Source organism: Streptomyces sp. NPDC051218, assembly GCF_044455475.1.
GTDB lineage: Bacteria > Actinomycetota > Actinomycetes > Streptomycetales > Streptomycetaceae > Streptomyces.
The window spans coordinates 227,879-284,107 of sequence record NZ_JBITEU010000012.1; the positions used below are offsets into that span (position 1 = coordinate 227,879).

At 70.4% G+C, this 56,229-nt stretch carries 50 protein-coding genes, 4 pseudogenes and 1 riboswitch (2 of these 55 only partly in view); of the genes and pseudogenes, 17 read left to right on the top strand and 37 right to left on the bottom strand.

The features are described from left to right. The 5 genes and pseudogenes from ACIBCK_RS33160 to ACIBCK_RS33180 form a co-directional block, all read right to left on the bottom strand. Positions 1 to 2,352, bottom strand: a pseudogene (locus tag ACIBCK_RS33160) (putative bifunctional diguanylate cyclase/phosphodiesterase); it reaches 51 nt to the left of the window's first position. 249 nt (positions 2,353 to 2,601) lie between these two features. Continuing rightward, positions 2,602 to 4,785 carry an NAD-dependent DNA ligase LigA gene (ligA, locus tag ACIBCK_RS33165; protein ID WP_399396246.1) on the bottom strand — a complete coding sequence of 728 codons (2,184 nt, stop codon included), beginning with the start codon at positions 4,783 to 4,785 and terminating at the stop codon, positions 2,602 to 2,604. A gap of 30 nt (positions 4,786 to 4,815) precedes the next feature. Beyond that, entirely contained in the window at positions 4,816 to 5,799 is a 984-nt protein-coding gene (locus ACIBCK_RS33170; RefSeq protein ID WP_399396339.1) for a methionine synthase, read from the bottom strand. An 8-nt stretch (positions 5,800 to 5,807) separates the two neighbouring features. Then, positions 5,808 to 6,497 (bottom strand): SDR family oxidoreductase, encoded by a 690-nt coding sequence (locus tag ACIBCK_RS33175; protein WP_399396248.1) that lies wholly within the window; start codon positions 6,495 to 6,497, stop codon positions 5,808 to 5,810. Positions 6,498 to 6,528: 31 nt separating this feature from the next. Next, positions 6,529 to 7,074 (bottom strand): TIGR00730 family Rossman fold protein, encoded by a 546-nt coding sequence (locus tag ACIBCK_RS33180; protein ID WP_399396249.1) that lies wholly within the window; start codon positions 7,072 to 7,074, stop codon positions 6,529 to 6,531. A 63-nt stretch (positions 7,075 to 7,137) separates the two neighbouring features. On the opposite strand from ACIBCK_RS33180, the gene ACIBCK_RS33185 reads away from it, so the two are divergent. After that, a complete protein-coding gene (locus ACIBCK_RS33185) occupies positions 7,138 to 7,461 on the top strand; it encodes a DUF427 domain-containing protein (RefSeq protein WP_367045109.1) in 324 nt (107 codons plus the stop codon). A gap of 16 nt (positions 7,462 to 7,477) precedes the next feature. Here the strand turns inward: ACIBCK_RS33185 and mnmA are convergent, their stop codons facing one another. After that, the gene (mnmA, locus tag ACIBCK_RS33190) at positions 7,478 to 8,611 is read right to left on the bottom strand and encodes a tRNA 2-thiouridine(34) synthase MnmA (protein ID WP_399396250.1); all 1,134 of its coding nucleotides are present in this window, start codon (positions 8,609 to 8,611) and stop codon (positions 7,478 to 7,480) included. 61 nt (positions 8,612 to 8,672) lie between these two features. Here mnmA and ACIBCK_RS33195 point away from each other — a divergent pair, with 61 nt between their 5' ends. Next, the gene (locus ACIBCK_RS33195; protein WP_399396252.1) at positions 8,673 to 9,350 is read left to right on the top strand and encodes an N-acetylmuramoyl-L-alanine amidase; all 678 of its coding nucleotides are present in this window, start codon (positions 8,673 to 8,675) and stop codon (positions 9,348 to 9,350) included. Positions 9,351 to 9,363: 13 nt separating this feature from the next. Here ACIBCK_RS33195 and ACIBCK_RS33200 read toward each other — a convergent pair whose 3' ends face one another. From ACIBCK_RS33200 to ACIBCK_RS33215, 4 genes are all read right to left on the bottom strand, one after another. Continuing rightward, entirely contained in the window at positions 9,364 to 10,653 is a 1,290-nt protein-coding gene (locus ACIBCK_RS33200) for a cytochrome P450 (RefSeq protein ID WP_399396253.1), read from the bottom strand. 233 nt (positions 10,654 to 10,886) lie between these two features. Continuing rightward, on the bottom strand, positions 10,887 to 12,050 hold the full coding sequence (locus ACIBCK_RS33205; RefSeq protein ID WP_399396255.1) for a cysteine desulfurase family protein: 1,164 nt from the start codon (positions 12,048 to 12,050) through the stop codon (positions 10,887 to 10,889). A gap of 48 nt (positions 12,051 to 12,098) precedes the next feature. Further along, complete coding sequence (locus ACIBCK_RS33210; protein WP_399396257.1) at positions 12,099 to 12,404, bottom strand: DUF4190 domain-containing protein; 306 nt, start codon at positions 12,402 to 12,404, stop codon at positions 12,099 to 12,101. Positions 12,405 to 12,459: 55 nt separating this feature from the next. Continuing rightward, complete coding sequence (locus ACIBCK_RS33215) at positions 12,460 to 12,615, bottom strand: hypothetical protein (RefSeq protein ID WP_399396259.1); 156 nt, start codon at positions 12,613 to 12,615, stop codon at positions 12,460 to 12,462. A gap of 115 nt (positions 12,616 to 12,730) precedes the next feature. On the opposite strand from ACIBCK_RS33215, the gene ACIBCK_RS33220 reads away from it, so the two are divergent. Next, on the top strand, positions 12,731 to 13,354 hold the full coding sequence (locus ACIBCK_RS33220; RefSeq protein ID WP_399396260.1) for a TetR family transcriptional regulator: 624 nt from the start codon (positions 12,731 to 12,733) through the stop codon (positions 13,352 to 13,354). Between the two features lie 69 nt (positions 13,355 to 13,423). After that, positions 13,424 to 14,266: an alpha/beta fold hydrolase gene (locus tag ACIBCK_RS33225; RefSeq protein WP_399396261.1), complete on the top strand. Its 843-nt coding sequence runs from the start codon at positions 13,424 to 13,426 to the stop codon at positions 14,264 to 14,266. Here ACIBCK_RS33225 and ACIBCK_RS33230 read toward each other — a convergent pair. Continuing rightward, the gene (locus ACIBCK_RS33230) at positions 14,226 to 15,215 is read right to left on the bottom strand and encodes a helix-turn-helix transcriptional regulator (protein ID WP_399396263.1); all 990 of its coding nucleotides are present in this window, start codon (positions 15,213 to 15,215) and stop codon (positions 14,226 to 14,228) included. The two genes, ACIBCK_RS33225 and ACIBCK_RS33230, sit on opposite strands and share 41 nt — an antisense overlap. A gap of 52 nt (positions 15,216 to 15,267) precedes the next feature. Between ACIBCK_RS33230 and ACIBCK_RS33235 the strand changes: the two genes are divergently transcribed. The 3 genes from ACIBCK_RS33235 (at position 15,268) to ACIBCK_RS33245 (ending at position 17,897) form a co-directional block, all read left to right on the top strand. Continuing rightward, positions 15,268 to 16,173, top strand: coding sequence for a LysR substrate-binding domain-containing protein (locus ACIBCK_RS33235; protein WP_399396265.1), 906 nt, complete (start codon positions 15,268 to 15,270; stop codon positions 16,171 to 16,173). Positions 16,174 to 16,287: 114 nt separating this feature from the next. After that, positions 16,288 to 16,857 (top strand): cysteine dioxygenase, encoded by a 570-nt coding sequence (locus ACIBCK_RS33240; RefSeq protein WP_399396267.1) that lies wholly within the window; start codon positions 16,288 to 16,290, stop codon positions 16,855 to 16,857. Beyond that, on the top strand, positions 16,857 to 17,897 hold the full coding sequence (locus ACIBCK_RS33245; RefSeq protein ID WP_399396268.1) for a YeiH family protein: 1,041 nt from the start codon (positions 16,857 to 16,859) through the stop codon (positions 17,895 to 17,897). Before ACIBCK_RS33240 ends, ACIBCK_RS33245 begins: the two co-directional genes overlap by 1 nt. 141 nt (positions 17,898 to 18,038) lie before the next feature. Here the strand turns inward: ACIBCK_RS33245 and ACIBCK_RS33250 are convergent, their stop codons facing one another. From ACIBCK_RS33250 to ACIBCK_RS33300, 11 genes are all read right to left on the bottom strand, one after another. Beyond that, on the bottom strand, positions 18,039 to 18,908 hold the full coding sequence (locus tag ACIBCK_RS33250; RefSeq protein WP_399396270.1) for a thioesterase family protein: 870 nt from the start codon (positions 18,906 to 18,908) through the stop codon (positions 18,039 to 18,041). Between the two features lie 57 nt (positions 18,909 to 18,965). Next, positions 18,966 to 19,634 (bottom strand): trimeric intracellular cation channel family protein, encoded by a 669-nt coding sequence (locus ACIBCK_RS33255; protein ID WP_399396271.1) that lies wholly within the window; start codon positions 19,632 to 19,634, stop codon positions 18,966 to 18,968. An 83-nt stretch (positions 19,635 to 19,717) separates the two neighbouring features. Continuing rightward, entirely contained in the window at positions 19,718 to 21,109 is a 1,392-nt protein-coding gene (locus ACIBCK_RS33260) for a M1 family metallopeptidase (protein WP_399396272.1), read from the bottom strand. Positions 21,110 to 21,217: 108 nt separating this feature from the next. Next, positions 21,218 to 22,372, bottom strand: coding sequence for an ABC transporter ATP-binding protein (locus ACIBCK_RS33265; protein ID WP_399396273.1), 1,155 nt, complete (start codon positions 22,370 to 22,372; stop codon positions 21,218 to 21,220). 47 nt (positions 22,373 to 22,419) lie between these two features. Continuing rightward, positions 22,420 to 23,517 (bottom strand): ABC transporter ATP-binding protein, encoded by a 1,098-nt coding sequence (locus tag ACIBCK_RS33270; protein WP_399396274.1) that lies wholly within the window; start codon positions 23,515 to 23,517, stop codon positions 22,420 to 22,422. Beyond that, positions 23,514 to 24,515, bottom strand: coding sequence for an ABC transporter permease (locus tag ACIBCK_RS33275; protein ID WP_399396341.1), 1,002 nt, complete (start codon positions 24,513 to 24,515; stop codon positions 23,514 to 23,516). Before ACIBCK_RS33275 ends, ACIBCK_RS33270 begins: the two co-directional genes overlap by 4 nt. Positions 24,516 to 24,647: 132 nt before the next feature. Beyond that, positions 24,648 to 26,417 (bottom strand): ABC transporter substrate-binding protein, encoded by a 1,770-nt coding sequence (locus ACIBCK_RS33280; RefSeq protein ID WP_399396275.1) that lies wholly within the window; start codon positions 26,415 to 26,417, stop codon positions 24,648 to 24,650. 102 nt (positions 26,418 to 26,519) lie between these two features. Beyond that, positions 26,520 to 27,524, bottom strand: coding sequence for an ABC transporter permease (locus ACIBCK_RS33285; protein ID WP_399396277.1), 1,005 nt, complete (start codon positions 27,522 to 27,524; stop codon positions 26,520 to 26,522). A gap of 321 nt (positions 27,525 to 27,845) precedes the next feature. Next, positions 27,846 to 28,619 carry an enhanced serine sensitivity protein SseB C-terminal domain-containing protein gene (locus tag ACIBCK_RS33290; protein WP_367045089.1) on the bottom strand — a complete coding sequence of 258 codons (774 nt, stop codon included), beginning with the start codon at positions 28,617 to 28,619 and terminating at the stop codon, positions 27,846 to 27,848. Between the two features lie 139 nt (positions 28,620 to 28,758). Beyond that, a complete protein-coding gene (locus ACIBCK_RS33295; RefSeq protein WP_399396279.1) occupies positions 28,759 to 29,562 on the bottom strand; it encodes an enhanced serine sensitivity protein SseB in 804 nt (267 codons plus the stop codon). Positions 29,563 to 29,636: 74 nt separating this feature from the next. After that, the gene (locus tag ACIBCK_RS33300) at positions 29,637 to 30,311 is read right to left on the bottom strand and encodes an AAA family ATPase (RefSeq protein ID WP_399396343.1); all 675 of its coding nucleotides are present in this window, start codon (positions 30,309 to 30,311) and stop codon (positions 29,637 to 29,639) included. 153 nt (positions 30,312 to 30,464) lie between these two features. Next, positions 30,465 to 30,571, top strand: a riboswitch (glycine riboswitch). 177 nt (positions 30,572 to 30,748) lie between these two features. Here ACIBCK_RS33300 and gcvT point away from each other — a divergent pair. The 4 genes from gcvT (at position 30,749) to ACIBCK_RS33320 (ending at position 35,161) form a co-directional block, all read left to right on the top strand. Next, a complete protein-coding gene (gene gcvT, locus ACIBCK_RS33305; RefSeq protein ID WP_399396280.1) occupies positions 30,749 to 31,882 on the top strand; it encodes a glycine cleavage system aminomethyltransferase GcvT in 1,134 nt (377 codons plus the stop codon). Positions 31,883 to 31,940: 58 nt separating this feature from the next. Beyond that, the gene (gene gcvH / locus ACIBCK_RS33310) at positions 31,941 to 32,318 is read left to right on the top strand and encodes a glycine cleavage system protein GcvH (protein WP_399396281.1); all 378 of its coding nucleotides are present in this window, start codon (positions 31,941 to 31,943) and stop codon (positions 32,316 to 32,318) included. A gap of 30 nt (positions 32,319 to 32,348) precedes the next feature. Next, the gene (gene glyA, locus ACIBCK_RS33315; protein ID WP_399396283.1) at positions 32,349 to 33,611 is read left to right on the top strand and encodes a serine hydroxymethyltransferase; all 1,263 of its coding nucleotides are present in this window, start codon (positions 32,349 to 32,351) and stop codon (positions 33,609 to 33,611) included. 179 nt (positions 33,612 to 33,790) lie between these two features. Continuing rightward, a complete protein-coding gene (locus tag ACIBCK_RS33320; protein WP_399396345.1) occupies positions 33,791 to 35,161 on the top strand; it encodes an L-serine ammonia-lyase in 1,371 nt (456 codons plus the stop codon). A gap of 10 nt (positions 35,162 to 35,171) precedes the next feature. On the opposite strand, the gene ACIBCK_RS33325 is transcribed toward ACIBCK_RS33320, so the two are convergent. Further along, complete coding sequence (locus ACIBCK_RS33325) at positions 35,172 to 35,834, bottom strand: GNAT family N-acetyltransferase (protein WP_399396285.1); 663 nt, start codon at positions 35,832 to 35,834, stop codon at positions 35,172 to 35,174. A gap of 81 nt (positions 35,835 to 35,915) precedes the next feature. Here ACIBCK_RS33325 and ACIBCK_RS33330 point away from each other — a divergent pair, with 81 nt between their 5' ends. Next, entirely contained in the window at positions 35,916 to 36,137 is a 222-nt protein-coding gene (locus ACIBCK_RS33330) for an EF-hand domain-containing protein (RefSeq protein WP_367049276.1), read from the top strand. 76 nt (positions 36,138 to 36,213) lie between these two features. Here the strand turns inward: ACIBCK_RS33330 and ACIBCK_RS33335 are convergent, their stop codons facing one another. Next, positions 36,214 to 37,014: an ABC transporter ATP-binding protein gene (locus ACIBCK_RS33335; RefSeq protein WP_399396287.1), complete on the bottom strand. Its 801-nt coding sequence runs from the start codon at positions 37,012 to 37,014 to the stop codon at positions 36,214 to 36,216. Further along, a complete protein-coding gene (leuA, locus tag ACIBCK_RS33340) occupies positions 37,011 to 38,717 on the bottom strand; it encodes a 2-isopropylmalate synthase (RefSeq protein WP_399396347.1) in 1,707 nt (568 codons plus the stop codon). Before leuA ends, ACIBCK_RS33335 begins: the two co-directional genes overlap by 4 nt. A gap of 307 nt (positions 38,718 to 39,024) precedes the next feature. On the opposite strand from leuA, the gene ACIBCK_RS33345 reads away from it, so the two are divergent. Beyond that, positions 39,025 to 39,717: a FadR/GntR family transcriptional regulator gene (locus ACIBCK_RS33345; protein ID WP_399396289.1), complete on the top strand. Its 693-nt coding sequence runs from the start codon at positions 39,025 to 39,027 to the stop codon at positions 39,715 to 39,717. A 25-nt stretch (positions 39,718 to 39,742) separates the two neighbouring features. Here ACIBCK_RS33345 and ACIBCK_RS33350 read toward each other — a convergent pair whose 3' ends face one another. After that, entirely contained in the window at positions 39,743 to 40,864 is a 1,122-nt protein-coding gene (locus ACIBCK_RS33350; protein ID WP_399396291.1) for a CU044_5270 family protein, read from the bottom strand. After that, positions 40,861 to 41,511 carry an RNA polymerase sigma factor gene (locus ACIBCK_RS33355; RefSeq protein WP_399396349.1) on the bottom strand — a complete coding sequence of 217 codons (651 nt, stop codon included), beginning with the start codon at positions 41,509 to 41,511 and terminating at the stop codon, positions 40,861 to 40,863. Before ACIBCK_RS33355 ends, ACIBCK_RS33350 begins: the two co-directional genes overlap by 4 nt. 133 nt (positions 41,512 to 41,644) lie before the next feature. Here ACIBCK_RS33355 and ACIBCK_RS33360 point away from each other — a divergent pair. Further along, positions 41,645 to 42,346, top strand: a pseudogene (locus ACIBCK_RS33360) (NADPH-dependent F420 reductase); the annotation flags it as partial. Positions 42,347 to 42,374: 28 nt separating this feature from the next. Here ACIBCK_RS33360 and ACIBCK_RS33365 read toward each other — a convergent pair. From ACIBCK_RS33365 to ACIBCK_RS33395, 7 genes are all read right to left on the bottom strand, one after another. After that, positions 42,375 to 42,926: a glycoside hydrolase family 25 protein gene (locus ACIBCK_RS33365; protein WP_399396292.1), complete on the bottom strand. Its 552-nt coding sequence runs from the start codon at positions 42,924 to 42,926 to the stop codon at positions 42,375 to 42,377. Between the two features lie 86 nt (positions 42,927 to 43,012). Then, positions 43,013 to 44,200, bottom strand: a complete 1,188-nt coding sequence (locus tag ACIBCK_RS33370) for a PQQ-binding-like beta-propeller repeat protein (protein WP_399396294.1) — start codon at positions 44,198 to 44,200, stop codon at positions 43,013 to 43,015. Continuing rightward, the gene (locus ACIBCK_RS33375; protein ID WP_399396296.1) at positions 44,200 to 44,979 is read right to left on the bottom strand and encodes a polysaccharide deacetylase family protein; all 780 of its coding nucleotides are present in this window, start codon (positions 44,977 to 44,979) and stop codon (positions 44,200 to 44,202) included. Before ACIBCK_RS33375 ends, ACIBCK_RS33370 begins: the two co-directional genes overlap by 1 nt. A gap of 393 nt (positions 44,980 to 45,372) precedes the next feature. Continuing rightward, a complete protein-coding gene (locus ACIBCK_RS33380) occupies positions 45,373 to 45,876 on the bottom strand; it encodes an ATP-binding protein (protein WP_371527060.1) in 504 nt (167 codons plus the stop codon). Between the two features lie 287 nt (positions 45,877 to 46,163). Next, positions 46,164 to 46,934 carry an enoyl-CoA hydratase/isomerase family protein gene (locus ACIBCK_RS33385; protein ID WP_399396298.1) on the bottom strand — a complete coding sequence of 257 codons (771 nt, stop codon included), beginning with the start codon at positions 46,932 to 46,934 and terminating at the stop codon, positions 46,164 to 46,166. A 67-nt stretch (positions 46,935 to 47,001) separates the two neighbouring features. Beyond that, the gene (locus tag ACIBCK_RS33390; protein ID WP_399396300.1) at positions 47,002 to 48,246 is read right to left on the bottom strand and encodes an Ig-like domain-containing protein; all 1,245 of its coding nucleotides are present in this window, start codon (positions 48,244 to 48,246) and stop codon (positions 47,002 to 47,004) included. Positions 48,247 to 48,403: 157 nt separating this feature from the next. Beyond that, positions 48,404 to 49,603, bottom strand: a complete 1,200-nt coding sequence (locus tag ACIBCK_RS33395; protein WP_399396302.1) for an Ig-like domain-containing protein — start codon at positions 49,601 to 49,603, stop codon at positions 48,404 to 48,406. Positions 49,604 to 49,824: 221 nt separating this feature from the next. Between ACIBCK_RS33395 and glgX the strand changes: the two genes are divergently transcribed. From glgX to ACIBCK_RS33410, 3 genes and pseudogenes are all read left to right on the top strand, one after another. Continuing rightward, positions 49,825 to 52,155, top strand: coding sequence for a glycogen debranching protein GlgX (glgX, locus tag ACIBCK_RS33400; protein ID WP_399396303.1), 2,331 nt, complete (start codon positions 49,825 to 49,827; stop codon positions 52,153 to 52,155). A 94-nt stretch (positions 52,156 to 52,249) separates the two neighbouring features. Beyond that, positions 52,250 to 52,348: pseudogene (locus ACIBCK_RS33405) on the top strand (LysR family transcriptional regulator); the annotation flags it as partial. Between the two features lie 16 nt (positions 52,349 to 52,364). Continuing rightward, positions 52,365 to 53,667, top strand: a pseudogene (locus ACIBCK_RS33410) (carbohydrate-binding protein). A 9-nt stretch (positions 53,668 to 53,676) separates the two neighbouring features. Here ACIBCK_RS33410 and ACIBCK_RS33415 read toward each other — a convergent pair. The 3 genes from ACIBCK_RS33415 to ACIBCK_RS33425 form a co-directional block, all read right to left on the bottom strand. Continuing rightward, positions 53,677 to 54,306 (bottom strand): response regulator, encoded by a 630-nt coding sequence (locus ACIBCK_RS33415; protein WP_399396305.1) that lies wholly within the window; start codon positions 54,304 to 54,306, stop codon positions 53,677 to 53,679. After that, on the bottom strand, positions 54,299 to 55,534 hold the full coding sequence (locus ACIBCK_RS33420) for a sensor histidine kinase (protein ID WP_399396351.1): 1,236 nt from the start codon (positions 55,532 to 55,534) through the stop codon (positions 54,299 to 54,301). Before ACIBCK_RS33420 ends, ACIBCK_RS33415 begins: the two co-directional genes overlap by 8 nt. Positions 55,535 to 55,613: 79 nt before the next feature. Continuing rightward, on the bottom strand, positions 55,614 to 56,229 hold the 3' portion of the coding sequence (locus ACIBCK_RS33425; RefSeq protein WP_399396307.1) for an ABC transporter permease. 164 nt of this gene lie beyond the right edge of the window; the window shows 616 of its 780 coding nt (coding positions 165–780); its start codon lies beyond the right edge, outside the window; it ends in the stop codon at positions 55,614 to 55,616.

Genomic DNA, 56,229 nt, shown 5'->3' on the forward strand with positions numbered 1-56,229 from the left:
CTCGGCCGCGACGTCCACCGGCCTGCGCCACCCGCGAGAACCCCGGGCCCGCAGCCAGGCCGTGGTCTCGTCCGGCGGCATCGCGGCGGCGACCAGCCAGCCCTGCACCGCGTCGCACCCCAGGTCGCGCAACCGCTCCCACGTCTCGTCGTCCTCGACACCTTCGGCGACGACGAGCAGGCCGAGGGAGTGCGCGAGGTCGACCGTGCAGCGGACGATCTCCGCGTCCTCGTTGTCCACGGCCAGGCGTGCCACGAACGAACGGTCGATCTTCAGTTCGCTCACCGGCAGCCGCCGCAGGTGGACCAGGGACGAGTACCCCGTCCCGAAGTCGTCGAGCGACATCTTCACTCCGTGGCCGGTCAGCCCTGCCAGCGTGTCCGCGGCCCGCTGCGGGTCCTCCAGGAGGACGTGCTCCGTTATCTCCAGTTGGAGCGCTCCCGCGGGCACCCCGTGCCGGGCCAGGCGTGCGGCGACGGCGCCCGCGAAGCCGGGCGTGTGCACGTCACGCGGTGAGACGTTCACCGCGACGGGGACCTTGAGGCCCATCGCCTGCCACTTCGCCACCTGGCAGAGTGCCGTCTCCAGGACGTACTCCGTGAGGTGCGGCATGAGACCGGAGGACTCCGCGATGGCGATGAACTCGTCCGGTGGCACCCGTCCGCGCTCGGGATGCACCCACCGCACCAGCGCTTCGAGACCGGCGACCCGTCCGTCGAACTGGACCTTCGGCTGGTAGTGGAGCTCCACGTCACCGGCGTCGAGCGCGCGCCGCAGATCACCCAACAGGCCGAGGCGGTCCGGGGTGTTGGAGTCCCGCTTGGACTCGTACACCTCGACGCCCGTGCGGTCGCGCTTGGCCTGGTACATCGCGACGTCCGCCCGGCGCAGCAGGCCCTCGGCGTCCATGGCGTGGTCGGGGAAGACGGCGAGACCGGCGCTGGCCTCCAGGACCAGCGTCAGGCCGTCGAGGTCGAGGGGCGAGCCCAGGGCGGCGACCAGGGACCGTGCCACGCGGGTGGCGGACGTCGTGGAGTCGGCGACGGGCAGCAGGACGGCGAACTCGTCACCGCCGAGCCGCGCGGCCTCCGCACCGCGCGGCAGGGCGAGCCGCAGCCGGTCGGCGATCTGCAGCAGTAAACGGTCGCCCGCGAGGTGACCGAGGGTGTCGTTCACCGACCGGAAGCGGTCCATGTCGATCAGCATCAGGGCGGACCGCGCCCCGATCCGCTCGGCGTCGTCGAGGGCCGTCCAGGTCCGTTCGAGGAGCCACTGGCGGTTGGGCAGGCCGGTGAGCGGGTCGCGCAGCTGCTCCTCGGCCCTGGCCCGCGCGATCCACAGCGTCGAGTCGAGCGCGACGAGGGGGATCGCGAAGAGCGGCAGCAGGATGGGCGTAGAGGCCGCGACCACGCAGATCAGCGGGGCGATGCCGAGCAGCGCGACGCCGACGAGACCCTGCCGGACCAGGGCCGTGCGGGTGACGGTGGGCAGGGCTCCGGTGCGCGGCGCGTGGACGTACCAGAGCAGGACGCGGGTGACCACGAGGTAAGCGGCGGCGGCTAGGGCCACTTCGGGGGCGGAGTACAGGTCCCAGGTCTCGGGCAGCCAGGGCGACTCCGTCGTCGGGGCGGTGCCGAACGCGGCCATGGCGAGCGCGCCCGCGCCGATGCCGAGGATGTCGACCGCGCCGTGCAGGATGCCCTGGCGCCAGCGGTGGCGGCGCGCGATGCCGACGAGGACGACGACGGTGAGGCTGACCATTCCGGCGGGCACCCAGCCGTACAGCAGGAGCACGGCGACGGTCAGCGCGCCGCCCGATCCCGTGCCGCCCCACCAGCGGTCGCGGCCGAGCGCGACGAGGTGGCCGACGATGAGGCCCGTGAGGACGGCGAGGGACCAGCCGACGGTGCCGGAGGGAAACAGCGCGCCCCGGCCGGTGAACGCGTGGAAGAAGCCCGTGCCGAGCACCACCGCGGCGATCGCCACGACGACAACCGGAAGCACCGGCCAGGGGTCGCGCTCGCCGGACGCGTCGTCCGGGCCGTGTGCCTCGGCGCCGCGCCACAGCGGCCTGCGCCGTCCCTCGCCCCCGGCCTGGGTGGAGCAGGGCCCCGCGTCCCGGCCGCCCGAGGTCTCGCCCACGCCGAGTTCCTGTGTGCCGTACCCGCCGACGGTGCTCCATGCGCGTTCGCGTCGCTCAACTGCGGTGCTCGGGGCGGGGCGCAGGCTCTCGGCTTCGCGTGCTTCGCGTGCCTCCCGTGCCGCTCTGCGGCCGCTGAGCCACGCGCCCGGTCCGCGCCCCAGGCGCGCGCGCAGCCGGGAGTCCGGTGCGGCGCTCTCGGTCGGTTCCATTCCCGTCCCTCTCACAGCCGGCGGTGCCCACGCCACGCGGACTCGCTCCAGAAGTCAGCCGCGTCTGAAACTCCTTCCCCGTGCTCCCGGTGAGCAGGGGATACCCCAATCGCAGCGGGGCACGGCAGGCGCACACCTCAACAGTAGGCCGCAGAAGGCTTCTACGGGCAGCGGTCCACAACGGTTGCCCGAATGCGACCCGGCCACCCGTATGCATCTGGTATGCGCTGAACGGGTGGCCTTCAACCGCTACTCCTCGGTCGGAAGCGCGACTTCCGCTGCCGCGTCCGGTCCCTGTTCCAGCAGGACGGCGAAGCCTTCCTCGTTGAGAACCGGAACCTTCAGCTGCATCGCCTTGTCGTACTTCGAGCCGGGATTGTCACCCACAACTACGAAAGCTGTCTTCTTCGAAACGGAACCGGTCACCTTTGCGCCCCGGCTCTGCAACGCATCTTTTGCGCCATCCCGCGTGTGGTGCTCAAGCGTTCCGGTCACGACGACGGTGAGGCCTTCGAGGGGCCGCGGCCCCTCGTCCTCCCCTCCGCCCTCTTCCTCCATGCGGACCCCCGCCTCGCGCCACTTACGCAGGATCTCCCGGTGCCACTCCTCCTCGAACCACTGCTTCAGGGATGCGGCGATGGTCGGTCCGACGCCCTCGACGGCGGCCAGTTCCTCCTCCGTTGCCTGCTCGATCCGCTCGATGGACCGGAACTCGCGGGCCAGCGCCTCGGCGGCGACCGGGCCCACATGACGGATGGACAGGCCTGTGATGACGCGCGCGAGGGGGCGCTCCTTGGCCGCCGCGATGTTCTCCAGCATGGACAGGGCGTTCTTCCTGGCCTCGCCCTGCTGGTTGGCGAAGACCGTGGCGATCTTCTCCTCGCCCGTCTTGGGGTCCCGCTTGGGCAGTCCGCTGTCCTGATCCAGTACGTACGCCTTGATGGGCAGGAGCCGCTCGATGGTGAGGTCGAAGATGTCGCCCTCGTCGAGGACCGGCGGCTCGGACGGTTCGAGGGGCTTGGTGAGGGCGGCTGCCGCCACATACCCGAAGTTCTCGATGTCCAGGCTCTTGCGGCCCGCCAGATAGAAGAGGCGCTCGCGCAACTGGGCGGGGCACGACCGGGCGTTGGGGCAGCGGAGGTCGATGTCGGCCTCCTTCATCGGCCGCAGCGCCGTCCCGCACTCGGGGCACTCGGCGGGCATCACGAACTCCCGCTCGGTGCCGTCGCGCAGGTCGACGACGGGGCCGAGGATCTCGGGGATGACGTCACCCGCCTTGCGCAGGACGACCGTGTCCCCGATGAAGACGCCCTTCTTCTTCACCACGTCCTGGTTGTGCAGGGTCGCGAACTCGACCTCGGAACCCGCGACCGTGACGGGCTCCACCTGCGCGTACGGCGTGACGCGGCCGGTGCGGCCGACGCCGACGCGGATGTTCACCAGCTTGGTGTTGACCTCCTCGGGGGCGTACTTCCAGGCGATCGCCCAGCGAGGGGCGCGCGAGGTCGAGCCGAGGCGGCCCTGGAGCGGGATCTCGTCCAGCTTCACGACGACGCCGTCGATCTCGTGCGCCACGGAGTGGCGGTTCTCGCCGAAGTACGTGATGAAGTCCCGTACACCGTCGAGGCCTTGGACCACCTTGTTGTGCTGGGCGGTGGGCAGGCCCCACGCGTGCAGCAGCTCATAGGCGTGGCTGAGGCAGTCGATGTCGAAGCCCTCACGGGCGCCGATGCCGTGCACCACCATGTGCAGCGGGCGCGTCGCGGTCACCCGCGGGTCCTTCTGGCGCAGTGAACCCGCCGCCGCGTTGCGCGGGTTGGCGAAGGGCTTGTCGCCGGCCTCCACCAGACGGGCGTTCAGCTCCTCGAACTTCTCCATCGGGAAGAAGACCTCGCCGCGGATCTCGACGAGGGCGGGGATCTTGTCGCCCTTGAGGCGGACCGGGATGTCCGCGATGGTGCGGACGTTCGGTGTGATGTCCTCGCCGGTGCGGCCGTCGCCACGCGTGGCCGCGCGCGTGAGCTTGCCGTCCTCGTACGTGAGGTTCACGGCGAGGCCGTCGACCTTCAGTTCGCACAGGAAGTGGTGGTCGGTGGTGCCGACCTCCTTGCCGACGCGGTCGGCCCAGGCGGCCAGCTCCTCGTCGTCGAAGGCGTTGTCCAGGGAGAGCATCCGCTCGCGGTGCTGGACCGAGGTGAACTCCGTCTCGTACGCCCCGGAGACCTTCTGGGTCGGCGAATCGGGCGTGCGCAGCTCGGAGTACTCCTCCTCCAGGGCCTCCAGCGAGCGAAGGAGCTTGTCGAACTCGGCGTCACTGACGACCGGTTGGTCGTTCACGTAGTACCGGAAGCGGTGCTCCTCGATCTGTTCGGCCAGCTGGGCGTGCTGATCCCGTGCCTCGGCGGGCACAGAGCCTTGCTGTTCGACAGCCACCGTTTCGTCCTCCCGTTACGTCATACCCAATTACTCAGGGTTGTCCGCGAGTGATCTCGCCGCCCTGGCGCAGTGGGCGAGCACCGCGCGTGCGTACGCGGGAGAAGCTCCCGCGAGCCCGCACGACGGAGTGACCACGACCGACTCCGCGAGAGACCCCGGATTCAGCCCCAGCCTGCGCCACAACGTCCTGACACCCATGACGCTACCGGCAGGGTCTGACAATGGTCCTTCCTCGCCCGCCACGACACCGGCGAAGAGCTTCGTGCCGCCCTCGACGGCCTCACCGATCGCCTCGTCGTCACGCTCGGTGAGCAGCGAGAAGTCGAACGAGATCGCGTCGGCGCCGGCCCGGCGAAGGAGTGCGAACGGCACGTCCGGCGCGCAGGAGTGCACGACGGAAGCCCCGTCGTGCACGCCGAGCACCTCCCGCAGGGTGCTCTCCACGAGCTGCCGGTCCACGGCGCGGTGGGTGCGGTACTCGCTCGCGGTCTTGATGTGCCCGCGCAGCACGGCGATGAGCGAGGGCTCGTCGAGCTGGAGCACGATCTGGGCGCCGGGGATGCGGCGGCGTACGTCCGCGAGATGGGCGCGCAGGCCTTCGGCGAGCGATCCCGCCAGGTCACGGCAGGCGCCGGGGTCGGAGAGCGCGGCCTCGCCGTTCCTCAGCTCCAGGGCGGCGGCCAGGGTCCACGGCCCGACGGCCTGCACCTTGACCGGTCCCTCGTACCCCTGGGTGAACTCCTCCAGGGCGTCGAGGTCCTCGCCGAGCCACGCCTTGGCGCGGCGCGTGTCCCGTCCCGGCCGGTCGCCGATCCGCCAGCCGCTGGGCTCCACGCGCGCGTAGAGCTCGACCAGCATTCCGGCGGTCCGTCCGATCATGTCGGCGCCGGGCCCTCGCGCGGGCAGCTCGGCCAGATACGGGAAGTCGTCGAAGCTGCCGGTGACGGTCTTCGCGGCCTCGCGGGCGTCGCCGCCCGGCATGGACCCGATGCCGGTGGCCGGGCCCCACATGAACGCGTTCACTGTCCGGGCCGCACCGTCAGGTCGTTGACCTCCGCGTCGCGCGGCAGGTCGAGTGCCATCAGGATCGTCGTGGCGACCGACTCCGGGTCGATGAAGCGGGAGGGGTCGTACTCCTTGCCCTCCTGCTGGTGGACCTTGGCCTGCATCGCGCTCGCCGTGCGGCCGGGGTAGACGGAGGTGACGCGGACGCCTTCCGCGTGCTCCTCGGCGCGCAGGGAGTCGGCGAGCGCCTTCAGGCCGTGTTTGGAGGCAGCGTAGGCGGACCAGTCGGCGTGGGCGCTCAGGCCCGCGCCCGAGTTGACGAAGACCACGTGGCCCTGGGCGGCGCGGAGTTGGGGCAGGAAGTGGCGGGTGAGCTCGGCGGGGGCGATGAGGTTGACGTTGAGCTGGTGGCGCCAGGACTTGGGGGTGAGCTCGCCGACCCGGCCCAGATCGACCACGCCCGCGATGTGGAGCAGGGAGTCCACCCGGTCGGGCAGCGACTGGTGGCCGAACGCCCAGGAGAGCTTGTCGGGGTCGGAGAGGTCGCCCACGAGCGTCTTGGACCCGGGGAACTGCGCGGCGAGTTCCTTGGCCCGGCCCGCGTCCCGTGCGTGCAGGACGAGGGCGTCGCCCCGTGCGTGGAGGCGGCGGGCGACGGCCGCGCCGATGCCGGAGCCGGCCCCGGTGATCACATGTGTTGCCATGCGCCCATCGTCGCACCCCGGCGGATGCGGATCAGCGCGTGCCCATGCTCTCCTCCAGGTAGGCGAGGGCGCCGACCGGCTCCTCGGCGAAGAAGACGAGGCCGGTCAGCGGCACGGGCAGGAAGCCCTCGTCCTCCATGCGCTTGAACTGCTCCTTCAGGCCGTCGTAGAAGCCCGCCGAGTTGAGCAGGACCACCGGCTTGGTGTGCTTGCCGTGCTTCTTCAGTTCAAGGATCTCGGTGGCCTCGTCCAGCGTGCCCGTGCCGCCGACCATGATCACGATCGCGTCGGACTTCTCCAGGAGCAGCGCCTTGCGCTCGGCGAGGTCGCGCGCGATCACCATCTCGTCGGGCGCGGTCACGGTCCGGGCCTTGGCGGCGAGGAAGTCCACCGAGACGCCGAGGAGGCCGCCGCCCGCCTCGTGCACGCCGTCGGCGACGACCTTCATCAGGCCGCTCTCCGAACCGCCCCACACCAGGGTGTGGCCGCCCTTGCCGAGCAGCTCGGCGAACTCGCGCGCGGGGCGGGTGTAGCGCTCGGGGAGGTCGGCCGCGGAGAGGAAGACACAGATGTTCATGGCATCACCGTACGATCCGGCACAGACTGGGTGGGACGCGGCCGTCCACAGAAGGAGACCCCTGTGACCGCAGGACACAAGATCACCGTCGAGCAGGGCACCGACACCGTACGGGTGGTGCACGAGGGCCAGGTGGTGGCCGAAAGCAGCCGCCCGCTGCTGCTGCGTGAGACGGGCTACCCGGTGCGCTACTACCTCCCCCCGCAGGACGTACGCACCAGCCTCCTGACGCCCTCGGACACGACGACGTACTGCCCGTTCAAGGGAACGGCCTCCTACTGGTCGCTGCCGGACGCGAAGGACGCCGTGTGGGGCTACCCGGAGCCGAAGGAGGCCGTGGCCGAGATCAAGGACCACTTCTGCTTCTACGAAGTAGAAGCAGTGTGAGGCACGTCCTAAGGGCCTAGACCGCGGCCGTGGCCCTCTCCGTCGTCGCGATCGTCGCCGAGCCGACCACGCGTGTGCCGTCGTAGAGGACGATCGCCTGGCCGGGGGCCACGCCGCGTACCGGCTCGTCGAAGGAGACGGTCAGGGTGCCGTCCACGAGTTCGGCCGTCACCTCCGTCTCGCCGCCGTGCGCCCGCAGCTGCGCCGTGTATGTGCCGGGACCGGAGGGAGCCGCTCCGCACCAGCGGGGCTTGATCGCTGTCAGGCCCGAGACGTCGAGGGCGGCCGCCGGGCCGACCGTCACGGTGTTGTTCACCGGGGAGATGTCCAGGACGTAGCGCGGCTTGCCGTCGGGGGCCGGGGTGCCGATCCGCAGGCCCTTGCGCTGGCCGATGGTGTAGCCGAACGCCCCCTCGTGGGTGCCGAGCTTGTTGCCGTCAGCGTCGACGATGTCGCCCTCCGCCTTGCCGATGCGGTCCGCGAGGAAACCCTGGGTGTCGCCGTCGGCGATGAAGCAGATGTCGTGGCTGTCGGGCTTCTTCGCCACGGCGAGGCCGCGCTCCTCGGCCTCCGCGCGGATCTCCTCCTTGGTGGTGAGCGTGTCACCGAGGGGGAACATGGCGTGGGCGAGCTGGCGGTCGTCCAGGACCCCGAGGACGTAGCTCTGGTCCTTGGCCATGTCCGACGCGCGGTGCAGCTCGCGCGTGCCGTCGTCGTTCACGACCACCGTGGCGTAGTGACCGGTGACGACCGCGTCGAAGCCGAGCGCGAGGGCCTTGTCCAGGAGCGCCGCGAACTTGATCTTCTCGTTGCAGCGCAGGCACGGGTTGGGGGTGCGCCCCGCCTCGTACTCGGCGATGAAGTCCTCGACCACGTCCTCGCGGAACCGCTCCGCCAGGTCCCAGACGTAGAACGGGATGCCGATGACGTCCGCGGCGCGGCGGGCGTCGCGGGAGTCCTCGATGGTGCAACAGCCTCGCGCGCCCGTGCGGAACGACTGCGGGTTCGCCGAGAGTGCGAGGTGCACTCCGGTCACGTCGTGCCCTGCTTCGGCGGCGCGCGCGGCGGCGACGGCGGAGTCCACGCCGCCCGACATGGCGGCGAGTACGCGAAGGGGGCGGGGGCGCTGCGGGGTCCGGTTCTCAGTCATAGCTCTAACAGGGTACGGGCCCGCGGGAACCAGCCGCCCATGAGTAAGCGTTGACGATCACATGGGGGAAGAACAGGACTCGACGGCGGAGCAGGGGCGGGGGCGCAGGGGCGTCAACCGCAGGACGCTCCTGATCGGCGGAGCGGCCGCGGCGGTCGGCACGGCCGTGCTCGCATCGGACGAGCTGGGCCGCCTGTGGTGGCGGCTGCCCGGCGTCGTCAAGAAGCGCAAGGAGGGCGAGGTCGACGCCAAGGGAGCCCAGTGGACGGCTGCCTCCGACTACAACTGGCGCCGCGCGGACCGCCCCGACGACTACGAGATCGACATGGTGGTCATCCACGTCGTGCAGGGCGGGTACGCCACGGCGCTCAGGGTCTTCAAGGACCCGGCGCACGGCGCTGCGGCGCACTACGTGGTGCGCAAGGACGGGCACGTGGCACAGATGATCCGCGAGCTGGACGTGGCGTTCCACGCGGGGAACAAGAGCTACAACGAACGGAGCATCGGCATCGAGCACGAGGGCTTCGTCGACAAGAAGTCCTCGTTCACCGACGCGATGTACGAGTCGTCGGCGCGGCTGACGGCAGGCATATGTGAGCGGTACGACATCCCGGTGGACCGGGAGCACATCGTCGGGCACGTGGAGGTGCCGGGCACGGACCACACGGACCCGGGTCCGCACTGGGACTGGGACCGGTATCTGGAACTCGTCGGAAAGGCGCGCGCAGCCCTCAAGTGAGGTGACAGGTGACCTACCGAAGGTGCACCGGCAGCGACTCCACCCCGTACACGATGGACAGCTTGCGGAAGTCGAGCTCCTCGGGGGCGACGGCGAGCCGCATCCCGGGGAAGCGCCTCACCAGGGCCGGGTAGGCGGCGCGCAGCTCCATGCGGGCCAGTTCGGCGCCGATGCAGCGGTGGATGCCCCAGCCGAAGGCGAGGTGGCCCGAGGCCTTGCGGTGCGGGTCGAAACCGCCGCCGTCGGGGGTGTACTTGGCGTCGCGGTTGCCGCCGCTCAGGGAGCACAGGACCAGGTCACCCTTGGGTATGCGCACCCCGGCTATCTCGATGTCCTCGCGGGCGAACCGCGGGAAGGCCACCTGCACGACGGTGAGGTAGCGCAGCGCCTCCTCCACGAAGGGGGCGGCCGCGGCGTCGTCGTCACGCAGCCGCGCGGCGGTCTCGGGGTGCTGGAGCAGGAGCAGCGAGCCGAGGGCCACCATGCTCGCGGTGGTCTCGAAGCCGCCGGTGAGGACGCCGTCGGCGAGGCCGGCGAGCTCCTCGTCATCGACCGTGTCGCCGTGCTCCTTCACGATCATGCCGAGCAGTCCGTCGCCCGGGTTCTCCCGCTGCTTCTTGACCACGTCGCGAAAGTAGGAGAGCGAGGCGGATATCGCCCCGAAGGGAGCGGTCGCCCCGCCGAAGAGGTCGAAGCGCTCCATGGCCAGCTGCTGGAAGTCGTGGCGGTCCTCGTACGGGACGCCGAGCAGTTCGCAGATCGTCAGCGAGGGGATCGGCAGCGCGAAGGCCTGCACGAGGTCGACGGGCCCGTCAGTGGCCTCCATCGCGTCGAGCCGCTCCTCGACGATGGCCTCGATCCGGGGCGTGAGGCGGCGCAGCCTGCGCATCGTGAACTCGGGCGTGAGGATGCGGCGCAGATGCGTGTGGACCGGGGGGTCGCTGAAGCCGAGGCCGCCGGGGTGGTGGTCGTCGACCACACCGGCGTTGCCCGCGAGGTTCGTGAAGTCGTTGCTGAAGCCGTCCGTCGCGCCGAGCACGGCCTTGACCTCGTCATAGCCGGTGACCACCCAGGCGTCCATGCCGAACGGCAGCGGCACCTTCGATATCGGCTGCTCCGTCTGGTTCTCGGTGAGCCGGGCCACCGGGTCGAGCCCGTCGCGGCGCATCGGCGCGAGCAGCGGCTCGGGCAGTCGCGAGATCGCCGACGCACTGATCCCGTTCTTCTGGATCCGGGAGAGGTACAAGCGTCCGAGCCGCGCGGTGATGCGAGAGCGGAGGTTCGCCTTCAATGTGAACTCCATGAGGGGTTGTCGTGCAGCCCCGATGAGGGGGGTGTCGTGCAGCCCCGAACGCGCGGAGCGGACTCGCGAGCGGCAAGCATAGATCGGCGGACTGTGGGCCTTGCAGCCCGCTCCTGCGCCTGTCCGCCCTATAGCGGCCGAAACCGGCATCAACACCGGGCGGGATCAGCGCAGTCCGGCGTTAGCTGCGTCACCTACCTGCATAAACCGGGACCAACGTCAGCGCCCCGGACTCAGCTCAGGCCCGCCGTCCGCGCCCGTTCCACCGCCGGGCCGATGGCCTCGGCCACCGCGGCCACGTCCGCCCGCGTCGAGGTGTGCCCGAGGGAGAAGCGGAGCGTGCCGCGGGCCAGGTCGGGGTCGGTGCCGGTGGCGAGCAGGACGTGGCTCGGCTGGGCCACGCCCGCCGTGCACGCCGAGCCGGTGGAGCACTCGATGCCCTGGGCGTCGAGCAGCAGCAGGAGGGAATCCCCCTCGCAGCCGGGGAAGGTGAAGTGCGCGTTCGCGGGCAGCCGGCCGTCCGGGTCTCCCCCGAGGATCGCCGCGGGGACCGCCGCGCGCACGGCGGAGACCAGATCGTCCCGCAGGGCGCCGATCTCCCGGGCGAACCACTCACGCTGCCCCGCGGCATGCTTGCCCGCCACGGCGAACGCCGCGATCGCGGGCACGTCCAGCGTCCCGGAGCGCACATGACGCTCCTGCCCGCCGCCGTGCAGGACGGGCACGGGGCTGTACTCACGGCCGAGGAGCAGCGCCCCGATGCCGTAAGGACCGCCGATCTTGTGCCCGGAGACGGTCATCGCGGCGAGCCCGGACGCACCGAAGTCGACGGGCAGCTGACCGAAGGCCTGTACCGCGTCGGCGTGCAGCGGGATGCCGAACTCCCCGGCCACGTCGGCCAGTTCACGGATCGGCTGGATGGTGCCGATCTCGTTGTTGGCCCACATGACGGTGGCGAGTGCGACGTCGTCGGGGTTGCGCTCGATGGCCTCGCGCAGCGCGTCGGGGTGCACGCGGCCGTACGCGTCGACGGGGAGGTACTCGACGGTGGCGCCTTCGTGTTCGCCGAGCCAGTGCACGGCGTCGAGGACGGCGTGGTGCTCGACGGGGCTCGCGAGAACCCGGGTCCGCGCGGGCTCGGCGTCGCGCCGCGCCCAGTACAGGCCCTTCACGGCGAGGTTGTCGGCCTCCGTGCCGCCCGCGGTGAAGACGGTCTCGCTGGGGCGCGCGCCGAGCGACTCGGCGAGCGTCTCGCGGGCCTCCTCGACGGTGCGTCGCGCCCGGCGCCCCGCGGCGTGCAGTGAGGAGGCGTTGCCGGTGACGGCGAGCTGGGCGGTCATCGCCGCGATCGCCTCCGGGAGCATCGGAGTGGTCGCTGCGTGGTCGAGGTAGGCCATGGTGGACACGATTCTACGAGCCCCGAGGGGCCCCGCGTCCAAGCGGTGTCAGCCCGCGAGACCCCACGAGACCGTGCTGTCCATGGACATCAGCACGGCGAGCACCACGAGATCGGCCACGCCGAGCCCGAGTCCGAGCAGGGCGCGGCCCTTTCGGCCGGTCCCGCGCAGCAGCGCGATGCTCGCGAGGACGATCGCGACGGGGCCGAGGAAGAGGTTCAGGACGAGCAGCCCGAGCAGGCCGAGGACGAACGAGGCGACGGCCATGCCGTCGGTGTCACGCCGGCCGGTGGGGACGGGGGCGGATGAGGGGGTGGTGGCCTTGGACCGGGGGGCGGTAGTGGTGAGTCCCATGGTGCGACTCCTTTCAGGGGCCGTACGGATCAGTCACGGATCGGCGGTAGCGCGCTCAGGACTGGCGACGCGAGTGCCGCTCGCGGGCCGCGAACACCATCAGCCAGACACCGATGACGGCCGCGGCGACCAGCGAGACGGAGATCGGCGCGTGGGCCACGGTGCCCATGGCGACACCGAGCAGCAGGAGGGCGGCGACGAGGAACAGCATGGGATGCCTCTCGTTGGGGACTTCGGTGAACGCTTGTGGTAACAACTGTTCACTGACTTCAGAGTACCTCCTCCGCGGCTTTCCAATCCCGGAGAACAGTTGTTAACTGCATGGCATGAGTCACACTCTCGGCATCCGGCAGGCCCAGAAGCAGAAAACCCGGCAGGCACTCCTCGACGCGGCGCTCCAGCTGCTGGAGGAGCAGAGCCTGAGCAGCCTGGGTCTGCGCGAGGTCACCCGTGCCGTGGGCGTGGCCCCCACCGCCTTCTACCGGCACTTCCGCGACATGGGCGACCTGGGCGTGGCCCTGGTCGAGGAGGCGCTCGGCAGCCTGCACACCACGCTCGTCTCGCTCCTCGCGGCGACCGGCGACGGCGAGGAACGCATCGCGGCCACCGTCGAGTTGATCGTCGCCTATGTGCGCACGCACCCGGCGCACGTCCGCTTCATCGCGCGCGAGCAGCACGGCGGGGTACAGGCCGTGCGGTCCGCGATAGGCGACCAACTCACCCTGTTCGCACAGGAGGTGAAGGACCAGTTCGCCCAGGAGTCCGATTCCGCGGGCTGGGAGGAGGACGATCTCCTGATGCTGGCCAGGATGTACGTCGACCACATGGTGATGACGGCGTCGGCACTCCTGGAGGCGGCCCCCGAGGACGAGCAGCACGTAGCGGCCGGTGCGCGCCGACGACTGCGTCTGGTCTCGCTCGGGCGACGCCACTGGCTGGACGAGCAGTGATCCCGGTCGCGGCGCGGGAGAAGGCCGCCGGTCTCGACACTCCCGTAAGGAGCTATTAGCCTTACGGTCATGACGACCGATCGCGGCTGGACGCTCGACCAGACCTTCGCGGGACCGACCGGCGCCGTCCGCTGGACCGCCCTGGGCGCCGCGGACGCTCCGCCCGTCGTCCTGGTCCACGGCACCCCCTTCTCCTCGTACGTCTGGCGGGGTGTGGCCCGTGCGCTCTCCCGCGAACACCGCGTCTACGTATGGGACCTGCCGGGTTACGGCGCGTCCGAGATGCGCTCCGGCCAGGACGTGACCCTGGCCGCGCAGGCCCAGGTCCTCGCCGAGCTCCTCGCGCACTGGGGCCTCGACGAACCGGCCGTCGTGGCCCATGACTTCGGCGGCGCCATCTCACTGCGCGCCCATCTCCTGCACGGCGCCCGCTACGAACGCCTCGCGCTCGTCGACCCCGTCGCGCTCGCACCCTGGGGCTCCCCCGCCTACCGCCTGCTCGGCGCGAACGCCGACGTCTTCAACCAGCTGCCGCCCGCCCTGCACGAGGCACTCGTGCGCGCGTACGTCGCCTCGGCGAGCCACCGCGGCCTGCACCCCGCCGTGCTCGACCGCCTGGTCGAACCCTGGTGCACGGAGGAGGGCAGGCCCGCCTTCTACCGGCAGATCGAACAGAACAACCAGCGCTTCACCGACGAAGTCCAGGGGAGTTACGGGGAGTTGGCGCTGCCCGTCCTCATCTGCTGGGGCGCGGACGACACCTGGATCCCGGTGGAGCGAGGCCACGAGCTCGCCGAGCTGATCCCCGGCGCCGAGCTGCGCCTGGTCGAGGGCGCCGGACATCTCGTACAGGAGGACGCGCCGGCCGAGCTCACCGGTGAGCTGAGCCGCTTTCTGCGTACAGGCCGCTGACCTCGGCGGCGGCGTACGCCAGTTCGGCCCGCACCTCGGGCGGCGAGAGCACCTCCACACTGGCGGCGAACGGCAGCAGTGTCCGGGCGTCGCCGACGACGCCGAACCCGAGACGGACAGTGATCCACTCGCTCTCCCCGTCGTCGTCGGGAGGCTCACTGAGGAACTGGCTCTTGAGGCGCAGGAACTGCGCGAACCGGTCGCGCGCGACCCGCGCCGTCACGTCGACGCCGACCGGCCGGTCCTCGACCTGCCGCTTCAACACGTCCCACACATCGGCCAGTTCGACGCCGAGCCTGCGCCGGGCGGGCAGGTCCATGAGGTGCGCGGCCTGCACGCGATCGGCCCGGAAGAGCTGCGGGGCGCCACGCCGGTCGGCGACCAAGTACCAGACTCCCGCCTTGGAGACGAGGCCGTAGGGATCCACGGTGTAGGTACGCGGCCGTTCGGCGCCGCTGTGCCGGTAGCGCAGGCGCAGCCGCCGGTCCGAGAAGACCGCGTCCTGCAGCACGTCGAGATCGACGGCGACCGGATCCGAACCGCGGGGCCCCGGCATCCAGCGCGCCGAGTCGACGAGAATACGGCGGCTCGTCAGCTCGGCGGCGGGCCGGTGCGGTGCGGGCAGTGCCGCCATGACCTTGCGCAGCGCGGAGCCGAGCGCCGCGTCGAGCCCGAGCGCTGCGTGCGCGCCCTGCGAGGCCAGGATGAACAACGCCCGCGACTCGTCCGCCGTGAGCCCCGTGACGTCCGTACGGAAACCGGGCAGGAGCGCGATGCCCCCGTGCCGCCCGCGCTCGGCGTACACCGGGACGCCGGAGGCGGAGAGCGCCTCGATGTCGCGGTAGATGGTGCGCACCGAGACTTCGAGACGGTCGGCCAGTTCATGGGCCGGGACCTGCCCCCGGGTCTGGAGCAGCAGCAGGATCGAGAGCAGCCGGTCGGATTTCACGCGGTCAAGGATGGCCTGTCGGCCCTCTCCGGATCATGTTTATGATTCAGGCGTGTTCGATTCCCGGCACATCAGGTCATTCCATGAAGTGGTCCGGACCGGCTCGTACTCCGCCGCCGCCCGCTCGCTCGGCTATACGCAGCCCGCGATCACCCAGCAGATGAAGGCGCTCGAACGGTCCGTGGGCACGGTCCTGTTCACCCGCGTCGGCCGCAGGATGCGCCTCACCGAGGCGGGCGAGGCGCTGTCCCGGCACGCGGGGATCATCCTCGGCAACATCGACGCGGCCCGGCAGCAGATGAACGCGATCACGGGCCTGCGCACCGGCCGCGTCCGCATCTGCGCCTTCCCCAGCGCCAACGCCACCCTCATCCCCGAGGCGCTGTCCCGGCTCGCGGCGAGTCATCCCGGCGTACGCGTCGAACTCCAGGAGAACGAGCCGCCCGAGTCGCTCCGGCGTCTGGTGGACGGCGACTGCGATGTCACCCTGGCCTTCCACTATCCCGGCCTGCACGAGGACGTGCCGAAGGAGGTGGTGGAAATCCCGCTGATGGAGGACCAGTTGACGGTCCTGATGCCGTCGAGGCACCCCCTGGCCCGGCGCCGCCGCGTCAGGCTCGTCGACCTGGCGGGCGAGCGCTGGATCGCGGGCTGTCTGCGCTGCCGCGCCAACTTCCTGCACGAGTGCGCCGAGCAGGGCTTCACGCCCGACATCGCCTTCACCACGGACGACAACCTCGTCATCCAGAGCCTGGTCGCCGAGGGGCTCGGCATCGCGATGATGCCGGGGCTCGTCCTCAACTTCCTGCGCCACCGGGAAGTGACGGGGCGTGCACTCGAACCGGCGTCACGGCGGCAGGTCTCGGCGTACGCGCTGCGGGAGCATCTGCGGATTCCCGCGACGGCGCTGGTACTGGAGGAACTGAAGGCGGTGGCGGCGAACCGGATGGGCTGCTGAGGCGCGCGAACCGCGACCGAGCGTGCCCCCGGTCGTCGATCCATAAGCAGAAGTTGGGGAACGGCTTAGAAACTGTCGTTGGACGTGATGGAAGAGCGGCAGGACGCTGCTCCTATGAGTGCCTCCACCACCGCGTTCCGCGCGGCCCGCACCACCGAGCGCCTCCACGCCCTCGTCTCCGACCTTCGCGAGGCCGTCGGCCGGGGCCTTCCGCCGGACCTCACGGCGTACCTGGTCGGCGAACGGCTCGCGCCGCATCTGGGCGCGGCCGACCTCCTCACCGACGAGCAGCGCGAGGGTGACCCCGAGCGGTATCGCCAACACCTGCTGCACGCCGAACACGACGGCAGCTTCTCCGTGATCGGCGTCGTCTGGCTGCTGGGCCAGCACACGCCCGTCCACGACCACGTCTCCTGGTGCGCCACCGGCGTCCACGAGGGCGAGGAACACGAGCGCCGCTACCGGTTGATACCTGCGTCCCCCGGCGCCCCGGCCCGGCTCGTCGCCACCGAGGACCTGGTCAGCCGACAAGGCACGGTGAGCGGTTTCGCGCCGCCCGGCGACATCCACCGGGTCTGGAACGGCGGAACGGAGCGGGCGGTCTCGCTCCACGTGTACGGCGCGGACATCTCCCGCCTCGGCACCAGCGTGCGCCGGGTGTACGAGCTGCCGGCCGACCGCTGATGGCGCTGCTCGGACAGCGGCCACGCGTCGCCGCCGTGACGCCTCCGGGCCCGCGCCCGCTGCCGGGGCTCGGCCTCGCGGCCCTCGGTGTCGCCGTGGCCTGGGTGACGCACGCCTTGATCCCGGCCGTGCCGATGCTGACGGCGGCGGTGGTGCTCGGGCTCGCGGCGGCCCATGTGCCGGGGGTGCGCGCAGTCGTGCGAGGCCGGGGCAAGGCCGGGCTCTCCCTCGCCGGGAAGCGGCTGATGCGGATCGGCATCGTGCTCCTCGGCCTGAAGCTGAGCCTGAGCGATGTCCTGGGCGTCGGCTGGGCGACGGTGGCGATGGTGCTCGGGGTGGTGGCGGCGACGTTCTTCGGGACGTGGTGGCTCGGCCGCCGCATGGGCCTGCCCGGCGACCAGCCGCTCCTGATCGCCACCGGCTACTCGATCTGTGGGGCGTCCGCGATCGGGGCGGTCGGCGAGGCGAGCGAGAGCGAGGAGCGGGACGTGGCGGTGTCGGTGGCACTCGTGACGCTGTGCGGGACGCTCGCCATCGCCGTACTGCCCCTGCTGCAGGGGCCGTTGGGGCTGAGTGACGCGGAGTTCGGGCGCTGGGTGGGGGCCAGTGTCCACGACGTGGGCCAGGTGGTGGCCACCGCGCAGACCGCTGGGGCGGGGGCGCTTGGGGACGCGGTCCTTGTGAAGCTGATGCGGGTGGCGGTGCTTGCGCCGCTGGTGGCGGCGGTGGGTCTTTCGCTGCGGGCCCGCGTGACCGCTGCGCGCGGGGCGGGGGCGCGGCGACCGCCTGTGCTGCCGCTGTTCGTGGCGGGATTCCTCGCGATGGTCGCGGTACGAAGCACTGGCTGGGTCCCGGGGCCCGCCCTCTCCCTGGCGGGCCACGCCCAGGAACTACTGCTGGCGGCGGCCTTGTTCGGTCTCGGCTCGGCGGTGGACCTGCCCTCGCTGACCCGAACCGGGGGGCGGGTGGCGGTGCTTGGGCTGTGTGCGTGGGTGGTGGTGGCGGGGGTTTCTTATGGGGGCGTGCTGCTGGTGGGCTAGGGGATTTCTCCCCAACCCCGCCCCTTCCCGAAAACCCGCTCTGGCGCGGGGGCCTTGCGTGCCGCAATCACCGGCTCCGCCGAGTTCGTCCTCAAACGCCGGACGGGCTGAAAAACGAAAATTCAGCCACGGGGCCAGGGATCAGCCCAGGCGGACCCGCGCCAGTTGCCGCGACTGGGCGACCAGGCGGTCCTCCGCGTCCCAGACCTCCGCGTCCTCCTCCAGGAAGCCACCGGCGAGGTTACGGGTCGTGATCGCGACCCGGAGTGGGCCCGGCGCGGGCCGGGCCCGGACGTGGACCGTCAGCTCCACCGTAGGAACCCAGCCGGAGAGCCCCAGCTCAAAGGCCGTCGGCGGCAACGCGTCCACCGCGAGCAGCAGCGACAGCGGATCCGCGTCGCGGCCGTCCGCGAGGCCGAACCAGGCGCGCATCTCCCCCTTGCCGGAGGGTTGGCCAAGGGCCCACCCCAGGGTGGAGGGGTCCAGCTTCAGGAAGAGGCGGTCACTGATCGCGGAACTGCCGGGAACAGGACGGTGGTCCGGGGCGTCCTGGGGCCCGAAGCACTGCTCCAGCGGCGGCAGCGACGGCGGCTTGGCCGTCGTACGGACGTCGTCGGGAAGGCCCGCGAGGTCTCCGTACGAGGCGAGCACGCGGATCCGCTCGACCTCGCGCCCCTCGTCGTCGTACTGGAAGAGCGAGGCCTGCCCGGTCGACAGGGTCCGCCCGGCACGCGCCACGTCCGTGCGGATCACGGCGGGCCCGGGGTGCGACGCGGTCAGGTAGTGCGCGGAGACCGTGAAGGGATCCGCGTGCGGCAGGGCGTCGGCCAGCGCACGGCCGAGGACCGCGAGGAGGTAGCCGCCGTTGACGGCGTTGATGATCGTCCACCCGGCGGAGAGCTCGATGTCGTAGACACCGGGCTCGCGCCGGGTGACCGCGGTGTCGCGGTCGAACTCGCTGTCGCCGATGCTCGCGGGCACCGCTACCGGTATGGATGCTGCCTCTGCCATACCGGCAACGTACAACATGTGATTACTGAGCGGTAGCTTTTCTGGCGGGGCGATCCGCTAACCCGCGTCCTCCACCTCCACCGCCGTCGACCGCCGGTGCCAGGCCCGCGGCGCGCGCCAGTGGTAGCGCAGTGCCAGCAGCCGCAGGACGAAGGTCGTGATGACGGCGAGGGTGCTGGTGAAGGCGTTCACCAGGTCGTAGTTGATGCAGAGCGCGACCATCGCGGAGCCGACGATCGCGGGTACGGCGTACAGGTCGCGGTCCCAGCGCACCAGCGAGGGCACTTCGTTGGCGATGATGTCGCGCAGCACGCCGCCGCCCACCGCGGTGGCGAGCCCCAGGGCCGCCGAAGCGGTGAGGCCGAGGCCGTAGTCGTACGCCTTCGTCGTGCCGGTGACACAGAAGAGTCCGAGGCCCGCGGCGTCGAAGACGTTCACCGCGAGCTGTGTGCGCTCCACCTCCGGGTGCAGGAAGAACACCAGGGCCGCGGCGAACAGCGGCGTGATGAAGTAGCCGAGGTCGACGAAGGCGGCGGGCGGCACCGCCCCGATGACCACGTCACGGAAGATCCCCCCGCCCAGGGCGGTGACCTCGGCGAGCACGACGATCCCGAAGACGTCGAAGTTCTTGCGTACGGCGAGCAGGGCGCCGGAGATCGCGAAGACGAAGATGCCGACGATGTCGAGCGCGTGCTGGACGGAGGGACTGAACAGATCGTGGATCACGCGACATTCTTACCTGCCCGCCGCCGCGGTCCTCACCAGGTCGGCACTGCGCGGCGCCAGTGGCGCCAGCGGCGCCGAGGCGGCTACAGGGCGGGCTTGCCCTTCGTGAACAGCCATGTCCGGAAGAGGCTGTCGAGCTGCTTGCCGGAGATCTTCTCGGCGAGCCGGACGAAGTCGGCGGTCTCGGCGTTGCCGTACCGCTGCTGCTTCGCCCAGGCCGGGAGCAGCTTGAAGAACGCCTTGTCACCGATGCGCTCGCGCAGGACCTGAAGGGTCATCGCGCCGCGCTGGTAGACGGCCGAGGCGAACATGGTGTCCCGCTGCGGGTCGCCGACGACCGTCTGCCAGAAGGGCGCGTCGGCCGGGCGTGAGGTGTAGCCGGCGAGGAAGGCGTCGCGGGCGCTCTGGGTGCCCTTGTGCTCGCTCCACAGCCACTGGGAGTAGGTCGCGAAGCCCTCGTTGAGCCAGATGTCGCTCCACTTCTCGGGGGTCACGGAGTCGCCGAACCACTGGTGGGCGAGCTCGTGGGCGATGGTCGACTCGCTGCGGATCGCGGAGTAGACCGGCTTGGTCTGGGTCTCCAGGGAGAAGCCGGCCTGCGGCATGTCGTCGACGATCGCGCCGGTCTCCTCGAAGGGGTAGGGGCCGAAGACCTTCGACCAGTAGTCGGTGACCTCGGCCGTGACCCCGTACACGTCGACGTTGTTGCTGTTCTCCAGGACCGGGTCGATGGCGACGTAGATCGGGGTGCCGCCCGGGGTCCGGCCCTTCTTGACGTCGAACTTGCCGATGGTGGCGGTCGCGAGATAGGTCGCCATGGGCTTGGACTCGCGCCAGTGGGCGACGGTCTGCCCGCCCTTGGTGTCCGTGTCGACGAGCCGGCCGTTGGAGACCCCGGTCAGGCCCTTGGGTGCCTTGATGCGGATGTCGAAGGCGGCCTTGTCCGAGGGGTGGTCGCTGGAGGGGAACCATGTGGAGGCGGCGTTGGGCTCGCAGGCGACGAAGACGCCGTCGGTGGTCTTCATCCAGCCGTAGTCGGAACCGAAGACGATGGGACCGCTCAGCGGCTCGGGCACGCCGCCGTAGGTGACGGTCACCGTGAACGTCCTGTGCTTGCGCAGGTGATCGCGCGGGCTGACGCGGATCTCGTCGCCGTCGCGGGTGAACTTCGCCCGTCTGCCGTTCACCTCGACTCTCGTCACCTGGAGCTTCTGAAGGTCGAGGTGGAAGGAGGAGAGGTTCTGGGTGGCGCGCGCGGTGATCGTGGTGCGGCCGTCGAGGCGGTCGGTGTCAGGGTTGTACGCCACGTCGAGGCCGTAGTGGCGTACGTCGAAACCGCCGTTGCCGAGCTTCGGGAAGTACGGGTCGCCGACGCCGTCGGAGCCTGGGTGGGGCGCGGGCGCGGCGGCGATCACGCAGAAGGAGGCGGCGGCGGTCGCCAGTGCCCCCAGACGTGCCGAACGGGAGAGTGCCATGAGTCGTCCCTTCGCGCGTGTTCCGGTGAAACGGACACGCAGACTCTGCACTCTCCCGTATGGGCGTGTACATGACCTGGTGACTGATTTTTACCAAGTCATCAGGATCTACTTGTCAGTTGACGTCTTCTTCGGAGACGCCGCCTCCTCGGCCGCCGTCTCCTCCGCCTTGCTGACCACGGACACCACGTCGATCGCCTCCCTGGCGACCTGGAGCAGCTTGGTGTCGCCCGGCTGCTGGTCCTCGGCGTTCTCCGGGTGGTGGCACGCCACCTGGTGGCCGGTGGCGAGCGGGATCAGCGGCGGTTCGGTCTTCGCGCAGATCTCCGTCGCCTTCCAGCAGCGCGTGTGGAAACGGCAGCCGGTGGGCGGGTCGATCGGCGAGGGGACGTCACCGCGCAGCAGGATGCGCTCGCTCTTGACGCCGCGCCGCTTGGGGTCGGGCACGGGCACGGCCGAGAGCAGCGCCTTGGTGTACGGGTGCATCGGCGTGGAGTAGAGGTCCTTGCGGTCCGCCAGCTCCACGATCTTGCCGAGGTACATCACCGCGATGCGGTCCGAGACGTGCCGGATGACCGAGAGGTCGTGCGCGATGATCACGTACGTGAGGCCGAGCTCGTCCTGGAGGTCGTCCAGGAGGTTGACCACCTGCGCCTGGATGGAGACGTCGAGGGCGGAGACGGGCTCGTCGGCGACGACCAGCTTGGGCCGCAGGGCGAGCGCACGCGCGATGCCGATGCGCTGGCGCTGACCACCGGAGAACTCGTGCGGGTAGCGGTTGTAGTGCTCGGGGCTGAGCCCCACCCGCTCCAGCATCTCCTGCACGTGCTTCTTCAGGCCACCCTCGGGCTTGACGCCCTGCAGCTTGAACGGCGCACCGACGATCGTGCCGATGGTGTGCCGCGGGTTCAGCGACGAGTACGGGTCCTGGAAGATCATCTGCACGTCGCGGCGCAGCGGCCGCATCTTGCCGGTGTTCAGGTGCGTGATGTCCACGCCCTCGAACTCCACGCGTCCCGCGGTCGGTTCGAGCAGCCGGGTGATCAGACGGCCCATCGTCGACTTGCCGCAGCCCGACTCGCCCACGACGCCGAGCGTCTCACCCGGACGTACGTCGAAGCTGAGACCGTCGACGGCCTGCACCGCCGCCACCTGGCGCTGCAGCAGCCCCTTCTTGATGGGGAAGTGCTTCACCAGGCCGTCGACCTTGAGCAGCGGCTCGACGGACTCGGCCGAGCCCTTCGTCTGCGCAGGGATCGTCATCTCCTGGCCCTTCGCCTGAGCTTTCGTGGCGTCTTTCGTGTCGTCTTTCACAGCTTCGGCGCAATCTCTTCGGTCCAGATCCGGGTGCGCTCGTCCTGCGACATGTGGCAGGCGGAGAAGTGACCCGGCGCCACCTCGCGCAGGTCGGGGCGCTCGCGGCGGGTGATCTGGTCCTTGGGGATGTCGGCGTAGGGGCAGCGCGGGTTGAAGGCGCAGCCCGTAGGCAGGTTGATCAGGCTTGGCGGGGAGCCCTTGACCGGTACGAGACGGTCCATCTCCTCGCGGTCGATGCGCGGCATCGATCCCAACAGGCCCCAGGTGTAGGGGTGCTGGGGCTCGTAGAAGACCTTCTCCGCGGTGCCGCGCTCGACGCAGCGCCCGCCGTACATCACGAGCAGTTCGTCCGCCATCTCGGCGACCACGCCCAGGTCGTGCGTGATCATGATGACCGCGGAGCCGAACTCCTTCTGCAGATCCCGGATGAGGTCGAGGATCTGCGCCTGGACGGTGACGTCCAGGGCGGTCGTCGGCTCGTCCGCGATGAGCAGCTCGGGGTTGTTCACCAGGGCCATCGCGATCATCGCGCGCTGGCGCATGCCGCCCGAGAACTCGTGCGGGTAGCTGTCGACCCGCTTGTCCGGCTGGGGGATGCCCACCCGGTCGAGCATCTCGATGGCGCGCTTGCGGGCGGCCTTCTTGTCCACGTCGTGGTGGACCCGGTACGCCTCCATGATCTGCTTGCCGATGGAGTAGTACGGGTGCAGCGCGGACAGCGGGTCCTGGAAGATCATCGCCATGTCGCGGCCCCGCAGCTTGCGCACCTGGTTGGGGTCCGCGGTGAGCAGCTCCGTGCCGTTCAGCCAGATCTCGCCGGAAAGCCGCGGCTTGCGGCTGCCGTACTGCCCGGCGGTGTGCAGGCCGAGGATGCCCAGCGAGGTGACCGACTTGCCGGAGCCCGACTCGCCCACGATGCCGAGGGTCTTGCCCTTCTCCAGCTGGAAGCTGAGCCCGTCGACGGACTTGACCAGGCCGTCGTCGGTCGGGAAGTGCACCTTGAGATCGCGTACTTCGAGGAATGCGGTGGGAGCGACCGAGTCGGTGACGGGTTCTCCGACCGCCGCTCCGGTCTTGTGCAGTTCGGTCATCCCAGCCTCACTCGCGGGTCGATGACGGCGTACAGAAGGTCGACGACGAGGTTGGCCAGGGCGATCGCGAGCGATGCGCACAAGGTGACGCCGAGGATCACCGGCAGGTCCTTGTTGCTGATGGCCTTGACCGCCTCCAGGCCGAGTCCCGGCAGGTTGAAGGTGGATTCGGTCAGGACGGCGCCACCCATGAGCACGCCGAGGTCCAGGCCGAAGACGGTGAGGATCGGCGTCATGGCGGAGCGCAGCGCGTGCCGCCTGATGACGACGGCCTCGCCGAGCCCCTTGGCGCGCGCGGTGCGGATGTAGTCCTCACCGAGCACTTCCAGCATGGTGGCGCGGGTGAGTCGCGCGTACATGGCGGCGTTGAGGAACGCGAGCACGATCCACGGCAGGATCAGGGTTTCCAACCAGATGTTGATCGGATCGTCCGTGGTGAGGGTGTCCTCGATCTTCACCCAGCCGAGGGTGTGGACGAAGAGCCCCATCGCGATCATGCCGGTGAAGAAGACCGGCAGGGAGACGCCGCCGAGGGCGGTGATCATCGCGGAACGGTCCCAGATGGTGCCCCGCTTGAGTGCGGAGAGCACACCGGTGGCGACACCGGCGACCAGCCACAGCACGCACGCACCGGCGGCGAGCGCCGCGGTGACGGGCAGGGCGTCCTTGAGGGTCTCCCAGACGGGCGCCTCGGTACGGAAGGAGTATCCGAAGCAGGGGGCCGGACAGTGGGTCACGTCGGCCCCGTTGGCGTAGTCACGCCCCATCGGGATGCCCTTGACGAAGTCCCAGAACTGGACGAGCAGAGGGTCGTCCAGACCCAGTTTGACCCGGATGCCCGCGAGCTGCTCGGCACCGGATGACTTGCCGGCGAAGAGGACGGCGATGTCCTGTCCCGCCCACTTGGGCAGCATGTAGAAGACGGTGAAGGTCGCGAGCAGTACGACCAGCACCATGACGACGACGGCGATCAGGCGCCGGATGAGATAAGCAAGCACTGTGCGCGGCCCGGCGGTGGCCGGGACCCCCTTGTGAGGGGTCCCGGCCACCGCCCGGGGCCATCACCTGCCCTTCGGACTGGCGGGATTCGGCGGTGGGACTGCCTTGCGGCGGCTGCCTTGCGGCGGGGACTACTTCTTGTCGCTCACACCGAGCGAGACGTAGTCGTAGCGACCGCTGTACGCGGCGGACGAGTAGACGTTGGTCGCCCGCGAGGAACGCCAGCTGATGTTCTTCTCGTAGATGAAGGGCATCCAGTAGGCCTTGTCGACGATCTCGTGAGCGAGGTCGGTGTAGATCTCACCGGCCTTGTTCGGGTCGACCGTGCCGATCGCGTCGTCGAAGTACTTGTCGATCTTCGGCTCGTCGATCTGCGACTCGTTGTAGTTGCCGTTCTCGTTGATGAAACGGCTGTCGAACAGCGGCTGGGCGTAGCCCTGGCCGGTCGGGAAGTCAGGACCCCAGCCCGCCATCGTCATGCCGATGCCGCGCTTCTTCACCACCGACGGGGAGCCGGTGATGCTGGAGGAGTCGGCGCCGTCGATCTGGTCGACGTCGGCGTTGATGTTGACCTTCTTCAGCTGCTCCTGGAGCGCCGTGGCGGCGTCCACCTCGCCCGGCTGGTTGGTGCGCGCCGAGATCTTGGTCGAGAAGCCGTTCGGCTTGCCGCACTCCTTGAGCTGGGCCTTCGCCTTGGCGACGTCCGGCTCGCCCTTGCGCTTCTTGATGCCGTACGGGTCGTAGTCGTCGTGACCCTTGATCGACTTCGGGAAGACGTTGGTGGCGATCTCACCGGCGGCGACCGGGCCACCACGGGTCTTCTGCAGGCTCGCGAAGTCCGTGGCGTAGAAGACGGCCTTGCGGCAGGCCTCGTTGTCGAACGGCTTCGTCTTGGTCACCAGGGCGACGTAGCGGACGAAGTCCGTCTGCATGTTGTCGACGTTGGCCCTGTGGTCCTGAATGGCGGTGGTACGACCCGACTGGGTCATGCCGGTGCCATTCATGTCGATGTCGTAGTCGCCTTCCATCAGGCGCTTGTCGTTCTCTTCGAGGTTCGCCGAGATGGTGACCGAGATCTTGTCCGGCAGGGCGGGGCGGACCGGGTCGGACGACTTCTTCCAGTTCGGGTTGCGCACCAGGGTGATGCTCTTGCCCGCGCTGTAGTTCTGGAACTTGTACGGTCCCGAGGAGAACGGGCGCTGGGTGTACTTGGCGCCGGTGTCCTCGGACTGCTTGACCGGGGTGCCCGACGGCATCGCGAGCATCTGCTCGAAGTCGCCGTTCTTCTTGGGCAGCTTGAAGATGATGGTGTTGTCGTCCGGCGTCTCGATCGCCTTCAGACCCAGCTTGTCCTTCGACTTGTCCTCGTAGGGGCCCTTGTACTCGCCCTTGGGGTCAAGCGTGGACTTCAGGTAGCCGGGGCCACCGGTGATGACCTTGGTGGCCCAGATGCGCTCGATGCCGTACTTGATGTCCTTGGAGGTCAGCTTCGAGCCGTCCTCCCAGGTGAGGCCGTCACGCAGCTTGTACGTGTAGGTCTTGCCGTCGTCGCTGATCTTCGCCGTGGACTCGGCGAGGTCGGGGACGAGCTTGTTGGACGCGGCACCCGGCTTGGTGTCGTACGTGATCAGCGTGCGGGTGTAGTACCGCATGAAGTCCCACGTCATGCCGTAGTAGGCACGCTGCGGGTCGGCCGAGTCCAGGTCCTGCTTGGCGATGAACTTGAGCGTTCCGCCCTTCTTCGCCGACTTGTTCGCGACCTTGCCGATGGCCGCGTTGTAGCCGGCGCCCTTGCTGTCGTCGTCGTCGCTGCCGCCGCCGCACGCCGTGGTGGTCACCAGCGCCGCCACGACGAGGGCCGCGCCTGCGGTCAACCGTCGTTTAGAGGAACCTGTGGGCATTTCTCGCATCCTCCGAGATTCGCGGTCCCAGGCGTTGACTGCCTTGAGAACCATGGGAAGAGCCACCTGACGCTGCGGCAGGGGCAAGCCAGTTGGAGCTGTTTACCGAGTTCCCTTGGGGTCCAGGGCGTCGCGCAGCCCGTCTCCGAAGAGGTTGAAGGCAAGCACGGTCACGAAGATCGCCAGGCCGGGGAAGACCATGAACATCGGGTCGTGCTCGTACGTCGCCAGCGCGTCCCGGAGCATGCCGCCCCAGGAGGCGGTCGGCGGGCGTACACCCGCGCCGAGGAAGCTGAGCGCCGCTTCGGTGAGGATGTTGGTGGGGATCATGAGCGTCGCGTAGACGGTGATCGGTGCGACGAGGTTCGGCAGCAACTCACGGAAGAGGATGTGGCGTTGACCGCCGCCGAGGCTGCGGGCCGCTTCGACGTACTCGCGTTCGCGCAGGCTGAGGGTCTGGCCCCGGACGATGCGCCCGACGTAGGGCCAGCCGAAGAAGCCGATCACCAGGATCAGTACGGCGATGCGGACGCCGCTGCCGGTCAGACCGAGCAGGTCGTCGGGGAGGACCGAGACCAGCGAGATCACGAAGAGCAGCTGCGGGAAGGCGAGCAGCACGTCCATGACCCGGCTGATCGTCGCGTCGACCCAGCCGCCGAAGTAACCGGCGATGATGCCGAAGAAGGTGCCGAGCACCACGGCCACCACCGCGGCGAGGAACGCCACGAGCAGCGAGATCCGGGCGCCGTAGACGATCCGGCTGAAGACGTCGCGGCCCTTGTTCGGCTCCACCCCGAAGAGGAAGTCCGAACTCATGCCGCCGAACGCGCCCTTGGGCAGGTTCGTCAGGTCTTCCAGCTCGTCCTGATGGAACTCGTTGGGCGGGTGGCCCAGCAGGGAGACGATCAGGGGCGCGAAGACGGCGACAAGGACCAGGACGAGCACGGTGATGCCGCCGGCCAGGGCGACCTTGTCCCGCTTCAGGCGGTTCCAGGCGATCTGCTTGAGGGACCGCCCCTCGACCTTCTTCACCCCTGCATCAGCTGCGGGAGCGACGTCCGCTGTCGGGTCCGCGTCCGCAGGTGTGTCATGCAATGGTGCCGTCATCGTGGCAGGGACCCCTCTCAACCGGTGGTGACCGGCCCGCACTTGCCGCTGTAGCGACGTGATCAGTCCGTCGTACGCAGGGGCGAAGCGCCCCTGGTGCGGGAGTCTTCATCGGGGTCGCGATCTGTTACCAGACTTGTCGGGGAATGGATGCGCAACCGTGATGCTGATCGAGGTGTTCCGTTATCCGGACGCAGGTGAACGAGGGGCGAACACGGGGCAGTTGGGTCGCAAGGTGCCACGGGAGCCCATAGACCCCCTCCGCCACCAGAACGGACATCATGACGGTCGGGGCAGGTTGGGCCCTGCTTCAGTACTGCTTCAGTACTGCGCGGGGTAGCCGTACCCGCCCGCGGGCGCCGGGGCGGGCTGGGCCTCGCGGTCGTAGAACGGGCGGGCGTTGGCGCGCAGCCACATGGCGACCGGGTCGTATCCGTCGGACATCGCGACGGTCGACACGGGCAGGCCGTCGGGGACGGCGGCGATCGACTGCTGCATCATCGTGCGCACCCCGTCGACCGATGCCGGCGAGGTGTCGTACACATCGAGGCCGATGGCCAGATACGGGGCGCCGAGCGCGGGCTGCACCCAGGCGCGGCGCAGCGAGCGGACCGCGGGGGTGCGGTGCGCGTTCTGCGTGAGCAGGGCGTAGAACTGGGGGATCTCGATGGCCGGCTCGGTGAGCCGCAGCGGTCCCGCGGGCAGCAGGTCCAGGCCCGACGCGATGCGCCGCAGGTCGAGCCAGGGGATGCCGACGCCGCCGCCGGGGGCGTGGGGGTTGAGCCACAGGCCGTAGTGGTCGGGGTAGAGGGTGCGGGAGATGTCGAGCCCGCGGACCACTTCGTACGAGCGGTTCCAGCCACTTGCGGAGAGCTCCTGGGCGGAGGTCACGCAGGGCGCGTACCCCAGGCCCTCGACCTCCATGTTCCCGTACTGGGCGTCGGGGGATCCGGCCTGGCCGTGCCAGAGCAGCATCCACACCTGGTCGGCGGCGAGCGCCCGCAGGAGCGCCTCGTAGGCGTCATAGCGCCCCGGCGTCACCTGGCGCAGCATGTGCTCGACCTGCCCGGCCGCAGCCGTGCCCGACGCACTCACCCTTAACCGCCCCTTCGCGATGACCCGATGACCCTACGACCCGCCGACCCGGCGGACCCGGGTCATGAAACCAGCTTAAGCGGCGATCCTGACGCCGACTTGACGTACGGCACCCTCACACACGTACCTGCACATGTCCCTACACATATCCGTGCTCGTGTCCCGGTGTCCGGCCGAAGAAGGGCCGCACCCGCTCACGCATCCAGTCGCCGACCGGGTCCTGGGCCACGTCGAGCAGCACCAGGTTCACCGGCCAGGACACGGGGGCCCGGCCGAGAGCCCGGCCCACGGCCTCCATCGGCAGGTCGCGCGCGTCACCCTCCCAGGAGGTCAGTTCGACGCCGATGAACAGCGAGGGCGTGTCTCCCTCGACGCTGGCCAGGCAGCGGCGGGCGCTCAGGACGACCCCGGTGGCCTCGAACTCGTGAGCGGCGGCGGACAGGAAGTCCACCGGGTCCTCCTGCCAGTCCGGCTCGAAGAGGCGTACGCGGCCGCCGCTCGCCGGGCCGTCCAGCGGGGTGCGCCCGGCGCGGCAGAGCTCGGCGACGGCGGGCGGCGGCAGGGGCACTCCGACCGTGCCGTCGGGGTTGACGGCGATGCCCAGCTGCGGGGGCAGGCCGCGCGCGAACTCCACGGCGGGCGCCACGGTGCAGCCCATCCGGCCGCCGGTGGCGTGCTGGAACTGCTGCTGCGAGCTGAAGACGGGGACGTACGCCTGGCCTTCGATCTCCAGCGTGGTCAGGTCGAGGGTGCCGCTGTCCGGGGCGCCGCCGTTCGGCAGCGGGATCCAGAGGGGGCTGCGGCCGAGCACCTCGACGATGCGGGCCGCCGCGGACGGCTGCGGTGCGCCGGGGGTGCCCAGGGCTGCCGCGAGCACCTCTTCGAGTTCGTTGCCCGGCCATCCCCCGGAGGGATGGGCGTGCGCCTGCGCCGGAATGTCCATCTGTCCAACCCCTGCTCTGTCCCGCTCTGCCTGCGGCACGACCCTAACGTGGCGGACGGCTCACGGCGGGCGGCTCAGTCCCCGAAGCCGATCCCCCGCAGCACACCCGCCGCCGTCCGGTCGAGGAGCACCGCCGAGCCGCAGCCCCGTGGCAGGTCACCGCGCTCGGCGGCGCCGACGAGCCGGCCGACCGTCCTGCGGTGCCGCGCGAAGGCGTACCGCGACACGCCGCGGCCGCGCGAGAGCTGGCCCTCTATGGCGGTGTCCGGCGGTACGTCGAGCAGCAGCAGGTGCAGGGTCGTGCCGCGCCGCGCGGCCTCGCGGGCCAGCCAGCGGCGCACCCAGGCCTGGGTGCCGCAGTCGTGCACCACGACGCCCTCGCCGGAGCGCAGGGCCCTGCGCAGGCCCGCGTAGTGCGCGAGGCGGACCACGGGGCGGTACACCGCGTACGGCAGCAGGCCCGGCATGCGCCGTGCCCAGCGGTCGCGGGTGTCCTGCGAGTCGATGCGGGGGCCCGCGACGGCCCGGCTCATCAGCGTGGACTTGCCGCTGCCCGGCAGACCGGAGACGACGACGAGATCCCCCGCGCCGAACGTGAGGCGGTGCGGACTGTGTCCGGTCCGCTGCCGCAGGTCACGGACGACGGCCGCCGGCAGGGGGCCACAGCTCTCCCTGGTGGGGGCGGCAGCCTGTTTGGGCAGGGCCACCCCTGTGTTGGTCGCGTAGACGCTCGTCCTGCGCACCGTGATCGGCCTCCCCATAGCGGTCACGTACCTGCTTACCGCAGCTTCCCCGGCAAGTGTAAAGAGAAGGTAATGCGGAACAAGGGCATTACTGGACTGGCACTGCCCTGTGACGAGGGCGCGTGCAATGATGTGCGCGCAAACTCCATACAGGCCGTTTGAATCCGCGCGGGAGAGTTCCCGGTCGCCGTCGCAAGGACGCACCGGGGCGCCGAAGGAGCAAGTCCCTCCCTTGAATCTCTCAGGCCCCGTACCGCGCGGGCGAGGCACATCTGAAAAGCGGGCCGCTCCGGCGGCCCCACCCAAGGTGCAAGTCACGACCTCCCTTGTATGAGATGTACGAGGCGTACGAGTGCGTACGACCGGGTCGTGGTGAACCTCTCAGGTTCCGATGACAGATGGGGAGGACCGACCTCGCCCGTCATGCCCTGGGAGTTCAACGAATGAGTACCGTCCCCCGTCTGACCGCACTCGATGCCGTGCATCGCGCGCTCGGCGCGACCATGACCGACTTCGCGGGCTGGGACATGCCGCTGCGCTACGGCAGCGAGCGCGACGAGCACGTCGCCGTGCGCACCAAGGCCGGCCTCTTCGACCTCTCCCACATGGGCGAGATCACGGTCACCGGACCCGAGGCCGTGGACTTCCTGAACTTCGCGCTGGTCGGCAACATCGGCTCCATCGGTGTCGGCCGCGCCCGCTACACGATGATCTGCGCCGAGGACGGCGGCATCCTGGACGACCTGATCGTCTACCGCCTCGGTGAGCCCGAGGCCCCCGAGTACATGATCGTCGCCAACGCCTCGAACGCGCAGACCGTGCTCGACACGGTCACGGCCCGCGCCGACGGCTTCGACGTCGAGGTCCGCGACGACCGCGAGGCGTACGCCCTGCTCGCCGTCCAGGGCCCCGAGTCCCCCGGCATCCTGAAGTCCCTCACGGACGCGGACCTGGACGGCCTGAAGTACTACGCGGGTCTGCCGGGCACGGTCGCGGGCGTGCCCGCGCTGATCGCCCGCACCGGCTACACCGGCGAGGACGGCTTCGAGCTGTTCGTCGCCCCCGGTGACGCCGAGAAGCTGTGGGGCGCGCTGATGGAGGCGGGCGAGCCCGTCGGCCTGGTCCCCGCCGGGCTCTCCTGCCGCGACACCCTCCGCCTGGAGGCGGGCATGCCGCTGTACGGGCACGAGCTGACCGCGGAGCTGACGCCCTTCGACGCGGGCCTCGGCCGGGTCGTGAAGTTCGAGAAGACCTCGCGGTCCGACACCTTCGTGGGGCGCGCGGCGCTCGCGGCCGCCGCCGAGCGCGCCGAGACCGCTCCCCCGCGCAAGCTGGTCGGTCTGATCGCGTCGGGCCGCCGCATCCCGCGCGCGGGCTTCTCCGTGGTCGCCGACGGCAAGGTCATCGGCGAGGTCACATCCGGCGCCCCCTCCCCCACGCTGGGCAAGCCGATCGCCATCGCGTACGTGGACGCGGCGCACGCGGCCCCCGGCACCGAGGGTGTCGGCGTGGACATCCGGGGCACGCACGAGCCGTACGAGGTCGTGGCGCTGCCGTTCTACAAGCGCCAGAAGTGACACCCCGCACAACAGCCCCGTTCACCAGCACTCCCCCGCGTACAGGAGAATTCAGGTCATGAGCAACCCCCAGCAGCTGCGTTACAGCAAGGAGCACGAGTGGCTCTCGGCCGCCGAGGACGGTGTCGCGACGGTCGGCATCACGGAGCACGCGGCCAACGCTCTCGGTGACGTCGTCTACGCCGACCTTCCCGAGGCCGGCGCCGCGGTGACCGCGGGCGAGACCTGCGGCGAGCTCGAGTCGACCAAGTCGGTCAGCGACCTGTACTCGCCGGTGACCGGTGAGGTCGTCGAGGCGAACCAGGACGTCGTGGACGACCCGTCGCTGGTCAACTCCGCCCCGTTCGAGGGTGGTTGGCTCTTCAAGGTACGGATCACGGAGGAGCCGAAGGACCTGCTCTCCGCTGACGAGTACACCGAGTTTTCCGGCAGCTGAAGCCCCCCGAAGACCCCTAGGGACCACCTGATGTCGCTTCTCAACACCCCTCTCCACGAGCTGGACCCGGACGTCGCCGCCGCCGTCGACGCCGAGCTCCACCGCCAGCAGTCCACCCTGGAAATGATCGCCTCGGAGAACTTCGCTCCGGTCGCCGTCATGGAGGCCCAGGGCACGGTCCTCACCAACAAGTACGCCGAGGGCTACCCCGGCCGCCGCTACTACGGCGGCTGCGAGCACGTCGACGTCACCGAGCAGATCGCGATCGACCGGATCAAGGACCTGTTCGGCGCCGAGTACGCCAACGTCCAGCCGCACTCGGGCGCCTCCGCCAACCAGGCCGCTCTCTTCGCCATCGCCAAGCCCGGCGACACGATCCTCGGCCTGGACCTGGCGCACGGCGGTCACCTCACGCACGGCATGCGCCTGAACTTCTCCGGCAAGCAGTTCAACGTGGTCGCGTACCACGTCGACGAGGCCGGTCTGGTGGACATGGCCGAGGTCGAGCGCCTGGCCAAGGAGAACAACCCGAAGGTCATCATCGCGGGCTGGTCCGCCTACCCGCGCCAGCTGGACTTCGCGGAGTTCCGCCGGATCGCCGACGAGGTCGGCGCGTACCTGTGGGTCGACATGGCGCACTTCGCCGGGCTCGTCGCGGCCGGTCTGCACCCCAACCCGGTGCCGTTCGCCGACGTGGTCACCTCCACCACGCACAAGACGCTGGGCGGCCCGCGCGGCGGTGTCATCCTCGCCCGCAGCAAGGAGTTCGCGAAGAAGCTGAACTCCGCGGTCTTCCCCGGCTTCCAGGGCGGCCCCCTGGAGCACGTGATCGCCGCCAAGGCCGTCTCCTTCAAGGTCGCGGCGAGCGAGGAGTTCAAGGAGCGTCAGCAGCGCACCCTGGACGGCGCCCGCATCCTGGCCGAGCGCCTGGTCCAGGACGACGCGAAGGCCGTCGGCGTGGACGTCCTGTCCGGCGGCACGGACGTGCACCTGGTCCTGGTGGACCTGCGCAACTCCGAGCTCGACGGCCAGCAGGCCGAGGACCGCCTCCACGAGGTCGGCATCACGGTCAACCGCAACGCGGTCCCGAACGACCCGCGACCCCCGATGGTCACATCGGGCCTGCGGATCGGTACGCCCGCGCTCGCGACCCGTGGCTTCCAGGAGGACGACTTCCGTGAGGTCGCCGACGTCATCGCCGAGGCGCTGAAGCCGGGCGACGTCGACACGGAGTCGCTCAAGGCCCGCGTGTCGGCCTTGGCGGCCAAGCACCCGCTGTACCCCAACCTGTAGCGGTTTCGTACGCTTTCTTTCGTACGAAACTTCGGGGCACCGCGCACACTGGACACTGAAGACAGTGAGTGCGGTGCCCCGGCTCATGCCCCGCCCCAGCAGTTCTTTTCGCGCTTTGCGTAGTTCTCTGCACCACCCCGGCAGACAACGGCGTCTACCAATCACCCTTGGAGTTTCTCGTGGCCCTCTCGGTCTTCGACCTGTTCTCGATCGGCATCGGCCCGTCCAGCTCCCACACGGTCGGTCCCATGCGCGCCGCCCGCATCTTCGCGAGCCGCCTCAAGAACGAGGGCCTGATGGCCCACACCACCGCGATACGGGCCGAGCTCTACGGCTCGCTCGGCGCGACGGGCCACGGCCACGGCACCCCGAAGGCGGTCCTGCTCGGCCTGGAGGGCGAGTCACCGCGCTCGGTCGACGTGGAGTCCGCCGACGACCGCGTCGAGCAGATCAAGAGCTCCCACCGCCTCAACCTGCTCGGCATGCACGAGATCGACTTCGACTTCGCCGAGGACCTGGTCCTGCACCGCCGCAGGGCCCTGCCGTACCACGCCAACGGCATGACGATCTTCGCGTACGACCGCGACGGCGGGCTCGTCCTGGAGAAGACGTACTACTCGGTGGGCGGCGGCTTCGTCGTCGATGACGACGCGGTGGCCGGCGCGAACCCGATCGTGCCGGACGACACCGCCCTCAAACACCCCTTCCGCACCGGTGACGAGCTGCTGCGCCTGACCGAGGAGACCGGCCTCTCCATCTCCGCGCTGATGCTGGAGAACGAGAAGGCGTGGCGCACCGACGAGGAGATCCGCTCGGGTCTGCTCGACATCTGGGGCGTCATGCAGTCCTGCGTCTCGCGCGGCATGTCCCGCGAGGGCATCCTGCCGGGCGGCCTCAAGGTCCGCCGCCGTGCGGCCAACTCCGCCCGCAAACTCCGCTCCGAGGGCGACCCGCTGGCCCTCGCCATGGAGTGGATCACGCTCTACGCGATGGCGGTGAACGAGGAGAACGCCGCGGGCGGCCGGGTCGTGACCGCCCCGACGAACGGCGCCGCGGGCATCATCCCCGCCGTCCTGCACTACTACATGAACTTCGTGCCCGGAGCCGACGAGGACGGCGTGGTCCGCTTCCTGCTCGCGGCGGGCGCCATCGGCATGCTCTTCAAGGAGAACGCCTCGATCTCCGGCGCCGAGGTCGGCTGCCAGGGCGAGGTCGGCTCCGCCTGCTCGATGGCGGCCGGCGCCCTCGCCGAGGTGCTCGGCGGCTCGCCCGAGCAGGTCGAGAACGCCGCGGAGATCGGCATGGAGCACAACCTCGGCCTGACCTGCGACCCGGTCGGCGGGCTCGTCCAGATCCCGTGCATCGAGCGCAACGGCATGGCGGCCGTGAAGGCCGTCACCGCGGCGAAGATGGCGATGCGCGGCGACGGCAGCCACAAGGTGTCCCTCGACAAGGTCATCAAGACCATGAAGGACACCGGCGCCGACATGAGCGTGAAGTACAAGGAGACGGCGCGGGGCGGACTCGCGGTGAACATCATCGAGTGCTGAGGGGCCTTCCTCACTTCGCGAAGAGCAGGGCCTCCGCGCCCACCGGCCGGTAGCCGGCCGCCTGGAAGGCCCGCACGCTGCGTGCGTTCCCCGGGGACTGCTGGGCCCACACCGGCGCCGCGCCGGGCACCAGGTGCCGGGCCGCGCGCGCGAGCGCCCGGCCGAGCCCCCGGTGGCGTACGTCCTCTTCGACCTCGATCGCCGCCTCCCAGCGCCCGGCGAGCCCGCGCCCAAGCACCAGCACCCCGCTGCCGCTCGCGGTGGCCCACACCCGCACGTCGTCGCGGCGCTTGCGGGCCCTGACCACCCGGGGGTGGTCGGGGTCGTCGAGCTCGCGAAGGCCCAGGTCCGGGTCGGGGCCGCCGGGCAGGGCGTCGGCCACGGTCAGGAGGTCGGTGGTGTCGGTCGCGCGCCCCGTCCGCTCCAGGAAGGCGGCGAGGAACCGCGGGTTCATCGTGGCGGCCAGCGGATCGCAGGCGAGGGCGGCGAGGGTGGCGTGCACCCACCGCGGGTCCTCGTCCGTGACGACCACCGAGTGCGCGGTGAAGGCGATGACGCCCGCGTCGCGGTGGCAGGGCTGCGGCACGACGGTGGTGGTGCCGTCGGGCGGCGGGAACCGGCCGTCGGCCGCCGCGTCGAGGATCGCACCGAGCGTGGCAGGGGTCCTGGCCATGGGCGTACTCCTTGTGATCGCGTCCTCGGACGGCCGATACCCTAGCCCTCGTCAGTAGTGCACGAAGAAGGGGTGGATCCGGTGGCGGACATCGAGGAAGCGCGCAAGACGTTCGAGCGGTTCGACGCGGACGGCGACGGCTTCATCACGGCGGCCGAGTGGAAGTCGGCCATGGCGCAGATGGGGGACTTCTACGTCACCGAGACCGTCGCCGAGGCCGTGATCGGCACGAAGGACACGGACAAGGACAAGCGCCTGTCCTTCGACGAGTTCTGGGCGAGCCTGAACAAGCTGAACAAGTAGGCGAGTAACGACGTAGAAGGGGCCCGGCACACACACCACACGTGCCGGGCCCCTTCCGCGTACGTGTGCGACGCGCTCAGCGGGGGCGCCGCGCCGCCCGTACGCTCCACCGCCCCTCCGTGCGCTCGAGCCGCACCGGATGGTCGAAGCACTTGCTGATCCGGTCACCGGTCAGCACGTCGTCCACGGCGCCGGAGGCGAGCGCGCGCCCGTCGCGCAGCAGCAGCGCGTGCGTCGTACCTGCCGGGAGCTCCTCAAGGTGGTGCGTGACCAGGACCGTGGCGAGCTCCGGGTGGCTCTCGCGCAGGGTGTCCAGGCTGTCGAGGAGGCGCTCGCGGCCCGCGAGGTCGAGCCCGGTGGCCGGTTCGTCGAGCAGGACGAGCCGGGGCCGGGGCATCAGCGAGCGCGCGATCAGGGTCCGGCCGCGCTCCCCCTGCGAGAGCGTGGGCCAGCGCGCGTCCGTGCGGTGCGCGAGGCCGAGCATCGCGATCAGCCGGTCGGCCTGCTTCTCCTGCTCGGGTGTGGGGCGCCAACGGGGCAGCGGTTCGACGCTGTTGGTGAGCCCGGTGAGGACGACATCGCGCACCCGCAGGGGCGAGCGGAGCGGATGGCGGGGGTTCACATGACCGACGTACGCGCGCAGCTCGCGCAGGTCGACGCCGCCCAGCCGACGGCCGAGCACCTCGACCGTGCCGCGCGTGGGGTGGGTGACGGCTCCGCAGAGGCTGAGCAGGGTCGACTTACCGGCGCCGTTCGCGCCGAGCAGCGCCCAGTGCTCGCCGGGGCGGACGCTGAGCGTGACCTCTTCGAGGATGGGGCGCCCGTCGCGGACGACGGTGACGTCCGCGGCGTGCAGGACGGGGACGCCTGCGGTCATCGGATGACCACCGCCCGGTTCACCGCGGCGAGCACGGCCTGCACGGACGCGGTCAGGACCGAGGTGTCCAGGCCCGCGCCCCACCGGACCACGCCGCCCACCCGGCACTGCGCGTACGCAACGGCCTCGCTGGCGCCGCCCGCCTCGGTGGCGTGTTCGGAGTAGTCGAGGATGTCGACGGTGATCCCCGCGGCGGCGAGCGCCTCGACGAAGGCGGACAGGGGGCCGTTGCCCGCACCTTCGAAGTCCCCTGCGCGGTCGCCCACTTGGAGGGTGCAGACGAAGCGGTGGGCACCGTCCGGGGCGCGGTCGGTGGTCCAGGAGCTGAGCTCGACCTCGCCGCCGCCCTGCCCCGGCGCGACATAGGTCGCCCGGAACAGCTCGTACAGCTCCTTGGCGCTCGCCTCCCGACCGCTGTCGTCGGTGGCGTCCTGGACCACGCGTGAGAAGTCGGGGCGCATGCGCCGTGGCAGGTTGAGGCCGTGCCGGGTCTGCAGCAGATACGCCATTCCGCCCTTGCCGGACTGGGAGTTGACGCGAATGACGGCTTCGTAACTGCGCCCGATGTCGGCAGGGTCGATGGGCAGATACGGCACGTCCCACGGCGCCTCGCTCTCCGTGACCCCCAACTCGGCTGCGCTGCGCGCATGGTGGGCGAGCCCCTTGCTGATGGCGTCCTGGTGGGTGCCGGAGAACGCGGTGTGGACGAGGTCGCCCGCGTAGGGATGGCGGGGGTGCACGGGCAGCCGGTTGCAGTGCTCGACCACCTCGCGCACGGCGTCGATGTCCGAGAAGTCGACCATGGGATCGACGCCTTGGGCGTACAGATTGAGGGCCAGGGTCACCAGGTCCACGTTGCCGGTGCGCTCGCCGTTGCCGAAGAGGCAGCCCTCGACGCGCTGGGCCCCGGCCAGGACGGCGAGTTCGGCGCAGGCGACGCCCGTGCCGCGGTCGTTGTGGGGGTGGACGGAGAGGATGACGGATTCGCGCCGGGCGAGGTGGCGGTGCAGGTACTCGATCTGGTCGGCGTACACGTTCGGGGTCGCGATCTCGACGGTCGCGGGCAGGTTGTGGGTCACGGGACGTTCGGGACTCGCGTCCCACAACTCGGTGAGTCCGTCGCAGAGTTCGAGTACGTAGTCGGGCTCGGTGAGGTTGAAGGTCTCCGGCGAGAACTGGAACCGGATGTCCGCACCCGGCCGCGCGTCGGCCAGGCGCGCCATGTGGGCGGCGGCTTCCGTCACGACGTCACGCACCTGCGCGCGTGAGCGCCCGAGCACCACGTCGCGCCAGACGGGTGAGGTGGGGATGTAAAGGTGGACGACGGCGCGGGGCAGACCCTCGATGGACTCGAAGGTGTGGTCGATCAGGTCGGGCTTGGCGGGCGTGAAGACGACGATGCTGACGTCATCGGGGATGCCGCCGCTCGCGCTCAGCGCGGCGAGGTCGCGCACGAAGTCGAAGTCGGCCCGGCTGGCCGACGGGTAGCCGACCTCGATCTCCTTGAACCCCATCGAGACGAGCAGGTCGAAGAAGCGCCGCTTGCGGGCGGGGTCCATCGGCTCGGCGAGCGCCTGGTTGCCGTCCCGCAGGTCGACGGGGACCCAGAGGGGCGCACGCTCGATGCGGGAGCCCGGCCAGCCGCGGTCCTGCGAGGGGACGGTGACGCGGTCCTCGTAGGGGCGGTAGCGGTGGTGCGGCATGGGGCTCGGGCGCTGGGGGTTCCACGGGTACGCGGACAGATGGGCGGACAGTTCCGCAGACGGATACACAGTCGGATTCGCAGGGGACTTCACGGTGGCGGTGGCCTCTCGGCTCGGTCGGTGGGCCGACCGGCAGCACGGCACCCCGCGGCGGGGTGCCGGTCGCTTCAGGCCCCGCCGCGGCAGCCGAGAAGAAGGAGACCGCAGAAGATCACGGGCCTACACTAGGCACACATCAGCTCCCCGGACAAGCACTCCTCAGACAAGTACTCCTCAGACAACTCCACGTCCCGGAAGGCCCCCCCGCATGCCGCTCGGCTCCCTGCGCCCCAGCCCCTTGGTCGAACAGGCCACCACCCGCCTGCGCGACCAGATCACCGGCGGCCAGTGGCCCATCGGCAGCAAGCTCCCCGGCGAGACGACCCTGGCCAAAGAGCTCGGCATCGGCCGCTCCACCGTCCGCGAGGCACTGCGCTCACTCGCCGGGGCCGGTCTCGTCAAGTCCCGGCAGGGCGCCGGCGTCTTCGTCATCGCGACGGAGCCGGTCGCGGACTGGCCCACGCGGCTGCGGCGGGCCGCGGTGTCGGACGTGTACGAGGTGCGGATGCTGGTGGAGGTGCAGGCGGCGCGCCTCGCGGCGGTGCGGCGCACCGACGAGGACATCACGGCGATGCGGGACGCCCTCGAAGGCCGCAGGGCCACCGCGTCCGCGAGCGACGCCGCTTTCATCGACGCCGACATCGCCCTGCACGCGGCGGTCGTGGCGGCGGCCCGCAACCCCGTCCTCACGGACCTCTTCGCGGAGTTCGCCCCCGTGCTGCGGGAAGGCCTGCTGAACCTCCTCGACCTGATCGACGTACGCACCGAGGAGACCAACCACGGCGACGCCGCCCATGCCGCCCTCGTACGGGCCGTCGAGGCGAAGGACGCGGAGGAGGCGGCACGCGTCGCACAGTCCGAACTCCAGGACACCCTCGCCCGGTTGCCGGCCCGCGACTAGCCGGCGCCCACCCAGGACGCCGTGCTCAGCCGCGGTCGCTCGCGGGCTCGGGCTTCAAGCCGCGCTGATCGACCACGGCCCGCTCCAGGACCGCGTGGCTGCCGTACAGGACCTCGGGATTCCCCCCCTTGCCCGGCTTGCCGCCCGGCTTGTGGTTCTTCGTCATGTAGCCGCGCGAACCGAGGTAGGCGAAGGTCTTCTTGTCGAAGATCCATTCGCTGCGCGTCGCGAACGCCGACTCCTCGATGGTGATCCCGATCCCGTGGCGCCCCGCCGCGTCCACCGCGTCGGGCACCACGACCACTCCGGGGAGTTCGGCGACCACCTTGTAGAAAGCCGCGGCGTTCTCCGGCGGCATGACCGACCCGCCGACCAGATCACCGATCCGGTCGAAGACGGCCTGCGCCTTCGTCTCCCGCTCACCGGTCACCTCCGTCTCGGCGTACAGCTTCTTCAAGAGGGCGTCGGGGTCCGTGGGCAGCGAGGCGAGCCAGTCGTACGTCGGGCGGTCGGGCCCCTCCGGCAGAGCGCCGGTGTCATCGGAACCGTCCACCGCGGACGCCTCGATGGGCACGTCCTGCCCGGCCATCGGCGCCCCCTTCCCGGTCGCCCGGATCATGCCGATGTCCGTGACGGGTGCGGGATTCTGCGACAGCCAGACCTCTTCCTTGTACGGGGCGCCGAGCTTCACCGGCTCGTCGATCTCCCCCTCGTTGCCCTGGACGAGGTTGCGCGTGTAGACGAACTGGCTGTCCCTCACCGGCTTCGTCCCGGACTTCAGGGACGCGGTGGCGATCCGGTCGAGGGTGACGGCCGCGCCCGCGGTGGCACCCCGGCCCGCACCCATGTCGCGTACACCGTCACCGCCACCGGAGGGAAGCGTGGCGGCCAGGATCCCGGCCACCGCGAGCGCGGCGGCGGCCGGCATCAGCACCGCGGGACGCAGCGGCCCGCGGCGGGGCGCTGCGGGGACGCTCTCACCCCGAGTGTCGTGGGCGGTGTCTCGGTCGATCTGCTGCATCAGGACGTCCTTGTGGTGAAGGTGACGCCCCGGCGGAAGTTCCCATTCGTCTCCGTCCGACTCCGGCAGCAGGCGGGCCAGCGCATCGGCCTCGTCCTCTCCCCGGGGCGGGGTAGCGGCGTTCATCGGAATTCCTCCCGCAGGGGCAGGGCCACGAACGCGGCCCCACTCTCTACCTCTCCGCGGCCACGGAGAGGTTCCGTCACGTTCTTCACTTCCGCCGCACCGGTCCCGTCGGCCCCGAAGGCCCCGTCCTCGCTCAGCCGCCGCAGCCGCGCACGAGCCCGTGAGAGCCGCGACCGCACCGTGCCGACCGGGACGCCGAGCGCCTCGGCGGCCTGCGCGTAGTCGAGCCCGGACCAGACGCAGAGCGTGAGCACCTCACGCTCCTGCCGGCGCAGCCCGCGCAGCGCGCCGTGCACCGCAGCGAGCCGCCGAGCGTCGTCCATCCGCCCCGCCGACTCCTCGGCGAAATCCGCCACTTGGGGCGGCGTCGGCTGACGCGACAGAAAGGCGAGCCGCCTGCGCAGGCCCCGGTTGGCGTTCTGCGCCTTGTGCGTCGCGATGCCGAGCAGCCACGGCTTGAGCGAACCGCCGTCCGGCTCAAGGCGGTCACGGGTTCGCCAGGCCGCGAGGAAGGTCTCGGACATGACCTCCTCGGCGGTCGACCAGTCGCCGGTCAGCCTCAGGGCGTGGCTGTAGACCGTCCGCGCGTACGCCTCGTACAACTCACCGAACGCCTCGCGCTCACCTGCCCGGATACGTGCATGGATGCCATCTCCCAGTTCACTAGGCCTCACACCACGTATCTCTCCGCACCCCGGGCCGAGTTCCTGTGCCCCTCGTCACACGGGCGCCCCCTCATCCTCCCACCCACCGGAATAACCCGGCCGATCCGGAGGTTGGCTCCGTTACGACACCGGCGAACCTACCCCGGAGGGGTCAGTCATGAAGATCGGCATCATTGGCGCGGGCAACATCGGCGGCAACCTCACCCGTCGCCTCACGGCCGTCGGTCACGACGTGTCCGTGGCGAACTCACGCGGCCCGCACACCCTCACGGAACTCGCCGAGGAGACCGGCGCCAAGGCCGTGACGGTCGAGGAGGCCGCACACGACGCGGAGGTCGTCGTCGTGACGATCCCCCTGAAGGCCGTACCGAACCTGCCGTCCGGCTTCCTCGACGGCGCCGCCGAGAACGTCGCCGTCATCGACACCGGCAACTACTACCCGCAGCAGCGCGACGGAAAGATCGCGGAGATCGAGGAGGGCCTGACCGAGAGCCGCTGGACCGAGCGCCGGATCGGCCACCCGGTGATCAAGGCCTTCAACGGCACCTACGCCCAGGACATCCTCGACAAGCCCCAGCCCAAGGGCACTCCCGGCCGCGTCGCCCTCCCGGTGGCCGGCGACGACGAGGCCGCCAAGAAGGTCGTACGCGATCTGCTCGACGAGATCGGCTTCGACACCGTCGACACGGGCGGCCAGGACGAGTCCTGGCGTCAGCAGCCGGGCACCCCGGTCTACGGCCTGGCCAAGGACACCGAAGCCGTCACCAAGGCCCTGTCCGAGGCCTCCCCCGAGCGCACGGCGGAGTGGCGCGCCTGACCACCACCGGTCGCGCGGCGGGGCGTGGCTACGGCTTGGCCCAGTCCCGCAGCGCGTCCTCGCTGGCGAAGTCCGCCACGTTCTTGTCCAGCGGCGTCGACGTGTACTGGTGGATGCGCCAGTCCGCCTGGATACGGGGCTTGCCCGCCGTGACGTAGTCGGCGATCCAGAGGCCGTCGCCGGCGTAGGACGTGGTGTCGTGGTTGAGCCAGAAATCGCGGTTGCAGTACAAGATCACCCGGTGGCTCGGCCGCAGCCGCTTCACCTCGCGGATGAACCGGTCCTTCTCCGCGTTGCTCGCGCGCGTGCGGTCCCCCGTCCACTCCCAGTCCACCGCCAGCAAGTCCCCTGCTTTCTCAGGGGCCTTGCTGACGAAGTACTCCGCCTGGGCCGTGATGTTCCCCGGCCACAGGAAGTGGTAGAAGCCGACCACACAGCCGCCGTCCCGTGCCCGTTTCGTCTGGGCCGTCAGCCTCGGATTGACGTACGAACGGCCCTCCGTCGCCTTGATGATGACGAAAGAGATGCCGTCCGTCTCGAACGTGGATTGGTACGAGCTGACGTCGATGCCTTTGAGCACGTGCGGCCTCCTGAGCGGCAGAGGGGAGGGCGGCTGGATCTACCCTTCTCGTGCCCGGTGGCCGCTGTGGTCAACCGTTGAACAGCTCAGCGGAAGATCCCCGTGTGGCCGAGCGAGTAGCGGCCGGGCTGCGGGTAGACCGCGAGGCCGTGCGGGCCGCCGCCGACGGGGATGCGGGCCGTCTGGACGCCGGTGCGGGTGTCGATGGCGTACACCTCGGAGTCGTAACGCCCCGACAGCCAGAGGGTGTTGCCGTCCGCCGACACTCCCCCCATGTCGGGGCTGCCGCCCTGGGGGAGCTTCCACTTCTTGGTGAGCTTGTTCTTGGCGAAGTCGAACACCGAGACGGTGCCTTCGCCGCGGTTGGACACGTACATCTCGCGCGAGTCCCGGCTCACGTACAGGCCGTGGGTGCCCTTGCCCGTCGGCAGGAGCTTCGGCTTGTCGAACTTGTCGCCGCTCAGGACCCACATGCCGTGGGCCATCATGTCGGCGACGTAGAAGGTCTTGCCGTCGGGCGAGATCTTCACGTCCTGCGGCATGGCGCCCTCGAAGGGCAGCTTCTGCTGGGCGACCACCTTCATCTTCTCGGTGTCGACCTTCAGGAGTTCGCCCGAGAACTCGCAGGAGACGATGAAGTAGCGGCCGTCGGCGGAGAAGTCGGCGTGGTTGACGCCGTAGCAGCTGACCGGTTCGGTCTTGACCTTCTTCATGGTGTGCGGGTCGCGGAAGACGAGCTCGCGGTCCATCGACGCCATCACGATCGCGTACTTGCCGTTGGGCGTGAAGTAGAGGTTGTACGGGTCGTGCACGTCGACGGGCTTGCCCGCCTTGCCGGTCTTGGGGTCGATGGGGGTGAGCGTGTGGCCGCGGTTGTTGTTGACCCAGAGCGTCTTCATGTCCCAGGAGGGGACGACGTGCTGGGGCTGGACCCCGACGTCGATCGTGTCGATCACTTCGTACGACTTGGGGTCGATGACCGAGACGGTGTTGGAGTTGGTGTTGGGGACGTAGACCCGGGAGGGGAAGTCCTTGACCACGGGGGAGAGTTTGTTCGGGCGGTCGGCCGCGTAGACGTCCTTGGGGTCGAGGACGGGCGGCATGCCGGGCAGTCCGGGCGGAGCCTTGGTCTTGGCGGGCTTCTGGACGCCCTTGGTGCTCAGGGCCTCGTTCTCGCGGGCGTCGCTGCCGCAGCCGGCGAGCGCGGCGGTGACGACGGCGCCGGCGGCGACGACCGCCGCGGCGCGCCGGGTGAGGTTCAGGTGGAGGGTCATCAGGTCAGCAACTCCGTGGTCGTCACCGCGCGCAGGTCGCGGCGGTCGAGTTCTTCCAGGACGGCGGGGAGCGCGGCGACCGTGTCCGCGTACCCGAAGTGCAGGCTCACGACGGAACCCGGGCGTACCTCTGAGGTGATCTTGCGGGTGACGGCCGGGGCGCCGGGCGAGGTGAAGTCGAGGGAGTCGACGTCGTACGAGAGGACGTGCGGGTAGCCGGCGCGGCGGGCGAGGCGGGCGACGAGGGGGGTCGCGGTCTCGGCTCTGGAGGGGCGGAACCAGGTGCCGATGGAGCCGGTGAGGCGGCGCAGTCGTTCGGCGCAGCCGGTGATCTCCGCGTAGGCGTCGGCCTCGGGCAGTGCGTTGATGGTGCGGTGGTGGTGGGTGTGGTTGCCGAGGTCGTGGCCGCCGTCGATGATTCGGCGGGCGAGTTCGGGGTGTTCGTCGAGCCAGCTGCCGACGGCGAGGACGGTGATCTTCGCGTCCGCCTGCTCGGCGATGGTGAGCAGGGAGCGTGCGGTGGCCGGGTCGCCCTGGCCGTGGAAGGTGAGGGCGACCTGGGGCCGGCCGCGGGGGCTGTGCGCGATCTGGTCGGGGAGGCCGGGAAAGTGGCGGGGTGCTGGGGCGGCTCGGGGTGTTTTCGCGGCGGGGTACCGGGCGGCGGGAGCGGCCTGGTCCGCGGGGGCGGCTCCGAAGGAGGAGCAGCCTGCGGTGAGCGCGCCCGCGACGGCCAGTTCGGCGCCCGTGCGCAGGGCTCCACGGCGGTCGGTCTCGGTCACACGACCATTTAATGGGCAAAGAGGGTGAAAGCCGCTTATTGCTCTCCTTTGCGCCCTTCGGGTCGGCGGGGTGAGGGCGTGCGCCACACCCTCACCTCTTGCGGAACACCTGCCACAGCCAGAACTTAACCAGCGTTTACCAGGCAGGTGTCCCAGCTCACCAAGGATTCACTTCTACACTGCCCCGATTCGCACCCGTATGCCCGGATAGGGACTTTTGGATCGCCGGGCCCCGTCTGCCATAGTCGGAGCCACGACCCCCATTGACCCGGGCTCAGGTCGTTCCGGCGTCGTGGACCACACCCCTTTGTCCGCGGCGCCCCGCGCAGGCCCCCGCGATGCCGTACCGGCGACCGGGGGCTTTCGCGTATCAGCGGCCACCTCGGCGTCGCCTCAGCGGTCGGCGACCCGCATCTCGAACCAGGTCGTCTTGCCCCGCGGCAGCAGGTCCACGCCCCACCGGTCGGAGAGCTTGTCGACGAGGAAGAGGCCGCGGCCACTGAGGTCGAGTTCCTGGACGGGCATCAGGCAGGGCAGGCCGCGCGAGGGGTCGCGCACCTCGATCCGGATCCAGCCGCGCCGCCGCATCATCCGCAGGCCGAAGACGCGGGCGCCGGTGTGCCGCACGGCGTTGCCGACGAGTTCGGAGGTGAGGAGCACCGCGTCCTCGGTCAGCTTCGGGGAGAGCCCCCAGTGCCGGAGCACCACGACTTGGGCGAGCCTGCGCGCGATGGCCGCGGACTCCGGGCGCGACGGCAGCGGAACCTCCGCGTCCGTCGGATTGCCGAACAACTCGAGCGCCTTGAGCGCGTGTTCGTCCTCAACCGCCGGCGACCAGCGCGCCGCGGTCGCACTCCCGTGTCGCCGCGGCTGTTCGATACCCTCCAGCCCCGCCATGTCCCCCATCATGGCCGCACGGAACGCATTCCGGGGCCGTTCCGACGGAATAAGCCCCCCGGAACCATCCGTTCCGGGGGGCCGGGTAGGCATATGCCAGAGGCAGTTAGGCCCCTGCGGCACCCACGCTGACCTGCGATGACTGCCCGCTTACGAGTGATCACTTACGGCCGCGAGCGCGACGGGCTTAAGGTTCTCTTAAGCCCGCCATAATCAGCCCCTTCGGGGGACACTTTGGCTGACGCAGCCTCAACTGGCCGGTTCCCGGCGTGACTTCGTGCGTCGATTCAGAGGAACTTCGCCTTGCCGGGACCCTCCTCGACGAAGCTGCGCATGCCCCGCTCGCGGTCCTCGGTGGCGAACAGACCGGCGAACCAGGTGCGTTCAATCGCGAGCCCGGTGTCGATGTCCGTCTCCAGGCCCGCGTCCACGGACTCCTTGGCGGCGCGCAGCGCGAGCGCGGGCCCCTGCGCGAGCCGCGCGGCCCACTGGTGCGCCTGCTCGTACACCTCGGCGGCGGGCACGACCCGGTCCACCAGGCCGATGGTGAGCGCCTCTTCGGCCTTGACCATGCGGCCGGTGAAGATGAGGTCCTTGGCCTTGGACGGGCCGACCAGACGGGACAGGCGCTGGGTGCCGCCCGCGCCGGGGATCAGGCCGAGCAGGATCTCCGGCTGGCCGAGCTTGGCGTTGTCGGCGGCGATGCGGAAGTCGGCGCAGAGGGCGAGCTCGCAGCCGCCGCCGAGCGCGTAGCCGGTGACGGCGGCGACGACGGGCTTGGGGATACGGGCGACCGCGGTGAAGGAGTCCTGCAGCGCCCTGGACCGCGCGACCATCGCCGCGTGGTCCATGGCCTGCATCTCCTTGATGTCCGCGCCCGCGGCGAACACCTTCTCGCCGCCGTAGATGATCACGGCGCGTACGTCGTCGCGCCGGGTCGCCTCTTCGGCCAGCTCCTTGAGCCGGTCCTGGAGGGCGATGTCGAGCGCGTTCATCGGGGGGCGGTCGAGGCGGATCGTGCCGACGCCCTCGGCGACTTCGAGATGCACAGATGTCATGCGGGGCACGTTAGCCGTGCCCCGCATGACGGCGACATGTGGCCGGGGTGTGATCCCGGTCGGCCGGTCAGGCCTTCCACTTCTCCCAGGACATGTTCCAGCCGTTGTAGCCGTTCTCGGGCTGGATCGTCTTGTCCGCGGAGTTCTTCACGACCACGAGGTCCCCGATGAGGGAGTTCTCGAAGAACCATCCGGCGGGCGTCTTCTTGCTGTAGCCGCCGCGCACGTCGCTCAGGCCTATGCAGCCGTGGCTGGCGTTCGTGTTGCCGAAGGCGCCGCCCGACCAGTAGTTGCCGTGGATGAACGTGCCGGAGGTGGACAGGCGCATCGCGTGCGGGACGTCCTTGATGTCGTACTCGCCGCCGAAGCCGACGGTCTCGCCGTTCATGCGTGTGACCTGGAGCTTCTCGCTGATGACCATCTGGCCGTTGTACGTGGTCGTGCCGGGGGCGCCCGCGGTGATCGGGATCTTCTTGATCTGCTTGCCGTCCCTGACGACCTTCATCTGGTGCGACTTGGCGTCGACGGTGGAGACCTGGCTGCGGCCGATCGTGAACTTCAGGGTCTTGGCCTGCTCGCCGTAGACACCGGGGCGGCCCTCGACACCGTCGAGGTTGAGGTCGACGGTGACCTTCGTGCCCGCCTTCCAGTACTTCTCGGGGCGGAAGTCGATGCGGTCGTTGCCGAACCAGTGCGGCTCGACGTCCACCGCCGGCTCGGTCTTGATCTTGATGGCCTTCTCGACGTCCGCGGGCTCGGTGATGCCACGGTTGAAGTGGACCGAGAACGGCATTCCGACGCCGACCTTCGAGCCGTCCTCCGGCGTGAACTGCCCGATGAAGGTGTTCTTCGGGGTCAGCGTCGTGAAGGTGGTGTCCTTGGCGGACTCACGTCCCTCGGAGTCCTTGGCTATCGCGTGGACCTTGTACTTCGTGGAGGCGGCGAGGTGGTGCGCCGGGGTCCAGCTCGCGCCGCCCGAGGTGATCTTGCCCGGGACCGGATTGCCCTTGCTGTCCTCGACCTTGACCTGGGAGAGCTTGCCCTTGTCGGCGGCTATCTTCAGTGCGCCGCTGGTGGCCACCGCATCGGCGCCGTCCTTCGGAGCTATGGTCACCACTGCCGTCGACGGCGCGTTCTTGTCGGCCGCCTTGCCCTTGCCTTCGCTGCCGGAGTCCGAGCCGCCGCCCCCGCCGCATGCCGTGACCAACAGCAGCGTCACACCCGATGCCACCGCAAAGAGGCCCTTGGTGCCCCGTCGTCGTGCGCTCCCCCGCGCACCAACCGACGTCCCCGATATCGGTCGCCCGTTCACGATGTGTCTCCCCTCGCACGGCCTGGTCAGGCCCGCACCCCAGTGCCTCAGCGCGCACAGACACGCGCCTGCGCTAGATAACCACACGGCCCTGACCGATGACTCCCCGCCAATGTCACTGTTCAGTCCCAACTGCGCATGGTGTGCGGGCCCTGCCTCAGCGACCGTCCGCGGGGCGGGCCGCCGGCTTGGTGCCGGGCGGCGCCGTCCAGTCCTTCCACTCCATGTTCCAGCCACCGAGCCCGTTGTCGGGAGCGACTTTCTTGTCATCGCTGTTGACGACTTCCACCACGTCGCCGATCAGGGTCCGGTCGAAGAACCATCCCGCCGGGGTCTGGGAACTGCCGCCCTTCACGTCGCGCAGGCCCACGCAGCCGTGGCTGACATTCGTGTTGCCCGGCGCGTTCGGGGCCCAGTAGTTGCCGTGCAGGAAGGTGCCTGAGGTCGTCAGGCGGATCGCGTGCGGGACGTCGGGGATGTTGTACTCGCCGCCGAAGCCGACGGTGCGGCTGTTCATCCGGGTCACCTCCAGCATCTCCGTGACCACCATTTTCCCGTTGTACGTGGGGGTCTTGGGAGCCCCGGCGGTGATCGGCACCGTGGAGAGGATCTCGCCGTCGCGCCGTACCTCCATCGTGCGATCCGAGGCGTCGACCAGGGAGGTCTGGCTGCGGCCGACCGTGAACGAGAAGCTCTTGTCCTGGAGGCCGTAGACGCCGGGGGCGGCCTCGACGTCGCGCAGGCGCAGTCCGATGGTGACCTTCGTGCCGGGTTTCCAGTACTTCTCGGGGCGGAAGTCCACGCGGGTCTTGCCGAACCAGTGCGGTTTCACGTCGACTTCCGGCTTCGCGGTGACGCTGATGGCGCGCTGGACGGCGTCGAGGTTCTCGATCTCCTGGTTGAACTCCAGGGAGACGATCATGCCGGTGCCGACGGTGGAACGGTTCTCCGGTGACACGTAGGCGATGAACCGCTCGTCGGGGACGGCCGTCGTGAACGTCGTGTGCCGGGCGGAGCGGCGGCCGTGGCCGTCGAGGGCGACGGCGTCCACCTCGTACTTCGCGGCGAGCGCGAGGCCGTCCTCGTCCAGTGGCTTCCAGGTCATGCCGTCCTCGTCGATGCGGCCCGGCACCGGAGCCTCCTGGGCGTCCTGCACCCGGACGACCTTCACCGATTCGAGGCGGCCGTCGGGGACCTCGACCTGGAGCCGTTCGTCCGCCTTGACGCCCTTGCTGCCGTCGTCGGGGGTCACCCGGATCGCATCGGCGGGTGACCGTGGCTTGCCCATCAGCCGGTCGACGCCACCGCCGTCACCGCTGCATCCCGCGGCCCCGGCCAGCAGTCCTGCCCATGTCATTACGGCGGCCAGCGCGGCCCCTGCGCGCCGAGCGCGCCTCGCTACCTGTCTCACGACCGTCCCAACGACGGTCCCCCTCCTGGGGAAACGTGAGTGCGACGCACGCGCTGGGCAGAACAGTGGGGAGGACGGCGCGGGCCATCGGGTCCACACGTGCCGTCCGGTCGGGTAAGCCCCCGCCGCCGGGACGCGGCAGGGGTCGAGCCGCAGGAGGCGAATGGGTGTCCAGCGCAGCCGAACAGGAAGCACTCAGGGGTGGGCGGCGCGGGACGGGCGCGGCCGCGGGGAACGGGAAGGCCCCCGCCGTGAACGGGACGTCCAAGGAGGTGCGCGGCGCGCCGCGCGGTGCCCCGCCGGCGCGCGGGCTGCCCGCGTGGCCAGGGGCGCCGACGCCGCTCGGCGCGCGGTACAGAGTGGGGCCGGACGGCGTCGCCGGCACCAACTTCGCGCTGTGGGCGGGGGGTGCGGAGGCCGTCGAGCTCTGCCTGTTCGACGAGCGTGGCGTCGAGACGCGCACGTCGCTGACCGAGCTGACGCACGAGATATGGCACGGCTTCGTGCCGGGCGTCCGGCCGGGCCAGCGTTACGGCTATCGCGTGCACGGCCGCTGGGACCCGTGGACGGGGGCCCGCTGGAACCCGGCGAAGCTGCTCCTCGACCCGTACGCGCGCGCGGTGGACGGCGACTTCGCGACGCACGGGCTGCCGCCCGAGGTGTACGGGCATGTGCGGGACTGGCCGCAGCAGCACGTGGCCGACACGGTGCGGGACGACAGGGACTCGGCGCCGTACGTCCCCAAGGGTGTGGTCGTGCACGATGACGCGCCGGACGACGAGTGGGCGGACGACCGGCGCCCGAAGACGCCGTGGGCGGACTCGGTCATCTACGAGGTCCACGTACGCGGCTTCACCAAGCTGCACCCGGGGATTCCGGAGGAGCTGCGGGGGACGTACGCGGGGCTCGCGCATCCGGCGGCGGTCAGCCATCTCGTACGGCTCGGGGTGACGGCGGTGGAGCTGCTGCCGGTGCACCAGTTCGCGCACGAGGACCATCTTTTGCGCCGGGGTCTGAAGAACTACTGGGGCTACAACTCGATCGGCTATTTCGCGCCGCACGCGGCGTACGCGGCCTCGGGTACGAGGGGGGAGCAGGTCGGCGAGTTCAGGCGGATGGTGCGGGCGCTGCACGAGGCCGGGATCGAGGTGATCCTGGACGTGGTCTACAACCACACGGCGGAGGCGGGCGAGCTGGGCCCGACGCTGTCGCTCAAGGGCATAGACAACCGCGGGTACTACCGGGTGCAGCCGTCGGACGCGCGGCGGTACGCGGACTACACGGGCTGCGGGAACACGCTCCAGGTGGTGCAGCCGCATGTGCTGCGGCTGATCACGGACTCCTTGCGCTACTGGGTGACCGAGATGGGGGTGGACGGTTTCCGCTTCGACCTCGCGGCGGCCCTTGCCCGCTCGTTCCACGACGTCGACATGCTGTCGCCCTTCCTCGCGGTGATCGCGCAGGATCCGGTCCTGCGGCGGGTGAAGCTGATCGCCGAGCCGTGGGACGTGGGGTCAGGCGGTTATCAGGTGGGGGCCTTCCCTCCGCTGTGGACGGAGTGGAACGACCGCTACCGAGGCGCGGTGCGGGACTTCTGGCGGGGGGCGCTGCCCGATGTGCGGGATCTCGGTTACCGGCTCTCCGGGTCGAGTGACCTCTATGCGTGGGGCGGGCGCAGGCCGTACGCGTCGGTGAACTTCGTGACGGCGCACGACGGGTTCACGCTGCGGGACCTGGTGAGTTACGAGCGCAAGCACAACGAGGCGAACGGGGAGGGGAACAGGGACGGATCGGACGACAACCGGTCGTGGAACTGTGGCGTGGAGGGTGAGACGGCGGACGCGGGGGTGGCGCGGCTGCGGCGGCGGCAGCTGCGCAATCTGCTGACGACGCTGCTGCTCTCGACGGGGGTGCCGATGCTGGTCGCCGGGGACGAGATGGGGCGTACGCAGCGGGGGAGCAACAACGCGTACTGCCAGGACAACGAGGTCAGTTGGGTGGACTGGGGGCTGCTGGACGAGCCGGAATGGGCGGCGCTCTTCGAGCTGACGTCCCGTCTGATCTCGTTGCGGCACCGGCATCCCGTGCTGCGGCGGCGGGCGTTCTTCTCGGGGCGTGCGCATTCGGCGGACGGGCTGCGGGATCTGGCGTGGTTCACGGCGCGCGGGAGGGAGATGACGGAGGGCGACTGGTACGCGCCTGCCGCGACGCTCGGCATGTATCTGTCCGGGCGTGACATTCCCGGGCGCGATGCCCGGGGAGCGCCGATCGTCGACGACAGCTTCCTCGCGGTCCTGCACGCGGGGAGCCGTGCGGCGAGCTTCATGCTGCCGGGGGCGCCGTGGGCGCGGGCGTACGAGGTGGTGGTGGACACGTCCCTGGAGGAGCAGGGGGACGCGCCGGGCACGGTGCTGCGCGCCGGCTCCCCGGTCACGGTCGCCGCGCGGTCGGTGCTGTTGCTGCGGGTGCGGGACGACGGGGCGGGGGGTGGGGGCTGAGGGCGCGGGTGGGGCTGAGGGCACCCGGAGGCGGGCCCGCATTGGTCCGTACCTGCCCATTGCAGCGCTGTCCCGCACGGGTCAAGCTCAGCCCATGGACCTGGAGTTGAGGCACCTGAAGACGATCCGGGCGATCGCCGACGCGGGCAGCCTGACCAAGGCCGCCACCGCGCTCGGGCTCGCGCAGCCCGCCCGTCGCGGCCTGTGCCGTGCTTGGTGTGGTTGTTCTTGGCGGTCTGCCCGGTGCCGCCCACGCCCAGGATTCGCCCTCCCCCGCCGAGACCGCCGCCGTCGGCCAGACGTCGCCCGCGGTCCTGAAGGCCATGCAGCGGGACCTCGGGATCAGTTCGGCGCAGGCCGAGGCTCGTCTGGTCAATGAGGCCGAGGCCGGTGCCGTCGCGGGAGCCCTGCGGGTTTGCCGTCGGGCGTGACTTCGCGGGCGCCTGGGTGAGCGGTGCCACCTCGGCGCGGCTCACCGTGGCCACCACCGATGCCTCCGATGTGCCGAGGATCGAGGCCCGGGGTGCGCGGGCCGAGGTCGTGCGGCACTCCCTGGCCCAACTCGACGCCGCCAAGGCCCGGTTGGATCGCGTCGCGGACGGCAGCGCCACGCGTGACGCTCCCGTCCGGTACGTCGACGTGCCGTCCAACTCCGTCGTCCTGCGTGCCCTGCGGCCGGGCGCCGCACACTCCCTCGTCTCCGCGGCCGACATCACCCCCTCCCTCGTACGCGTCGAGAAGACCCGGGAACGGCCGCGTCCGCGCTACGACCTCGTGGGCGGCGACGCCTACTACATGGGCGGCCGGTGTTCCATCGGCTTCCCGATCACCAAGGGCACCCAGCAGGGCTTCGCCACGGCGGGCCACTGCGGGCGCGCGGGCACCGCGACCACCGGCTACAACCAGGTGGCTCAGGGCACGTTCCAGGCGTCCGTCTTCCCCGGCATGGACATGGCCTGGGTCGCCACCAACTCCCAGTGGACCGCCACCCCGTACGTGAAGGGCCAGGGCGGGCAGCGGGTCGGCGTCGGGGGCTCCACGCAGTCCCCGGTGGGTGCGTCAATCTGCCGCTCCGGCTCCACGACGGGGTGGCACTGCGGCACGATCCAGCAGCACAACACCAGCGTCACCTACCCCGAGGGCACCATCAGCGGCGTGACGCGCACGACGGTCTGCGCGGAGCCCGGCGACTCGGGCGGCTCCTACATATCCGGCAGCCAGGCGCAGGGCGTCACCTCGGGTGGGTCCGGCAACTGCTCCAGCGGCGGGACGACCTTCCACCAGCCGATCAATCCGCTCCTTCAGCAGTTCGGCCTGACGCTGAAGACCACCGGCGGCGGCGACCCCGGCCCCGGTGACCCCGACCCGGGCGGCACGTGGGCCGCGGGCAAGGTCTACGCCCCGGGTGACTCCGTCACCTACGGCGGGTCCACCTATCGCTGCCTCCAGGGACACCAAGCCCAGCCCGGCTGGGAGCCGCCGAACACCCCGGCCCCCTGGCAGCGCGCCTGACCCCGAGGGTCAGCCGAGAATGCCGCGGCCGTACGCCGTGGCCACTGCCGCGGCCCGGTCCTTGACGCCCAACTTGCCGTAGATGTGGGTGAGATGCGTCTTGACCGTGGCCTCGCTGATGAAGAGTTCCGCGGCGATCGCACGGTTCGACGTGCCCTTGGCGACGAGCGCGAGCACTGCCCGTTCGCGGGTGCTCAGCGGTTCGTTGCCGGGGGCACGCACGCGTGAGACGAGCCGGGACGCGACGGCGGGCGAGAGGACCGTGCGGCCCTGGGCCGCCGCGCGGACCGCGGTGAACAGGTCGTCGCGGGGCGCGTCCTTGAGGAGATACCCCGTCGCCCCCGCCTCGATCGCGGGCAACGTGTCGGAGTCCGTGTCGTACGTGGTGAGGACCAGGACCCGGGCGCGGGAGCCGCGCCGGTTCAGCTCGGCGATCGCGTCGACACCGCCCCCGCCCGGCATCCGCAGGTCCATCAGGACGACGTCCGGGTCCAGCCGCTCCACCAGGGCGAGGGCCTCGACGCCGTCGGCCGCCTCGCCGAGCACCTCGAAGCAGGGGTCCGAGCGGAACATGCCGCGCAGACCGTCCCGTACGACGGGATGGTCGTCGACGATGAGGAGAGTGATCACGTCAGCCATGGCGGACCAACGGTACGCGAGCCGACAGCGCGGTGCCGTGCCCCGGCTCCGACTCGACGGTGAACGAGCCCGCGACACGTTCGGCGCGCGCCCGCATCCCGTCGAGCCCGAAGCCGCCGGAGCCGCTGCGCCGCACCAGGTCCAGCGGATCGAAGCCGCGGCCGTCGTCACGCACGTCCAGGGCGACCTCGCCCTCCATGTACGAGAGGGTGACGCCCAGGCGGGTGGCGTCCGCGTGCCGGGTGGCGTTGGACAGTGCCTCCTGGACGATGCGCAGGAGGGTGGCCTCGATCTCCTCGTGCAGCGGCTCGGCGGCTCCGGTGACCGTGAAGTCGCCGCGTACACCCGTGCGTTCGGACCACTCCGCGACCGTCTTCTTCAACGCCTCGGGGAGCGCGTCGTGCTCAAGGGCCGTCGGGGAGAGGTTGTGCACGGAGCGGCGGGCCTCGCCGAGGCTGTGCCGGGCCAGGTCCGCAGCCCGGCCCAGATGCTCGCGGGCCAGGGTCGCGTCGGATGCGGCCGCGACGACCTGGAGCTGGGCGATGATGCCGGTGAGGCCCTGCGCGATGGTGTCGTGGATCTCGGCGGCGATCCTGCGCCGCTCGTCGGCGACCCCCGCCTCCCGTGCCTGGACGAGGAGTTGGGCGTGCAGGGCGGCGTTCTCGTCCATGGCCTGCTGAAGAGCGGTGTTGGTGCGTTCCAGTTCGACGATGGTGGCCGCGGCGTCGAGAGCGCGCTGGTCCTCCTGCGCCGCGAGGTGGGCGAAGACGGTGAGCAGCGCGACGTTCACCGCGAGCAGCGCGCCGAACACGGCCCAGCCCAGGTCGCCGTGGGGCGGAAGCCCGCCCGACTGGGAGCCCGCCATGATGACGGCGGTGGCGAACAGGCCGGGCTTGACCAGGCGTGGCGGCAGCAGCCGCTCGGTGCCGAAGTAGCCGACGATGGCGAAGAACGCGAAGAACGGGTTGATCCAGGTGAGGACGAAGGCGATCGCCCAGCGCAGGGCGTAGTAGACGATGCCGGCCGTCGAGGGGCCGGGACGTGAGCGGGCCAGTGGCCCCCACCACAGCTGGAGCGCCAGCGCCGCGACGATCAGGGCGCCCACCACGTACCACGCGTCGCGGCTCATGCCGATGACGACGCTCGTGGCGACGGACATGACGGTGCCGAAGCCGAGCAGGACGTAGGGGCCCCAGCGAAAGAACATGCCCCAGCGCTGCTCGATCATCTGCGTGGCGTCCGCCGTACTCGTACTCACGGTCCCAGTGTCGGTCACCTCTCGCCCCGCCCTCAGCTCACTTTCCGGATCACTCCCACCGGAACCAGCGCGCTGCCGCCGCTGAGAGGACCACGGTCCACAACGCGAGCACGCCGAGGTGGGCGAATCCGGGCCAGTTTCCTGCCGCGGCTTCGCCCAGGGCCTGGGCGGCGGCGCCGAGCGGAGTGATCTCCACGATGCGGGCGAGCGAGTCCGGCATGGCCTGCACCGGCAGCCAGACGCCCGCGCAGAACATCATCGGGAAGAAGACGGCGGAGCCGATCGCGGTCGCCGCCTTCGTCGTACGCGAGATCGCCGGGACCATGGCGCCGAGCGCGAGGCCGCACAGGATGGCGAGGAGCAGCGCGATCGCGTAGCCAAGGGCCTGGCGCGGCAGGGTCACGTCGAAGACCAGGCGGCCCACGGCCAGTGAAAGCAGGGACGAGACGAGCGCGGCGGCGCCGTGGATGCCCATCTGCGCGCCGAGCACGGCGGAGGGGCGGACCGGCGTGGCCGACATGCGGCGCAGGATGCCGCGTTCGCGGTAGCCGGTGATCAGTGGCGGCATGGCCTGGAGGCCCGCCATGATCAGGGAGAGCAGCACCGTCACGGGGACGTACACGTCGACCGACCTGAGCCCGCCGAGCGAGTCCGAGGGTTCCCGG

Bases quoted from the DNA above. Each gene is read 5' to 3' on its own strand.
- ACIBCK_RS33170 (WP_399396339.1), bottom strand. From the start codon at position 5,799: ATGTGGGGCCCGGCCACCGGCATCGGGTCCATGCCGGGCGGCGACGCC.
- ACIBCK_RS33175 (WP_399396248.1), bottom strand. From the start codon at position 6,497: ATGGCAACACATGTGATCACCGGGGCCGGCTCCGGCATCGGCGCGGCC.
- ACIBCK_RS33180 (WP_399396249.1), bottom strand. From the start codon at position 7,074: ATGAACATCTGTGTCTTCCTCTCCGCGGCCGACCTCCCCGAGCGCTAC.
- mnmA (WP_399396250.1), bottom strand. From the start codon at position 8,611: ATGACTGAGAACCGGACCCCGCAGCGCCCCCGCCCCCTTCGCGTACTC.
- ACIBCK_RS33195 (WP_399396252.1), top strand. From the start codon at position 8,673: ATGGGGGAAGAACAGGACTCGACGGCGGAGCAGGGGCGGGGGCGCAGG.
- ACIBCK_RS33200 (WP_399396253.1), bottom strand. From the start codon at position 10,653: ATGGAGTTCACATTGAAGGCGAACCTCCGCTCTCGCATCACCGCGCGG.
- ACIBCK_RS33205 (WP_399396255.1), bottom strand. From the start codon at position 12,050: ATGGCCTACCTCGACCACGCAGCGACCACTCCGATGCTCCCGGAGGCG.
- ACIBCK_RS33210 (WP_399396257.1), bottom strand. From the start codon at position 12,404: ATGGGACTCACCACTACCGCCCCCCGGTCCAAGGCCACCACCCCCTCA.
- ACIBCK_RS33215 (WP_399396259.1), bottom strand. From the start codon at position 12,615: ATGCTGTTCCTCGTCGCCGCCCTCCTGCTGCTCGGTGTCGCCATGGGC.
- ACIBCK_RS33220 (WP_399396260.1), top strand. From the start codon at position 12,731: ATGAGTCACACTCTCGGCATCCGGCAGGCCCAGAAGCAGAAAACCCGG.
- ACIBCK_RS33225 (WP_399396261.1), top strand. From the start codon at position 13,424: ATGACGACCGATCGCGGCTGGACGCTCGACCAGACCTTCGCGGGACCG.
- ACIBCK_RS33240 (WP_399396267.1), top strand. From the start codon at position 16,288: ATGAGTGCCTCCACCACCGCGTTCCGCGCGGCCCGCACCACCGAGCGC.
- ACIBCK_RS33245 (WP_399396268.1), top strand. From the start codon at position 16,857: ATGGCGCTGCTCGGACAGCGGCCACGCGTCGCCGCCGTGACGCCTCCG.
- ACIBCK_RS33250 (WP_399396270.1), bottom strand. From the start codon at position 18,908: ATGGCAGAGGCAGCATCCATACCGGTAGCGGTGCCCGCGAGCATCGGC.
- ACIBCK_RS33260 (WP_399396272.1), bottom strand. From the start codon at position 21,109: ATGGCACTCTCCCGTTCGGCACGTCTGGGGGCACTGGCGACCGCCGCC.
- ACIBCK_RS33265 (WP_399396273.1), bottom strand. From the start codon at position 22,372: ATGACGATCCCTGCGCAGACGAAGGGCTCGGCCGAGTCCGTCGAGCCG.
- ACIBCK_RS33270 (WP_399396274.1), bottom strand. From the start codon at position 23,517: ATGACCGAACTGCACAAGACCGGAGCGGCGGTCGGAGAACCCGTCACC.
- ACIBCK_RS33280 (WP_399396275.1), bottom strand. From the start codon at position 26,417: ATGCCCACAGGTTCCTCTAAACGACGGTTGACCGCAGGCGCGGCCCTC.
- ACIBCK_RS33285 (WP_399396277.1), bottom strand. From the start codon at position 27,524: ATGACGGCACCATTGCATGACACACCTGCGGACGCGGACCCGACAGCG.
- ACIBCK_RS33295 (WP_399396279.1), bottom strand. From the start codon at position 29,562: ATGGACATTCCGGCGCAGGCGCACGCCCATCCCTCCGGGGGATGGCCG.
- gcvT (WP_399396280.1), top strand. From the start codon at position 30,749: ATGAGTACCGTCCCCCGTCTGACCGCACTCGATGCCGTGCATCGCGCG.
- gcvH (WP_399396281.1), top strand. From the start codon at position 31,941: ATGAGCAACCCCCAGCAGCTGCGTTACAGCAAGGAGCACGAGTGGCTC.
- glyA (WP_399396283.1), top strand. From the start codon at position 32,349: ATGTCGCTTCTCAACACCCCTCTCCACGAGCTGGACCCGGACGTCGCC.
- ACIBCK_RS33325 (WP_399396285.1), bottom strand. From the start codon at position 35,834: ATGGCCAGGACCCCTGCCACGCTCGGTGCGATCCTCGACGCGGCGGCC.
- ACIBCK_RS33335 (WP_399396287.1), bottom strand. From the start codon at position 37,014: ATGACCGCAGGCGTCCCCGTCCTGCACGCCGCGGACGTCACCGTCGTC.
- leuA (WP_399396347.1), bottom strand. From the start codon at position 38,717: ATGCCGCACCACCGCTACCGCCCCTACGAGGACCGCGTCACCGTCCCC.
- ACIBCK_RS33345 (WP_399396289.1), top strand. From the start codon at position 39,025: ATGCCGCTCGGCTCCCTGCGCCCCAGCCCCTTGGTCGAACAGGCCACC.
- ACIBCK_RS33350 (WP_399396291.1), bottom strand. From the start codon at position 40,864: ATGAACGCCGCTACCCCGCCCCGGGGAGAGGACGAGGCCGATGCGCTG.
- ACIBCK_RS33370 (WP_399396294.1), bottom strand. From the start codon at position 44,200: ATGACCCTCCACCTGAACCTCACCCGGCGCGCCGCGGCGGTCGTCGCC.
- ACIBCK_RS33380 (WP_371527060.1), bottom strand. From the start codon at position 45,876: ATGGCGGGGCTGGAGGGTATCGAACAGCCGCGGCGACACGGGAGTGCG.
- ACIBCK_RS33385 (WP_399396298.1), bottom strand. From the start codon at position 46,934: ATGACATCTGTGCATCTCGAAGTCGCCGAGGGCGTCGGCACGATCCGC.
- ACIBCK_RS33395 (WP_399396302.1), bottom strand. From the start codon at position 49,603: ATGACATGGGCAGGACTGCTGGCCGGGGCCGCGGGATGCAGCGGTGAC.
- ACIBCK_RS33415 (WP_399396305.1), bottom strand. From the start codon at position 54,306: ATGGCTGACGTGATCACTCTCCTCATCGTCGACGACCATCCCGTCGTA.
- ACIBCK_RS33420 (WP_399396351.1), bottom strand. From the start codon at position 55,534: ATGATCGAGCAGCGCTGGGGCATGTTCTTTCGCTGGGGCCCCTACGTC.